The organism is Acidovorax sp. MR-S7 (assembly GCF_000400995.2).
GTDB lineage: Bacteria > Pseudomonadota > Gammaproteobacteria > Burkholderiales > Burkholderiaceae_C > MR-S7.
On sequence record NZ_DF238893.1, the window covers coordinates 1 to 54,111 of the forward strand.

General features: G+C 70.9%; 55 protein-coding genes (1 of these 55 only partly in view). 26 read left to right on the forward strand and 29 right to left on the reverse strand.

Annotated features, from left to right (window positions below):
• The coding region (locus tag AVS7_RS01135; RefSeq protein WP_020226667.1) for a YbfB/YjiJ family MFS transporter at positions 1–656 on the reverse strand (656 nt) is incomplete at its 3' end.
• Between the two features lie 54 nt (positions 657–710).
• On the opposite strand from AVS7_RS01135, the gene AVS7_RS01140 reads away from it, so the two are divergent.
• Together AVS7_RS01140 and AVS7_RS01145 are read left to right on the forward strand one after the other, a co-directional pair.
• Positions 711–1,583, forward strand: coding sequence for a LysR family transcriptional regulator (locus AVS7_RS01140; RefSeq protein ID WP_020226668.1), 873 nt, complete (start codon positions 711–713; stop codon positions 1,581–1,583).
• A complete protein-coding gene (locus tag AVS7_RS01145) occupies positions 1,580–2,638 on the forward strand; it encodes a nitronate monooxygenase family protein (protein WP_020226669.1) in 1,059 nt (352 codons plus the stop codon). Before AVS7_RS01140 ends, AVS7_RS01145 begins: the two co-directional genes overlap by 4 nt.
• Positions 2,639–2,689: 51 nt before the next feature.
• Here AVS7_RS01145 and AVS7_RS01150 read toward each other — a convergent pair whose 3' ends face one another.
• From AVS7_RS01150 to AVS7_RS01165, 4 genes are read right to left on the reverse strand one after another with little or no spacing between them, the layout of a single operon-like run.
• On the reverse strand, positions 2,690–3,640 hold the full coding sequence (locus AVS7_RS01150; protein ID WP_024000751.1) for a glycosyltransferase family 32 protein: 951 nt from the start codon (positions 3,638–3,640) through the stop codon (positions 2,690–2,692).
• Entirely contained in the window at positions 3,637–4,644 is a 1,008-nt protein-coding gene (locus AVS7_RS01155) for a glycosyltransferase family 2 protein (RefSeq protein ID WP_020226671.1), read from the reverse strand. Before AVS7_RS01155 ends, AVS7_RS01150 begins: the two co-directional genes overlap by 4 nt.
• Entirely contained in the window at positions 4,641–5,771 is a 1,131-nt protein-coding gene (locus AVS7_RS01160; RefSeq protein ID WP_034689663.1) for a glycosyltransferase, read from the reverse strand. The genes AVS7_RS01155 and AVS7_RS01160 overlap by 4 nt, the downstream gene beginning before the upstream one ends.
• Positions 5,743–7,053, reverse strand: coding sequence for an O-antigen ligase (locus AVS7_RS01165; RefSeq protein WP_024000752.1), 1,311 nt, complete (start codon positions 7,051–7,053; stop codon positions 5,743–5,745). The genes AVS7_RS01160 and AVS7_RS01165 overlap by 29 nt, the downstream gene beginning before the upstream one ends.
• 75 nt (positions 7,054–7,128) lie before the next feature.
• On the opposite strand from AVS7_RS01165, the gene AVS7_RS01170 reads away from it, so the two are divergent.
• Positions 7,129–8,091: a glycosyltransferase family 32 protein gene (locus tag AVS7_RS01170; RefSeq protein WP_020226674.1), complete on the forward strand. Its 963-nt coding sequence runs from the start codon at positions 7,129–7,131 to the stop codon at positions 8,089–8,091.
• A gap of 13 nt (positions 8,092–8,104) precedes the next feature.
• Here AVS7_RS01170 and AVS7_RS01175 read toward each other — a convergent pair whose 3' ends face one another.
• Genes AVS7_RS01175 through AVS7_RS01185 form a run of 3 tightly spaced genes read right to left on the reverse strand, consistent with a single transcriptional unit; the run spans position 8,105 to position 9,725 of the window.
• Positions 8,105–8,311 (reverse strand): zinc-finger domain-containing protein, encoded by a 207-nt coding sequence (locus tag AVS7_RS01175; protein WP_020226675.1) that lies wholly within the window; start codon positions 8,309–8,311, stop codon positions 8,105–8,107.
• Positions 8,312–8,316: 5 nt separating this feature from the next.
• A complete protein-coding gene (locus AVS7_RS01180; RefSeq protein ID WP_024000754.1) occupies positions 8,317–9,255 on the reverse strand; it encodes a branched-chain amino acid transaminase in 939 nt (312 codons plus the stop codon).
• 41 nt (positions 9,256–9,296) lie between these two features.
• Complete coding sequence (locus tag AVS7_RS01185) at positions 9,297–9,725, reverse strand: hypothetical protein (protein ID WP_020226677.1); 429 nt, start codon at positions 9,723–9,725, stop codon at positions 9,297–9,299.
• A 77-nt stretch (positions 9,726–9,802) separates the two neighbouring features.
• Between AVS7_RS01185 and AVS7_RS01190 the strand changes: the two genes are divergently transcribed.
• Positions 9,803–11,230 (forward strand): PLP-dependent aminotransferase family protein, encoded by a 1,428-nt coding sequence (locus tag AVS7_RS01190; RefSeq protein ID WP_020226678.1) that lies wholly within the window; start codon positions 9,803–9,805, stop codon positions 11,228–11,230.
• Positions 11,231–11,302: 72 nt separating this feature from the next.
• On the opposite strand, the gene AVS7_RS01195 is transcribed toward AVS7_RS01190, so the two are convergent.
• The 3 genes from AVS7_RS01195 to radA form a co-directional block, all read right to left on the reverse strand.
• The gene (locus tag AVS7_RS01195) at positions 11,303–12,346 is read right to left on the reverse strand and encodes an acyl-CoA dehydrogenase family protein (RefSeq protein ID WP_020226679.1); all 1,044 of its coding nucleotides are present in this window, start codon (positions 12,344–12,346) and stop codon (positions 11,303–11,305) included.
• Complete coding sequence (gene ccoG, locus AVS7_RS01200; RefSeq protein WP_020226680.1) at positions 12,343–13,770, reverse strand: cytochrome c oxidase accessory protein CcoG; 1,428 nt, start codon at positions 13,768–13,770, stop codon at positions 12,343–12,345. Before ccoG ends, AVS7_RS01195 begins: the two co-directional genes overlap by 4 nt.
• A gap of 93 nt (positions 13,771–13,863) precedes the next feature.
• Complete coding sequence (radA, locus tag AVS7_RS01205; RefSeq protein ID WP_020226681.1) at positions 13,864–15,240, reverse strand: DNA repair protein RadA; 1,377 nt, start codon at positions 15,238–15,240, stop codon at positions 13,864–13,866.
• 33 nt (positions 15,241–15,273) lie between these two features.
• On the opposite strand from radA, the gene AVS7_RS01210 reads away from it, so the two are divergent.
• The 3 genes from AVS7_RS01210 (at position 15,274) to AVS7_RS01220 (ending at position 17,815) form a co-directional block, all read left to right on the forward strand.
• Positions 15,274–16,251, forward strand: coding sequence for a 2-dehydropantoate 2-reductase (locus AVS7_RS01210; protein ID WP_020226682.1), 978 nt, complete (start codon positions 15,274–15,276; stop codon positions 16,249–16,251).
• 62 nt (positions 16,252–16,313) lie between these two features.
• The gene (locus AVS7_RS01215) at positions 16,314–16,928 is read left to right on the forward strand and encodes a glutathione S-transferase family protein (RefSeq protein ID WP_020226683.1); all 615 of its coding nucleotides are present in this window, start codon (positions 16,314–16,316) and stop codon (positions 16,926–16,928) included.
• The gene (locus tag AVS7_RS01220) at positions 16,925–17,815 is read left to right on the forward strand and encodes an NAD(P)-dependent oxidoreductase (protein WP_020226684.1); all 891 of its coding nucleotides are present in this window, start codon (positions 16,925–16,927) and stop codon (positions 17,813–17,815) included. Before AVS7_RS01215 ends, AVS7_RS01220 begins: the two co-directional genes overlap by 4 nt.
• 9 nt (positions 17,816–17,824) lie before the next feature.
• On the opposite strand, the gene AVS7_RS01225 is transcribed toward AVS7_RS01220, so the two are convergent.
• Positions 17,825–18,604, reverse strand: coding sequence for an IclR family transcriptional regulator (locus AVS7_RS01225; protein WP_020226685.1), 780 nt, complete (start codon positions 18,602–18,604; stop codon positions 17,825–17,827).
• Positions 18,605–18,719: 115 nt separating this feature from the next.
• Between AVS7_RS01225 and AVS7_RS01230 the strand changes: the two genes are divergently transcribed.
• Together AVS7_RS01230 and fahA are read left to right on the forward strand one after the other, a co-directional pair.
• Positions 18,720–19,715, forward strand: a complete 996-nt coding sequence (locus AVS7_RS01230; RefSeq protein ID WP_020226686.1) for a tripartite tricarboxylate transporter substrate binding protein — start codon at positions 18,720–18,722, stop codon at positions 19,713–19,715.
• A 10-nt stretch (positions 19,716–19,725) separates the two neighbouring features.
• On the forward strand, positions 19,726–20,991 hold the full coding sequence (gene fahA, locus AVS7_RS01235) for a fumarylacetoacetase (RefSeq protein WP_020226687.1): 1,266 nt from the start codon (positions 19,726–19,728) through the stop codon (positions 20,989–20,991).
• Positions 20,992–21,076: 85 nt separating this feature from the next.
• Here the strand turns inward: fahA and AVS7_RS01240 are convergent, their stop codons facing one another.
• From AVS7_RS01240 to alr, 3 genes are all read right to left on the reverse strand, one after another.
• Positions 21,077–22,096: a cytochrome-c peroxidase gene (locus AVS7_RS01240; RefSeq protein ID WP_020226688.1), complete on the reverse strand. Its 1,020-nt coding sequence runs from the start codon at positions 22,094–22,096 to the stop codon at positions 21,077–21,079.
• Positions 22,097–22,254: 158 nt separating this feature from the next.
• On the reverse strand, positions 22,255–23,052 hold the full coding sequence (locus AVS7_RS01245) for a hypothetical protein (RefSeq protein WP_020226689.1): 798 nt from the start codon (positions 23,050–23,052) through the stop codon (positions 22,255–22,257).
• Position 23,053: 1 nt separating this feature from the next.
• Positions 23,054–24,151 (reverse strand): alanine racemase, encoded by a 1,098-nt coding sequence (gene alr, locus AVS7_RS01250; protein ID WP_020226690.1) that lies wholly within the window; start codon positions 24,149–24,151, stop codon positions 23,054–23,056.
• Between the two features lie 139 nt (positions 24,152–24,290).
• Here alr and lplT point away from each other — a divergent pair, with 139 nt between their 5' ends.
• The 4 genes from lplT (at position 24,291) to AVS7_RS01270 (ending at position 27,423) form a co-directional block, all read left to right on the forward strand.
• A complete protein-coding gene (gene lplT / locus AVS7_RS01255) occupies positions 24,291–25,568 on the forward strand; it encodes a lysophospholipid transporter LplT (RefSeq protein WP_020226691.1) in 1,278 nt (425 codons plus the stop codon).
• Positions 25,569–25,626: 58 nt separating this feature from the next.
• Positions 25,627–26,499 (forward strand): DMT family transporter, encoded by an 873-nt coding sequence (locus AVS7_RS01260; RefSeq protein ID WP_020226692.1) that lies wholly within the window; start codon positions 25,627–25,629, stop codon positions 26,497–26,499.
• A 99-nt stretch (positions 26,500–26,598) separates the two neighbouring features.
• The gene (locus tag AVS7_RS24225; RefSeq protein ID WP_020226693.1) at positions 26,599–26,874 is read left to right on the forward strand and encodes a hypothetical protein; all 276 of its coding nucleotides are present in this window, start codon (positions 26,599–26,601) and stop codon (positions 26,872–26,874) included.
• 60 nt (positions 26,875–26,934) lie between these two features.
• A complete protein-coding gene (locus tag AVS7_RS01270) occupies positions 26,935–27,423 on the forward strand; it encodes a glutathione peroxidase (RefSeq protein ID WP_034689671.1) in 489 nt (162 codons plus the stop codon).
• Here AVS7_RS01270 and AVS7_RS01275 read toward each other — a convergent pair whose 3' ends face one another.
• The 5 genes from AVS7_RS01275 to AVS7_RS01295 form a co-directional block, all read right to left on the reverse strand.
• The gene (locus AVS7_RS01275; protein ID WP_082176311.1) at positions 27,424–28,179 is read right to left on the reverse strand and encodes a ProQ/FINO family protein; all 756 of its coding nucleotides are present in this window, start codon (positions 28,177–28,179) and stop codon (positions 27,424–27,426) included.
• Positions 28,180–28,227: 48 nt separating this feature from the next.
• The gene (glcF, locus tag AVS7_RS01280; protein ID WP_020226696.1) at positions 28,228–29,463 is read right to left on the reverse strand and encodes a glycolate oxidase subunit GlcF; all 1,236 of its coding nucleotides are present in this window, start codon (positions 29,461–29,463) and stop codon (positions 28,228–28,230) included.
• 12 nt (positions 29,464–29,475) lie between these two features.
• On the reverse strand, positions 29,476–30,252 hold the full coding sequence (locus tag AVS7_RS01285; protein ID WP_020226697.1) for a YoaK family protein: 777 nt from the start codon (positions 30,250–30,252) through the stop codon (positions 29,476–29,478).
• Positions 30,253–30,254: 2 nt separating this feature from the next.
• A complete protein-coding gene (glcE, locus tag AVS7_RS01290) occupies positions 30,255–31,358 on the reverse strand; it encodes a glycolate oxidase subunit GlcE (protein WP_020226698.1) in 1,104 nt (367 codons plus the stop codon).
• 80 nt (positions 31,359–31,438) lie between these two features.
• Positions 31,439–32,926, reverse strand: a complete 1,488-nt coding sequence (locus tag AVS7_RS01295) for an aldehyde dehydrogenase (protein ID WP_020226699.1) — start codon at positions 32,924–32,926, stop codon at positions 31,439–31,441.
• A 92-nt stretch (positions 32,927–33,018) separates the two neighbouring features.
• Between AVS7_RS01295 and AVS7_RS01300 the strand changes: the two genes are divergently transcribed.
• The 3 genes from AVS7_RS01300 to AVS7_RS01310 all read left to right on the forward strand — a co-directional run bounded on the left by AVS7_RS01300 (position 33,019) and on the right by AVS7_RS01310 (position 35,802).
• Positions 33,019–34,011, forward strand: coding sequence for a tripartite tricarboxylate transporter substrate binding protein (locus AVS7_RS01300; protein WP_020226700.1), 993 nt, complete (start codon positions 33,019–33,021; stop codon positions 34,009–34,011).
• A gap of 14 nt (positions 34,012–34,025) precedes the next feature.
• Positions 34,026–35,006, forward strand: coding sequence for an aldo/keto reductase (locus tag AVS7_RS01305; protein ID WP_024000755.1), 981 nt, complete (start codon positions 34,026–34,028; stop codon positions 35,004–35,006).
• Between the two features lie 73 nt (positions 35,007–35,079).
• Positions 35,080–35,802 carry an IclR family transcriptional regulator gene (locus AVS7_RS01310; RefSeq protein WP_034689675.1) on the forward strand — a complete coding sequence of 241 codons (723 nt, stop codon included), beginning with the start codon at positions 35,080–35,082 and terminating at the stop codon, positions 35,800–35,802.
• On the opposite strand, the gene AVS7_RS01315 is transcribed toward AVS7_RS01310, so the two are convergent.
• From AVS7_RS01315 to AVS7_RS01325, 3 genes are read right to left on the reverse strand one after another with little or no spacing between them, the layout of a single operon-like run.
• A complete protein-coding gene (locus AVS7_RS01315) occupies positions 35,799–37,871 on the reverse strand; it encodes an acetate--CoA ligase family protein (protein WP_020226703.1) in 2,073 nt (690 codons plus the stop codon). The genes AVS7_RS01310 and AVS7_RS01315 overlap by 4 nt on opposite strands.
• Positions 37,868–38,842 (reverse strand): tripartite tricarboxylate transporter substrate binding protein, encoded by a 975-nt coding sequence (locus AVS7_RS01320; protein ID WP_020226704.1) that lies wholly within the window; start codon positions 38,840–38,842, stop codon positions 37,868–37,870. The genes AVS7_RS01315 and AVS7_RS01320 overlap by 4 nt, the downstream gene beginning before the upstream one ends.
• Before the next feature lie 22 nt (positions 38,843–38,864).
• Positions 38,865–40,019, reverse strand: coding sequence for an acyl-CoA dehydrogenase family protein (locus AVS7_RS01325; RefSeq protein WP_020226705.1), 1,155 nt, complete (start codon positions 40,017–40,019; stop codon positions 38,865–38,867).
• A gap of 152 nt (positions 40,020–40,171) precedes the next feature.
• Between AVS7_RS01325 and AVS7_RS01330 the strand changes: the two genes are divergently transcribed.
• On the forward strand, positions 40,172–41,518 hold the full coding sequence (locus tag AVS7_RS01330; protein ID WP_020226706.1) for an MmgE/PrpD family protein: 1,347 nt from the start codon (positions 40,172–40,174) through the stop codon (positions 41,516–41,518).
• Here AVS7_RS01330 and AVS7_RS01335 read toward each other — a convergent pair.
• Positions 41,505–42,107 carry a DUF6036 family nucleotidyltransferase gene (locus AVS7_RS01335; RefSeq protein ID WP_020226707.1) on the reverse strand — a complete coding sequence of 201 codons (603 nt, stop codon included), beginning with the start codon at positions 42,105–42,107 and terminating at the stop codon, positions 41,505–41,507. The two genes, AVS7_RS01330 and AVS7_RS01335, sit on opposite strands and share 14 nt — an antisense overlap.
• 4 nt (positions 42,108–42,111) lie before the next feature.
• Entirely contained in the window at positions 42,112–42,402 is a 291-nt protein-coding gene (locus AVS7_RS01340) for a hypothetical protein (protein WP_034689699.1), read from the reverse strand.
• 271 nt (positions 42,403–42,673) lie between these two features.
• Between AVS7_RS01340 and AVS7_RS01345 the strand changes: the two genes are divergently transcribed.
• From AVS7_RS01345 to AVS7_RS01385, 9 genes are all read left to right on the forward strand, one after another.
• A complete protein-coding gene (locus tag AVS7_RS01345) occupies positions 42,674–43,024 on the forward strand; it encodes a hypothetical protein (RefSeq protein ID WP_020226709.1) in 351 nt (116 codons plus the stop codon).
• Complete coding sequence (locus AVS7_RS01350) at positions 43,014–43,868, forward strand: alpha/beta fold hydrolase (protein WP_020226710.1); 855 nt, start codon at positions 43,014–43,016, stop codon at positions 43,866–43,868. Before AVS7_RS01345 ends, AVS7_RS01350 begins: the two co-directional genes overlap by 11 nt.
• The gene (locus AVS7_RS01355; RefSeq protein WP_020226711.1) at positions 43,865–44,755 is read left to right on the forward strand and encodes an NAD(P)-dependent oxidoreductase; all 891 of its coding nucleotides are present in this window, start codon (positions 43,865–43,867) and stop codon (positions 44,753–44,755) included. The genes AVS7_RS01350 and AVS7_RS01355 overlap by 4 nt, the downstream gene beginning before the upstream one ends.
• A 24-nt stretch (positions 44,756–44,779) precedes the next feature.
• Positions 44,780–46,006: an ABC transporter substrate-binding protein gene (locus tag AVS7_RS01360; protein WP_020226712.1), complete on the forward strand. Its 1,227-nt coding sequence runs from the start codon at positions 44,780–44,782 to the stop codon at positions 46,004–46,006.
• Entirely contained in the window at positions 46,003–46,782 is a 780-nt protein-coding gene (locus tag AVS7_RS01365) for an N-acyl homoserine lactonase family protein (protein WP_020226713.1), read from the forward strand. Before AVS7_RS01360 ends, AVS7_RS01365 begins: the two co-directional genes overlap by 4 nt.
• Before the next feature lie 18 nt (positions 46,783–46,800).
• Positions 46,801–47,778 (forward strand): tripartite tricarboxylate transporter substrate binding protein, encoded by a 978-nt coding sequence (locus AVS7_RS01370; RefSeq protein ID WP_020226714.1) that lies wholly within the window; start codon positions 46,801–46,803, stop codon positions 47,776–47,778.
• On the forward strand, positions 47,778–49,208 hold the full coding sequence (locus tag AVS7_RS01375) for an NAD-dependent succinate-semialdehyde dehydrogenase (RefSeq protein WP_020226715.1): 1,431 nt from the start codon (positions 47,778–47,780) through the stop codon (positions 49,206–49,208). Before AVS7_RS01370 ends, AVS7_RS01375 begins: the two co-directional genes overlap by 1 nt.
• Positions 49,205–50,077 carry an NAD(P)-dependent oxidoreductase gene (locus AVS7_RS01380; protein WP_020226716.1) on the forward strand — a complete coding sequence of 291 codons (873 nt, stop codon included), beginning with the start codon at positions 49,205–49,207 and terminating at the stop codon, positions 50,075–50,077. The genes AVS7_RS01375 and AVS7_RS01380 overlap by 4 nt, the downstream gene beginning before the upstream one ends.
• 88 nt (positions 50,078–50,165) lie before the next feature.
• Positions 50,166–50,459: a HigA family addiction module antitoxin gene (locus tag AVS7_RS01385; protein ID WP_020226717.1), complete on the forward strand. Its 294-nt coding sequence runs from the start codon at positions 50,166–50,168 to the stop codon at positions 50,457–50,459.
• 72 nt (positions 50,460–50,531) lie between these two features.
• On the opposite strand, the gene AVS7_RS01390 is transcribed toward AVS7_RS01385, so the two are convergent.
• From AVS7_RS01390 to glnK, 4 genes are all read right to left on the reverse strand, one after another.
• The gene (locus AVS7_RS01390; protein WP_020226718.1) at positions 50,532–51,413 is read right to left on the reverse strand and encodes a LysR substrate-binding domain-containing protein; all 882 of its coding nucleotides are present in this window, start codon (positions 51,411–51,413) and stop codon (positions 50,532–50,534) included.
• On the reverse strand, positions 51,410–52,297 hold the full coding sequence (locus AVS7_RS01395; protein WP_020226719.1) for an SMP-30/gluconolactonase/LRE family protein: 888 nt from the start codon (positions 52,295–52,297) through the stop codon (positions 51,410–51,412). The genes AVS7_RS01390 and AVS7_RS01395 overlap by 4 nt, the downstream gene beginning before the upstream one ends.
• Positions 52,298–52,383: 86 nt before the next feature.
• A complete protein-coding gene (gene amt, locus AVS7_RS01400) occupies positions 52,384–53,802 on the reverse strand; it encodes an ammonium transporter (protein WP_020226720.1) in 1,419 nt (472 codons plus the stop codon).
• A 22-nt stretch (positions 53,803–53,824) separates the two neighbouring features.
• Positions 53,825–54,111, reverse strand: partial view of a P-II family nitrogen regulator gene (glnK, locus tag AVS7_RS01405; protein WP_020226721.1) — the 3' portion only. The gene runs 52 nt beyond the window's last position; only the last 287 of its 339 coding nucleotides appear in the window; its start codon lies off the right edge, out of view; its stop codon occupies positions 53,825–53,827.

Genomic DNA, 54,111 nt, shown 5'->3' on the forward strand with positions numbered 1-54,111 from the left:
GGCGTGCCGCCCTGCGCCGCGGCCGGGGCGGTGCGCGCCGCCCCGCCGCCCGGCGCCGCGCGGCCGCGCACCACGGGCCAGACCAGCGCGCACAGCAGCACCGACAGCAGCGCGAACGCCACCCAGCCCGCGGCCGCGCGCCATCCGCCGGCCACCATGGCGCCCGCCGCCAGGCCCGTGAGCACGATGCCCAGGCCCGGCCCGCAGAAGATCAGGCCGCCCAGCGCGGGCCGGCCCAGCGCCGCCAGGCGCACCATGCACCACGCGGCCACGTTGAGCAGCACCACGGCGCTGGCCGCCCCCGCCGCGAACCGCAGCAGCGGCCAGCCGCCCTGCAGCGGCAGTGCCATCGCCAGCGTGAGCAGCACCGTCGCCACCAGCCCCGCACGCGCCAGCACCGCCGGATGCCAGCGCTCGTAGAGCCGGGGCGCCACCCACGGCAGCGCCATGCAGGCCAGCGCGCCGGCCAGATAGCCCACGTAGTTAGTCATGGCGAGCCAGCTGCCCTCGGCCAGCGTGACCACGCCGTCCGCCAGCATCATGGGCAGCAGCGGCGTGAATGCGAAGCGCCCCACGCCCATGGCGACGGCCAGCGCCAGCATGCCCGCGAAGGCGATGGCACGCGGCTGCGCGGTCCAGGCGGGATCGGCTTGCATTTCAATCCTGTTTTGAGATAATTTCTTTATTAATCATCTCACAAACAGAATGAAATGGACCTGGTGACGCTGGAAATCTTCCACACCGTGGCAGCGGAAGGCAGCGTGACGCGCGCCGCCGAGCGGCTCGGGCGCGCCCAGTCCAACGTGACCACGCGCGTGCAACAGCTCGAGGAACAGCTGGGCGTGCCGCTCTTCCTGCGCGAGGGCAAGCGCATGCAGCCCACGCCCGCGGGCGAGATCCTGCGCGGCTATGCCGACCGGCTGCTGGCCCTGGCCGAGGAAGCGCGCCAGGCCGTGCGCCCCGGCCAGCCCACGGGCCTGCTGCGCCTGGGCGCCATGGAAAGCACCGCCGCCGCGCGCCTGCCCGGGCCGCTGGCGCGGCTGCATGCGCAGTGGCCGCAGCTGGTGCTGGAGCTGCGCACCGCGCCCTCGCGCCAACTGGTCGAGCAGGTGCTGGCCCACCAGCTCGACTGCGCCCTGGTCGCCTGGCCGCCCCCGGGGCTGGAGCCGGACGCGCCCGTGGAGCGCACTCCCGTGTTCACCGAAACCCTGCTGCTGGCCCTGCCGGCGAGCCACCCGCCCGTTGCCCGCCCTGCGGACCTGCGCCTGGACCAGCTCGCCGCCTTCGCCCACGGCTGCACCTACCGCCGCATGGGCGAAGACTGGATGCGCCAGGCCGGCGGCGAGCCGCCGCGGGTGCTGGAGCTGGCCTCCTACCCCGCCATCCTGGCCTGCGTGGCCGCCGGCCGCTGCGCCGGTGTGGTGCCGCAGTCGGTGCTGGAGCTGCTGCGCACGCCACCCGCGCTGCAATGGGTGCCGCTGGGCACCTGCGACACGGTGCTCGTGCACCGCGCGGGCTACGCCACGCCGGCGTTCGCGGCGCTGCAGGACACCCTTCTTTCCAACGGAGACGACACACCATGACCCCGCTGCTGCAACGCCTGGGAATCCCCCTGCCCATCGTCCAGGGCCCGATGACGGGCTCCGACACCCCGCCGCTGGCCGCCGCCGTGTCCCAGGCCGGGGGGCTGGGCATGCTGGGCTGCGGCATGCGCTCGCCCGAGGCCATGGCCCAGGCCGCCGCTGCCGTGCGCGCCGCGACGGACAGGCCCTTCGGCATGAACCTGTTCGTGCTGGACACGCCCGCGCCCGACGCCGCCACCGTGCAAGCGGCAATGGCGCGCCTCGCCCCGCTCTATGCCGAGTTCGGCCTGACGCCCGAGGCGCCCGCGCGCTGGTGCGAAGACTTCGCGGCGCAGCTCGAGGCGCTCATCGCCGCGCGCCCGGCCGTGGCGAGCTTCACCTTCGGCATCCTTGACGGCGCGCAGGTCGAGCGGCTGCACGGCGCGGGCTGCATGGTCATCGGCACCGCCACCACGCTGGCCGAGGCGCTGGCCTGGCAGGAGGTGGGCGCGGATGCGGTATGTGCATCGGGCATGGAGGCGGGCGGCCATCGCGGAACGTTCCTCGGGGATTTCGACGCGAGCCTGGTCGGCACCATGGCGCTGATCCCGCAGTGCGTGGACGCGCTGCGCATTCCCGTGATCGCCGCGGGCGGCATCATGGACGGGCGCGGCATCGCCGCCGCCCAGGCGCTGGGCGCGCAGGCGGTGCAGATGGGCACGGCCTTCCTGGCCTGCCCCGAGTCGGGCATCACCCCCGCGCAGCGCGCGGCCATGGCCCGCGCCCAGGGCACCGACACGCGCATCACGCGGGCCTATTCGGGCCGGCCGGCGCGCGGCATCGTCAACACGATGATGGAGCGGCTGGCCCCCGACGAGGCCGCCATCCCGCCCTACCCCATCCAGAACGCGCTCACCGGCGCGCTGCGCCGCGCGGCCGGCGCGCAGGGCCGGGCGGACTACCTGTCGCTCTGGGCCGGCCAGGGCGTGGGCGCGGCGCGCGTGATGCCTGCGGGCGAACTGGTGGCGCTGCTGGCACAGGAATGGCGCGCCGCCACGGCATGCGCTCAGGAATAAGGGTGTTTTTGGCCTCCAGCGCTTATCCATCAAGCGCAAGCAGCTACTGAATCAGGAGCGATCCAGCCACCGGCCGGCCACGCTGTCCGGCAGGTACAGGCCGCGCGCCAGGTAGTCGCTGAGGCGCCGCCGGTCGGGCGCGCGCAGCTTGACGAGCGGCGGCAGCGGCCCGCGGATGCGCGAGAACAGCAGGCGCAGCTTGAGCGGGGCGCGGCGCCAGCCGCCCAGCGCGTGGTAGAGGTAGGGGCCGTCCTCGGCCCGGGCCAGGCTGAGGCGCCAGGCGCCGCCGCGCAGCAGCACGACCTGCAGGGCCAAGTGCATGGTGAGGTAGGCGGGCGCGTCGATGCGCTGCAGCGCCTGCGCGTAGAGGCCCTGGGCCTGCAGGTGGGCGATGTATTCCTCGCCGCTGCGGGCGATGACCTCGCCGGTGAACTCGCGCTGCAGCGCCGCGATGAAGGGGCTGGCGGGCGGCGCGGCCATGAACCAGTTCTCGACCACCGGGCGCTCGGGGACGCTGGTGTACAGCGCCAGGTAGTAGCCCACGAAGTCGGCGCCGGTGCGCGCCTGCTCGGCCAGCACCCAGTCCAGCGGCTGGGTGAGGATGGTGCTGGCGTCGAGCCAGATGCCGCCGTGGCGCAGCAGCAGCTCCAGGCGGATCCAGTCGGCCCGCTTGGCAGGCGAGGCATCCTGCAGCGCGGCGGGCAGGGCCGGCAGGTGCTGGAGCACGCTGCGGTCGTCGAGCACGCGGATGTCGAAATGCGGATGCAGGCGCCGCCAGCCGTCGATGCAGCGCTGCACGGCCAGCGGCGGCGTGCCGCCCTGCCAGTAGGCCCAGACGATGGGCGGGATAGCCCGGGCCTGGGGCGCGCCGCTGCCGTACGGCGTGAAGGCGAGCGTGGGCGCGGCCTCGAGCCAGCGCGGGCGCAAGCCGTACCAGCGCCGCAGCCAGCGGGCCAGCCACAGCTCGCTGCGGCTCTTGAAGGACAGGCGCGCGGCGGTCATGCGGTCGCCCGCAGGAGCTTGGCCGCGCGCAGCCACCAGCCGCGCCGCGCATAGGCGCGCGCCAGTGCGCGTACGTCCAGCGGCGAGTGGGCGGCGAAGTCGGCGCGCACCTGTTCGGCGGCGGCGCGACGCTCGGCCTCGGGCAGCGCGGCGTTCTGCACGAAGCGCATGGCGCCCACGAGGCAGCGCGCACTCTGGTGCGCCAATGCGAAATGCAGACCAGGGCTGGCGGGCAGCCGCCCTGCCGCCTCGGCGGCCGCCAGCGCCTGGGCGAAGGCGGTCAGCGCGCGCGACTGGTCCAGCGCCTTGGGCAGCGTCATGGTGGACAGGATGCTGCTGCCGCGCTGGCGGTAGGCCACCCAGGGCACCGGTGCGTAGCAGTGGCTGCGCGCGCGCAGCAGCGCCAGCGGCATGGTGGCCATGTCTTCGAAGTAGCGGCCCGGCGGGAAGCGCAGGTCCGCGCCCCACAGCGCGCGCCGCGTGACCTTGGACCAGGCGTGCAGCTGCCCCGTCATGAGCAGCCCGGCGAGCAGCGCCGCGCGGTCGGTGGACGGGCCGCCCGCCGCGCCGGCGAAGGTGGCGCGGTGCGATTCGCCGCGCAGCCGGTGCTTCCAACGGGGCCGCTCGCGCCAGACCACGAAGTCGCACAGCACCGCGTCGGGCGCGTGCTCGCGCACGACGGCATGCAGGCCCGCCAGGGCGCCGGGCAGAAGCTTGTCGTCGGAATCGAGGAACCAGAGGTAGTCGCCCCGCGCGGCGTCGATCAGGGTGTTGCGCGCGGCGCTCAGGCCCTGGTTGGCCGCGTGGTGCATCAGGCGCAGGCGGCCGGGCCAGCGCGCGGCGAGTGCGTCCATGAGCGCACGCGAACCGTCGGTGGAAGCGTCGTCGAGCACGAGGATCTCGACGCCCTCGCCTGCTTGTTCGATGACCGAGGCCAGGCACTCCTCCAGATAGTCCTGCACGTTGTAGACGGGCACGAGGACGCTGAGCCAGGGCGCGGTCATTGCGGCGCCTCCAGGCCGCGCAGCAGCAGGTCTTCGTAGCGCGCGGTCATGGTGGCCATGCCGTAGAGCCGCAGCGCATCGGCGCGCGCGGCGCGGGCCATGCGCTCGGCATCCTCGTGCTGCGTGAGCAGGCGCTGCAGCGCGTCGGCCAGCGCGACCGGGTCGGCATGATCAGCCAGCAGGCCGTTGCGGCCGTCGGCGATGACCTCCTGCACGCCCACCACGCGGCTGCCCGCCACGGCGCAGCCCGCGGCCATGCCTTCGATGAGTGAGAGCGGCATGCCCTCGAAATGCGTGGCGAGCACGCAGATGCGGTGGCGCATGAGCAGGCCGGGCACGTCGCCGCAGTGGCCGAGGAATTCCACCTGCCCGTCCAGCCCCAACTCGGCGCAGAGCTTGCGCGCCGCGCGCTGCGCACTGGCCTTGCCGCCGCCTGCGAGCTTCACGGGCGGCGCCAGGCCGCGATCGCGCAGCAAGGCCACGGCGCGCAGCAGCGTGGCGTGGTCCTTCTGGCGCGCGAAGCGCGCGGCCATGACGATGCCTGGCACGCGGTCGGCCCAGGCCATCGCGTCGGCGCGCTCGTAGGGCGCGAGGTGGATGCCGTTGGGGATGGCGATGGTTTTCTCGGGCGGAAAGCCGCGCGCCAGCAGGCTCTGGCGCACGCCCTCGGAGACGCCGACGATGGCCTCGGTGCGTTCGGCCAGCCACAGCGCCTGGCGCAGCCGCCACGCGCTGTAGCGTTCGCGCGAGTTGTGCTCCACGTGCACCAGGCGCGGCACGCCGGCGATCAGGCCCGCGTAGCGGCCCCACAGGTGCTCGCTGAAGCCGTGGGCCACCAGCACGTCGGGCCGCCAGCGACGGCACAGCGCGGCCAGCTGCCAGACGGTGGCCGCGTGCGCCCAGCCGGGCACCAGCTCCACGGCCAAGCCCTCGTCGCGCAGGGCCTGCACGCGCTCCGGCGGCGTATGGCGCTTGCGGCGCAGCGCCAGCAGCGCGTCGCAGCGGCCCGATGCGGCGTGCGCGCGCACCAGGTCCACTGCGACCTGCGTGGCGCCGGAGAAGCCGCCGGTCACGAAGTGCAGTACGCGCGGGCGGCGGTCAGCGGGGAGAGCGGGAAGAAGGGCCATGGTCGGCGTGCTCGGCATCCATACCGCGCAGCGCGGCCCAGGTGAGCATGGTCATGAACAGGTAGAACATGATGCCGCTGTTGTGGGCGAAGAACACCTGCGTCATGCCGAAGCCCGCGTACAACACCGGAATGCATACGCCGCCCAGGCGCAGCGCCAGCATCTGCGCCTGCACGTCTTCGGGCTGCCGCGCATAGGCTGCCATGCGCGCGCGCGTGGGCCAGAACATGGCCAGCGGCACGGCATACAGCAGCAGCAGCCAGAGCACGCCCACGAGGCCCGCCTTGACGAACATGTCCAGCGGCTCGTTGTGCGTGTAGATGTATTCCAGGATGGAGGGCTCATACTGCCCCGCCGCCACGCGCCGGGCCTTTTCGTCGAGGTAGCCCCGCATGCCCCAGCCGAGCAGCGGACGCTCCAGCCCGGCCTCCCAGGCGAAGCGCCAGTGCTCCAGGCGCTGGCCCACGGAGTTGTCGGCCTCGCGGCTGCTGCTGTAGATCTGGACCTCCTTTTCCATGAGCGCCCAGCGCTGGTCGAGCAGTTCGTAGTTCGCAGCCGCCAGCACCGCCAGCACGGCCGCCAGGCCGCCCAGCACGCGCCACAGGTCGCGCCGGTGGAAGCGCCACAGCAGGTACAGCCCCACGGGCAGGGCCATGGCCAGCGCCAGCCACCCGCCGCGCGACTGCGAGAGCACCGAGGCGTTGAGCGCCATCAGCACGGCCAGGGCTGCGGCCAGCACGCGGCCCCGGCCCAGTTGCCGGCGCAGCGCGATCGTCTGCATGGCGAGCATGGTGCCCATGAGCAGCGCGATGTTGCCCCACTGGATGGCATTGGTGTGCCGCGACGGGAAGCCCGACGCGCGCGGCGCGCCTTCCACGTGCACCTGCCACAGCGCCACGGCGCCCGCGCCCAGGCAGCCCGCGAGCAAGCCCCAGAACTGCGCCCGGGGCCGGGGCGCAGCGCGGCTCACGAACAGCAGGCAGGCAGTGCCGAGGAAGAACTTGGCCGGCCGGTCCCACCGCCCCCAGGCCTCCTGCGGGTCGGCCAGCACGTACCAGAGCACGCCCATGCCCAGCAGGACCACGGCCAGCGCCCAGGTCCAGGGGCTGTGGGTGCCACGCGGCCAGCGGTGTATGGAACACAGGGCGCCGATAAGCAACAGCGCCGCGCCGAAGGAGTAGCCCGACTGCACCACCAGGGCCAGCGCGGGCACCAGGAACAGCGCCGCGGTCGCCACCCGGCGGGGCCAGGGCGCAGGGCCGACAAGAGAGTCAAACATCATGGAATCGTGTGCGCCAGTGACAGAATACCGGCCGTCGCGCGAACGCGCAGTACGCCCGCCGTTGTTGTTATTGCCATGTCCTCACGCATTCCCGCCCCCATCCTGCGCGCCGCCTACCGGCTGCTGACCGCCGTGCAGCCCCGCAGCGCGCGGGCCTATCCGGGACAGCCCCTGACGACGGCCTTCGTGGGGCCGCAGGCCGCGACGCAGCCGCCCGCCCGGCAGGACGCCATTCCCCGCCGCATCTGGAGCTACTGGAACACGCAGACCCCCGACGCGGTGGTGGCGCAGTGCATCGCCAACTGGCGCACGCAATGCCCGGACTACGAGATCCACGTGCTGAACGGCGCCGACCTCGGCCCGCACGTGCCGCCGGAGCACCTGCCCGCGGGCTTCGCGCAGCTGCACCCCACCAAGCAGTCCGACTGGCTGCGTCTGTACCTGGTGCGCCACCACGGCGGCTACTGGCTGGACGCGACCACGCTGCTCACCCAGCCGCTGGACTGGATGGACGCCGCGCGGCGCGCGCAGGGCGCGGAGTTCGTGGGCTTCTTCCTGGAAGGCTTCACGCACGACGCGCGCTACCCGGTGGTGGAGAGCTGGATCTTCGGCGCGCCCGCGCACACGCCCTTCGTCAGCGCCTGGCAGCAGGAGTTCCACCACGCACTGGTGGAGCAGGGCAGCGCGACCTACCTGCAGGCCCTGCAGGCGTCGCCCCAGGGGGCCCAGGTGCTGCAGGGCATCGCCGATCCGCAGTACCTGCTGATCCACGTGGCGGCGCAGCAGGCGCTGCGCCGGGACAACGGCTTCCGGCTGGCCCTCTTCAAGGCCGAGGACACGGCCTTCTTCCACCAGAAGGCCGTGGGCTGGAAGTGGTACTGGCTCTACCCACGCCTGTGCCTGGCGGCCGCGCAGGAGCCCACCGCGCCGCTCATCAAGCTGCGCGGCGGCGAGCGGCGGCACTTCGCGGAACTCTTCGAGCTGCATGGGGGCCCCGCGGCGGGCAGCCTCTGGCAACGCGCCTGCGCGGGAAGGTGACGGCAAGCCCGTATCAGTGGCCTGCGCGGACGACTTCGCCCGCCTTGAGCCGGTACACGGTGCCGCAATAGGGGCACTTGGCCTCGCCCGTGTGGGCCACGTCCAAGTACACCTTGGGGTGGCTGTTCCAGAGCTTCATGTCGGCCTTGGGGCTGGGGCAGTACACACCACCCTGCGCGTTGAGGTCCTTGGCCAGCAGTTCGACGACGGCTTGCGACATATGCATCAGACCTTGGTGAGCCAGTGGGCGTACTTGGGATTGCGGCCGTTCACGATGTCGAAGAACGCGTTCTGGATCTTCTCGGTGACGGGGCCGCGGCTGCCCGCGCCGATGGCGACGCGGTCGAGTTCGCGGATGGGCGTGATCTCGGCGGCCGTGCCGCTGAAGAAGGCCTCGTCGGCGATGTAGATCTCGTCGCGCGTGATGCGCTTTTGCACGAGTTCGATGCCGAGGTCCTTGCAGATGTGCAGCACGGTGTTGCGCGTGATGCCGTTGAGCGCGCCGGCCGACAGGTCGGGCGTGTAGACCACGCCGTCCTTCACCACGAACACGTTCTCGCCCGCGCCCTCGCTCACGAAGCCGGCGGCGTCGAGCAGCAGGGCCTCGTCGTAGCCGTCGTCGAGCGCTTCCATGTTGGCGAGGATGGAGTTGCTGTAGTTGCTCACCGCCTTGGCCTGCGTCATCGTGATGTTGACGTGGTGGCGCGTGTAGCTGCTGGTCTTCACGCGGATGCCGCGCTGCATGCCCTCCTCGCCCAGGTAGGCGCCCCAGGCCCAGGCGGCCACCATCAGGTGGATCTGGTTGCCCTTGGGAGACACGCCCAGCTTCTGCGAGCCGATCCAGGTCAGCGGGCGCAGGTAGCACGATTCCAGGTTGTTGGCGCGCACCACGGCCTTCTGGGCCTCGTTGACCTCGTCCTTCGTGAAGGGGATGGCCATGCGCAGGATCTTGGCGCTGTTGAACAGGCGGTCGGTGTGCTCCTGCAGGCGGAAGATGGCCGTGCCGTTCACCGTGTTGTAGGCGCGCACGCCTTCGAAGGCGCCGCAGCCGTAGTGCAGCGTGTGGGTCAGCACGTGGATCTTGGCGTCGCGCCAGTCCACCATCTGGCCGTCCATCCAGATCTTGCCGTCACGGTCGGCCATCGAGGGAACAACGGGGCTCATGGGGGTGTCCTTTGGAGGAAAACTCGGATAAACCGGCGATTTTACGATTCGGCGGCCGGCCTCCCCGCCTGCGGCGCCTGCGGCGCGGGGCGCACCAGCTCCCAGCGCGCCAGTCGCCCGCCCACGAACTCGCAGGTCACGTGCGACTGCGTGCCGTCCGTCCAGCGGTAGCGCTCGGGGTCCTGGCCCTCGGCGGACAGCAGCTCGCCCAGGGATCGCGTCATGGCGATCACGTGCATGAGGTTCACGCCGGGCTTGAGCTTGGCGTTGAGCATCACGGCGCTGCCCACGTAGCCGATCGGGCTGTTGCGCGCCTTCTGCATCACGTTCATGAGGCGTGTGAAATGCAGCAGCGCCCACATGACGAGGCCGCCGCTCACGGTGAGGATGCCTTGCGGGCCGTAGGCCCGCCAGGCCGCGAAGACGAGGAAAACGATGCCGATGGGGATGAGGATCTTGCGCCAGTTCATGGGCGCGGATTGTCCCCCGAAGCGCGCCGCCCCGCGATGTGGAAGTACCGTACCCCGCAGGGGACAATGCTTGCGCCATGACACGCTACGCCGCCCTCGCCTCGGACATCGAAGCCTCCATCCGCGCCGGCGTGCTGCGCCCGGGCGACCGCCTGCCCTCGGTGCGCCACACCTGCGAGAGCCGCGGCGTGAGCGCCTCCACCGTGTTCCAGGCGTACTACCTGCTGGAGGCGCGCGGCCTGGTGCGTGCGCGCGAGCGCTCGGGCTACTACGTGAGCGAGGGCGCGGCCCGGCGCCCGCCCGAGCCCACCGGCGCGTCGCAGCCGGGCGACGCCTCGATCGCCGTGGACGTGAGCGCGCTGGTATTCGAGGTGCTGCAGGCCGGCACCGCGCGCGGCGTGGTGCCCTTCGGCTCGGCCTTCCCCAGCCCGCTGCTGTTCCCGCTGGCGCGCCTGGGCCAGGCCATGGCCGCCAGCGCCCAGGCGCTGGACCCGTGGAGCACGGTGGACGACCTCTCGCCCGGCAACCCCGCGCTGCGCCGCCAGATCGCGCTGCGCTACCTGGCCGACGGCATGCAGGTGCACACCGACGAGATCGTGGTCACCAACGGCGCTCTGGAGGCGCTGAACCTGTGCCTGGCGGCCATCGCCCGGCCGGGCGATGCCGTGGTGATCGAGTCGCCCACGTTCTACGCCGCCCTGCAGACGCTGGAGCGCATGGGCCTGCAAGCCATCGAGGTGCCCACGCACCCGGGCGAGGGCATCGACCTGGCGGCGCTGGAGCACGCCATCGCGCGCCACGGCCCCAAGGCCTGCTGGCTCATGACCACTTTCCAGAACCCGCTGGGCAGCCTGATGCCCGCGGCGAAGAAACAGGCCCTGGTGGCGCTGCTCGCGCGCCACGGCGTGCCGCTGATCGAGGACGACGTGTACGCCGAGCTGTACTTCGGCGACCGGCGCCCCCTGCCCGCCAAGGCGTTCGACCGCGAGGGGCTGGTGCTGCACTGCGGCTCGTTCTCCAAGTGCCTCGCGCCCGGCTACCGGCTGGGCTGGGCGGCGCCGGGCCGCTTCGCGCAGGCCGTGGCGCGCCAGAAGCTCACCACCACGCTGGGCACCTGCGCGCCGGCGCAGATGGCGCTGGCCGACTACCTGCGGCGCGGCGGCTACGACAAGCACCTGCGCAAGCTGCGCCACACCCTGGCGTCGCGGCAGGCGGCCTTCGCCGAGGCCGTGGGCGCGCACTTCCCGCCCGGCACGCGCGCCACGCGGCCCGCGGGCGGCTATTTCCTGTGGGTGGAGCTGCCCGAGGGCGTGGACGCGCTGCGGCTGCACCGGCAGGCGCTGGCGCAGGGCATCAGCACCGCGCCGGGGCCGATCTTCTCGGCGTCGCGCAGCTTCGCCCACTGCCTGCGGCTGAACTACGGCCACGAATGGAACGCGCGCAGCGAAGCGGCACTGGCCACGCTGGGACGGCTGGCGCACGCAGCGTTGCTTCCAAAAGAATAGCTGGCAGCGCTTTATTGCCGGGCATTCCAATGCCATTTCATATTGAAAGCGGCAAACAACAAGCGCAAGCAGCTATTTTTTCAATAGCTGCATCTCCAGCTGCGCCACGCTCGGCGTGATGATGGGGATGAAGGCCGCCTCGCGCCAGCGCCGCGCGAACCCTGGCGCCTGTCCCTCCAGATAGGCCTGGCCGCCCCAGGCCTGCAGCTCCAGCGCCAGCGCTTCCTGCACGTGCAGGGCCAGCGCCAGCCGCAGGCGGAACAGCGCGGCCGGGTCGGCGCCGAAGCGCCCGTCGTCCAGGCCCTGCAGCAGTTCTGCCACGTCCACCTCCAGGCCCATGCCCGCCTCGGCCAGGCGCATGCGCAGCGCCTCGCGGCGGCCTACGCGCTTTTGCGCGGCGAACAGGCTGGCGCGCGCCAGGCCGATCGACATGCCGCACTGCGCGCCCAGGAACAGCGGCCGCACCTGCGGCAGCCAGGCATTCAGGTCGGCATGCAGCCGGTCTTCCGGGCCGACCAGCACGCCCTGCAGCCGCACAGCGGCCACGTCGCAGCCGCGCAGCCCGATCAGGGGTAGGTCGGGGCTGCGCCGCACGCCGGGCTGGTCCAAGCGCAGCGCAACCACCGGCAGCGGCCCGCCCGGCACGGGCTGCACGGCGGCGGCCACGCTGAAGCCCTGCCCGCGCAGGTTGGTCACCCAGGGCAGCACGCCGTCCACGCGCCAGCGGTCCCCATCGGGCCGCGCCGCCAGCTCCAGCGGCTCGATGCCGCCGAGGAACTTCATCGCGTTCGACAGGCCCACGCCGCCGGCCCAGCGGCCCTCCAGCAGCGCAGGCAGCTCCCGCGCGCGCAGCGCCGGGTTGTCGCTCTGCACGACGAGCTCGGCGTAGCTGCGCTGGCTCCAGAGCACGAAGGCCGCCGCCACGGAATGCCGCGCCACCGCCGCGACGGCGGCGGCCACGTCGGAGGGCGCGCCGCCGTCGCCGCCCAGCGCCGCGGGCACGCCCACGCGCGTGAGCCCTTCGGCGGCCAGCCGGCCCAGCAGGTCGAATGCGGGCGGCCCGCTGTCCAGCGCATCGGCCACCTCGCCCAGTTCCTCATCCAGCCATGTCGTCATCGCGGCACCAGAAAGACAGATTTTTCGACCACCCGCGCGCGCGCCGCGCCGAGCGACTCCACCTCGAACCGCACGGGGTGCGATCCCGCCCCTGCCGATCCATAAGGAATGCGCAGGCGCACGGCCACCCAGCGCGATGCGGCCGGGCCCACCTCGACGTCGGAGTCCGACGCCACCGCGATCCCCTCCAGCCCCTGGGCGCCGATGCGGTAGGTCTGCGCCGCCTCGGTGGCGTTCATGATCTGCAGGCGGTAGATGTTCTCCAGCTGGCCGCCGGCCACGATGCGCGAGAGCGCCGCGCGGTCGCGCACCACGTCCACCTTGAGCGGCGTGCGCAGCGACAGGCTGGCGACCATGGCGGCGCTCAGGCCCAGCAGCACCGCACCATAACCCAGCACGCGCGGGCGCAGCACGCGGCGCAGCATGCGCGCGGGACTCCAGCGGCCCTGCAGGCCGTGGGTCGTCGCCAGGCGGATCAGGCCGCGCGGCAGGCCCACCTTGTCCATCACGCTGTTGCATGCGTCGATGCACAGGCCGCAGCCGATGCACTCGTACTGCAGGCCGTCGCGGATGTCGATGCCCGCCGGGCAGACCTGCACGCACAGCGTGCAGTCGATGCAGTCGCCCAGCCCCTGCTCTGCCGCGTTCTTGCCGCGCGCACCGCGCGGCTCACCGCGCTGCGCGTCGTAGGTGACGATGAGCGTGTCCTTGTCGAACATCGCGCTCTGAAAGCGCGCATAGGGGCACATGTAGCGGCACACCTGCTCGCGCAGGAAACCGGCATTGCCGTAGGTCGCCAGACCGTAGAACAGCACCCAGAAGATCTGCCAGGAACCCTGCAGCGCGAGCAGCTCGCCGCCCAGCGCGCGGATGGGCACGAAGTAGCCCACGAAGGTAAAGCCCGTCCACAGCGACACGGCAATCCACGCGCCCTGCTTGGCCGTCTTCTTCCAGAGTTTCTCCCCTGTCCAGCCGCTCGCATCCAGGCGCAGGCGCGCGCTGCGGTCGCCTTCGATGCGGTGCTCGATCCACAGGAAGATCTCGGTGTAGACCGTCTGCGGGCAGGCGAAGCCGCACCACAGCCGCCCGGCCACGGCGGTGAACAGGAACAGCGACAGCGCCGAGAGGACGAGCAGGCCGGTGAGGTAGATGAAATCCTGCGGGTAGAGCACCAGCCCGAACAGGTAGAAGCGCCGCGCGCCCAGATCGAACAGCACCATCTGGCGCTGGCCCCATTCGAGCCAGGGCAGGCCGTAGAACAGGATCTGAGTGGCCCACACCATGAGCCAGCGCCAGCGCGCGAAAACGCCGCGGATGGAGCGGGGGTGGATCTTGCGCCGCGCCTCGTAGAGCGAAACCGTCTCGGGCGCGGGCGCGATGGGAATGACTTTGCGCGGCCTGGCTGCGCGCTCTGGATGGGACATGGTGGGGCCTTGCTTTTGCCCCGACTATCGCGTGCGCCCCGCCCGTCCGCCAGCAGCAGATGCGGGCGATTCGGGCGTATCAGATGCAGTGCGTCAGGCCAGCCCGCGCACCACGTCCATCGCTTCCTCCACGCGCTCCACGGCGTGGATCTCCAGGCCCTCGATGGGCTTCTTGGGCGCATTCGCCTTGGGCACCACCGCGACGGTGAAGCCCAGCTTCGCGGCCTCCCTGAGCCGCTCCTGCCCGCGCGGCGCGGGGCGCACCTCGCCGGCCAGGCCCACCTCGCCGAACGCGATGAAGCCCTTGGGCAGCGCCTTGCCGCGCAGGCTGCTGGTGATGGCGAGCATCACCGCCAGGTCGGCGGCGGGCTCGCTGATGCGCACGCCGCCCACGGCGTTGACGAACACGTCCTGGTCCGCGCAGGCCACGCCTGCGTGGCGGTGCAGCACCGCGAGCAGCATGGCCAGGCGGTCCCGCTCCAGGCCCACCGACAGGCGCCGCGGGCTGGGGCCGCCGCCGTCGACCAGCGCCTGGATCTCCACCAGCATGGGCCGCGTGCCCTCCAGCGTGACCAGCACGCAGCTGCCGGGCACGGGCTCGCTGTGCTGGCTTAAGAAAATGGCGCTGGGGTTGGACACGCCGCGCAGGCCGCGCTCGGTCATGGCGAACACGCCGATCTCGTTCACGGCGCCGAAGCGGTTCTTGATGGCGCGCACCAGGCGGAACTGGCTGTGCGTGTCGCCCTCGAAATAGAGCACCGTATCGACCATGTGCTCCAGCACGCGCGGGCCGGCCAGCGCGCCTTCCTTGGTCACGTGGCCCACGAGGATGACGGCGATGCCCGTGGCCTTGGCCATGCGCGTGAGGTGGGCCGCGCACTCGCGCACCTGGGCCACGGAGCCGGGCGCGCTGGTGAGCTGGTCGGAATAGATGGTCTGGATGGAGTCGATCACGCAGACGGCGGGCTGCGTGGCCTCGACGGTGGCGAGGATTTTTTCGAGCTGGATCTCGGCCAGCACGTTGACCTGGCTGCCCTCCAGCCCCAGGCGGCGCGAGCGCAGCGCCACCTGCGCGCCGCTTTCCTCGCCCGTCACGTAGAGCGTGGGCAGGCCCACGCGGTGCAGCGCGTCCATGGCCTGCAGCAGCAGCGTGGACTTGCCGATGCCCGGGTCTCCGCCGATGAGCACCACGCCGCCCTCGACCACGCCGCCACCCAGCACGCGGTCCAGCTCCTCGATGCCGCTGGCGGTGCGCGCCACCTCGGTGGCCTCAATGGCGGCCAGGGGCATCACCGCCTGGGCCTGCGCCAGGCCCGCGGGCTTCGGGGCGCTCAGGCGGTTCTTGCCGGCGCTCTCGGCCACGGTCTCGACCAGGGTGTTCCACGCACCGCACGACGGGCACTTGCCGAGCCAGCGCGGGCTGGTGCCGCCGCATTCGCTGCAGGTGTAGAGGGTTTTGTCCTTGGCCATGGGGCGACGACTATAGCGGGGCACAATGCCCCCATGAAAGCATGCATCTACGGCGCCGGCGCCATCGGCGGCTGGCTCGGCGCGGCCCTTGCCCAGGCGGGTTGCGAATTGAACGTGGTCGCGCGCGGCGCCACCCTGGCCGCGCTGCAGGCCGAGGGCCTGCGCCTCACCCGCCCCGACGGCACCACGGCCCAGGTGCCCGTGCGCGCCAGCGACGCCCCCGCCGCGCTGGGTGCGCAGGACCTCGTGGTCATCGCCGTGAAGGCCCCCGCCCTGCCCGACGTGGCCCGGCGCATCGCGCCGCTGATCGGCCCGCACACGGTGGTGCTCACCGCCATGAACGGCGTGCCCTGGTGGTTCACCGACGGCTGCGAAGGCCCCGCGCGCGGGCAGGCGCTGGCCAGCGTGGATGCGGACGGCGCCATCGCGCGCGCCATTCCCGCGGGCCAGGTGATCGGCGGCGTGGTGCACGCGAGCTGCTCGCTCATCGCGCCGGGCCACGTGCGCCAGCACCAGGGCAACCGGCTCATCGTGGGCGAGCCCGGCGGGCAAGGCAGCGAACGCCTGGAGCGGCTGGCCGCGCTGCTCGCGCGCGGCGGCATCGAGGCCGAGCGCTCCACCCGGATCCAGCGCGACATCTGGTTCAAGCTCTGGGGCAACCTGACCATGAACCCCATCAGCGCGCTCACCGGTGCCACCACCGACCGCATGCTGGACGACGACCTGGTGCGCGGCTTCGCCTGCGCCGTGATGCTGGAGGCCAAGGCCATCGGCGAGCGCCTGGGCCTGCCCATCGACCAGCAGCCGGAGGACCGGTTCGCGGTCACGCGCCAGATCGGCGCGTTCAAGACCTCGATGCTGCAGGACGTGGAGGCCCACAAGCCCCTGGAGGTCGACGCCCTGGTGGGCGCGGTGTGCGAGCTGGGCCAGCGCACCGGCGTGCCCACGCCGCACACCGACGCGCTGCTGGGCCTCACGCGGCTCATGGCGCGCACACGCGGTTTGTATTGAAATCGGCCTCCAGCGCTTATCCATCAAGCGCAAACAGCTTCTTTTTTGATAGCATCCATCCTATGACTACCCTCACGCTCTACTACGCCCCCGGCACCTGCGCCCAGGCCGTGCGCATCGCCCTGCACGAAGCCGGCGCCCCCCACGAGGCCGTGCGCATCGACTTCGCCGCGGCCGAGCAGCGCAGCCCCGCCTACCTGGCCGTCAACCCCAAGGGCCGCGTGCCCGCGCTGCTCACTGAACATGGCGTGCTCACCGAAACGCCGGCCCTGCTGGCCTACGTGGCGCAGCACTTCCCCGAGGCGCGGCTGGCGCCCGCGGATGCCTTCGGCTTCGCGCGCATGCAGGAGTTCCACAGCTACCTGGCCTCCACCGTGCACGTGGCCCATGCCCACCGCCCGCGCGCGGCCCGCTGGGCCGACGAGCCCGAGGCCCAGGCCGCCATGCAGCGCAAGGTGCCGGCCAACATGGCCGAGTGCTTCGAGGTGATCGAGCGGCACTACCTCGGCGACGGCCCCTGGGTGATGGGCGGCCAGTACACCGTGGCCGACGGCTACCTGTTCACCGTGGCGGGCTGGCTCAAGAGCGACGGCGTGGACATTGCCCGCTTCCCCCAGGTGCATGCCCACTTCCAGCGCGTGGCCGCACGGCCCGCCACACAGGAGGCCCTGGCATGACGGCAAAACCCTCCATCGGCATGGCCGGCATCGGCCTCATGGGCCACGGCATCGCGCGCAACCTGCTGCGCCACGGCTACCCCCTGGCGGTGCTGGAGCATGCGGGCAACCAGCCGCTCGATGAACTGCTGGCCGCGGGCGCCACCACGCGCGCCAGCGGCGCGCAGCTCGCCGCCGGGGCCGACGTGGTCATCCTGTGCGTGACGGGCTCGCCCCAGGTCGAGGCCGTGCTGCTGGGCGACGGCGGCGTGCTCCAGGGCCTGCGCCCCGGCGCCGTGGTGATCGACTGCTCCACGGCCATCCCCACCTCCACCGAGCGCGTGGCCCAGGCCGTGGCCGCCGCGGGCGGGCGCTTCCTGGACGCGCCCATGACGCGCACGCCCAAGGAGGCGGCCGAGGGCCGCCTGAACCTGCTCGTGGGCGGCGACGCCGCACTGTTCGCCGAATGCCGCCCCATCCTGGCCAGCTTCGCCGAGAACATCACCCACGCCGGCCCCGTGGGCGCGGGCCACCGCATGAAGCTGCTGCACAACTACGTGTCGCTGGGCTTCGTGGCCCTGCTGGCCGAGGCCGCCGCGTGCTCCGAGCGCGCCGGCATCGACCCGCAGGTCCTGGTGCAGGTGCTGGCCCAGGGCGGCGGCGGCGGCGCGGCGCTGGAGCGGCTCAAGCCCTACCTGCTGGCGCGCGACCCCTCGGGCCTGCGCTTCTTCATGTCCAACGCGCAGAAGGACCTGGGCTACTACGCCACCATGGCCGAGGACGGGGGCGCCGCGCATGCGATCGCCGATGGGGTGCTGGCGACGTACGAGCGGGCCGTGCAGCAAGGGGGCGCGCAGGCTCTGGTGCCCGAGCTGGTCAGCCTGCTCGCGCAAGGCGGCGCCCGCTGAGCGCGCGGTTCAGCGCAGCGCCTCGCCGTCGCTCCAGCGGAAGCGCACGCGCGGCTCGATCTCCAAGATCTCGGCACGCAGCAGCGCCGCCAGCCGTGCGGCCTCGCGCTGCGTGAGCCGCGCCTGCGTGGTGGACACGCTCACCGCCGCGAACGCGCGCCCGCCCGCGTCGCGCACCGCATGGCCCACGGCGGCGGTGTTGGTGTTCAGGCAGCCCCCGCTGCGCGCATAGCCCAGCGCGCGCGTCTGCGCGACCAGCGTGCGCAGCGCGGGCACGTCCAGGCCGCCGTAGCGGCCCAGCACCTCGGCGTGGGCCTGCAGCGCGGCCTCGACCAGCGCGTCGTCCTGCGCCGCCATCAGCGCCAGGCCCGCCGCGCCCACGCCCAGCGGGCGGCGCCCGCCCACGGTGACGGTGAGCGGCGGGTCCAGCCGCTGCATGTTGGTGTGGTCGTAGCACACGGCCTCGTGGCCGCTCAGCACGAACAGGTAGGCCGCGTAGCCCGTGGCGTCGGCCAGGCGGCGCAGGTGGGCGGCGAAGAGCGGCGCCACGTCGTGCCGCGCGCGTGCGGCCAGGCCGTGCTCGAAGGTGAGGCGGCCCAGCACGTAGCCCTTGCCATCGGGCAACTGCGTGACCATGCGCGCTGCCACCATGTCGCGCAGCAGGCGGTGCACCGTGGGGTGCGGAATGCCGGACTGCCGCGCGATGTCCGACAGCGCCAGGCCCCGCGCGTCGTAGCGCGAGAGCTGGTCGAGGATGCGCAGGGCGCGGTCGAGCACCAGGGTCGTCATGCGTTGCCGTTGTCCATCCAGTGGAAAAAGCGATTGTAGGAAGCGCGCGGATCGCAACAATCGCCCCGGCTGCCGCCCGTTTCGCACGCGGCTTTCCCACCGAACAGGAGACTCCATGCACCGCCCCCTCATCCCCGCCCTGCCCCGCCGCGCCCTGCTGTGCGCCGCCACCGCCGCGCTGCTGGGCGCCGCCGGCCCGCTGGCCGCGCAGGACGCCTTTCCCTCCAAGCCGATCCGCTTCATCGTGCCCTACGCGGCCGGCGGCACCACCGACCTGGTGGCGCGCACCGTAGGCGCGCGCATGGCGCAGACGCTGGGCCAGCCCGTGGTGATCGACAACCGCGGCGGCGCGGGCGGCAACATCGGCATGGACGTGGTGGCCAAGGCCGCGCCCGACGGCTACACCGTGGGCATGGGCGCCATCTCCACCAACGCGCTGAACCCGCACATCTACAAGAAGGTGCCGTTCGACCCGCGCAAGGACTTCACGGCCATCGGCATGCTGGGCATGTCCACCATCGTGCTGGAAGTGGGCCCCGCCCTGCCCGTGAAGAATGTGGCCGAGCTGATCGCCCATGCGCGCAAGCACCCCGGCCTGCCCTATTCCACGGCGGGCGCGGGCACGTCCATGCACCTGGCAGGCGTGCTGTTCGGGCAGATGAGCGGCACCGAGCTGACGCACGTGCCCTACAAGGGCAGCGCGCCGCTGATCACCGACCTGATCGCAGGCCAGGTGCCCGTGGCGTTCGACAACCTGCCCGCGTCGCTGCCGCACATCCAGGCGGGCAAGCTCAAGGCGCTGGCTGTGGCGGGCTCGCAGCGCTCGCCCGCGCTGCCGGACGTGCCCACGCTGGCCGAGGCCGGCCTGGCCGGCTATGCGGTGGAGCCGTGGTTCGGCGTGTACGGCCCCGCCGGCATGCCGCCGGCCGTGGCGCAGCGGCTGGAGAAGGCGCTGCAGGAGGCGCTGGCCGAGCCGGCCGTGAAAGACAAGCTGCTGGCCGCGGGCTTCACGCCGCGCAGCTCCACGGCGGCCGAGTTCGAGGCGCTGACCCAACGCGAGTACCAGCGCCTGGGCCAGGTGGCCCAGGGCGCCCGCATGACCGCCGACTGACGCCGCAGCCATGACCTTGCATACCGACGCCACCCACGATCCCGCCCTGCGCAGCTGGGTCGATTCCGCCAACGTGGCTGGCTGCGACTTCCCGATCCAGAACCTGCCGTTCGGGCGCTTTCGCGCCGCGGACGGCGGCGCGCGGATCGGCGTGGCGATCGGCGACCAGATCCTCGACCTGCGCGCCGCCGGACTCGCCGGCAGCGACGACATGAACGCGCTCATGGCCATGCCGCCCGCGCAGCGCCGGGCGCTGCGCGAACGCATCTCGCAGGGCCTGGCCGCCGGCAGCGCGCAGCAGGCCGCCTGGGCCCCGGCGCTGGTGGCCCGGGCGCAGGCCGAGATGCTGCTGCCCTGCCGCATCGGCGACTACACCGACTTCTACACCAGCGTGCACCACGCCACCAACGTGGGCCGGCAGTTCCGCCCGGACAACCCGCTGCTGCCCAACTACAAGTGGGTGCCCATCGGCTACCACGGCCGCGCCTCGTCCATCGGCGTGAGCGGCGCCCGGGTGAAGCGTCCCATGGGCCAGCGCAAGGCGCCCGATGCGGCCGCTCCCGTGCTCGCACCCTGCGAGCGGCTGGACTACGAGCTGGAGCTGGGCTGGTTCATCGGCCAGGGCAACGCGCAGGGCGCGCCCATCGCCATGGGCGAGGCCGAGCAGCATCTGTTCGGCGTGGCGCTGTTCAACGACTGGAGCGCACGCGACATCCAGGGCTGGGAATACCAGCCGCTGGGCCCGTTCCTGTCGAAGAACTTCGCCAGCACGCTTTCGCCCTGGGTGGTGACCATGGAAGCGCTCGCGCCGTTCCGCGCGCCATTCGCGCGGCCCGAGGGCGACCCGCAGCCGCTGCCCTACTTGGATTCGGCGGAGAACCGCGCGCACGGCGCGTTCTCGATCACGCTGGAGGTGCTGCTGCAGACCGCGCGCATGCGCGCCGAAGGCATCGCGCCCGTCGTCCTGTCGCGCACCGACACCACGCGCGCCGCGTATTGGACGCCCGCGCAGCTCGTAGCGCACCACACGGTGAACGGCTGCAACCTGCAGAGCGGCGACCTGTTCGGCTCGGGCACGCTCTCCGGGCCCGGCGAGACGGAAGCCGGCTCGCTGCTGGAACTGGCCGCGGCCGGCCAGCGGCCCGTGCCGCTGCCCACGGGCGAGCGGCGCAGCTTCCTCGAAGACGGCGACACGCTCACGCTGCGCGGCTGGTGCGAGCGCGCGGGCGCGGTGCGCATCGGGCTGGGCGAGGCGAGCGGCACGGTGGTCGGCTGACGCCAGACGAAAAAAGGCCGGAGCCCCCCCGCAAAAGCTCCGGCCTGAAGGGCCCGCGAACGGGCCGTCTTTCGTTGTTGTGGCGTCAGTCGAACGGCTGGGGCCGCTTGGTCTTGTCGCTGGAGGGCGGCAGGATCGGCATGGCGATCTGGGGCTGGTCGCCCGTCAGCGTCTTCAGGAACGCGACGATGTCGGCGTTCTCCTGGTCGGTGAACTTCTTGCCGAGCTGGATGCGGCCCATGGTGTCCACGGCCTGGGCCAGGGTGTCGGCGGCGCCGTCGTGGAAGTAGGGATAGGTCAGCTCCACGTTGCGCAGCGTCGGCACCTTGAAGTTGAAGCGCTCGGCGTCGTTGCCGGTGACGGCGGAGCGGCCCTCGGCCGGGTTGTCGGTCTTGTAGGCCTCGACCAGGCCCATCTTCTGGAACGAGGTGCCGCCCAGGTTGGGGCCGTTGTGGCAGGCGACGCAGCCGGAACCCTTGAACAGCTCGTAGCCGCGCAGTTCCTGCGCCGTGATGGCCTTCTTGTCGCCCTTGAGCCACTTGTCGAAGCGCGCGTTGGGCGTGACCAGCGTCTCCTCGAACGCGGCGATGGCGGAGGTCACCTCGTCGATGGTGAGCTTGTCGTGGCCGAAGACCTTCTTGAACTCATGCACGTACTGCGGGATGGAGCGCAGCATGTCCACCGCGAGGTCGTGCGAGAAAGCCATCTCGCCCGGATTGGCGATGGGACCGCCGGCCTGCTCCTTCAGGTCCTTGGCACGGCCGTCCCAGAACTGGGCCACGTTCAGGCTGGAGTTGAGCACCGTGGGCGAGTTGATCGGGCCTTTCTGCCACTTGTCGCCGATGGAGGTCTTGAGGTTGTCGGAGCCGCCCATGCTCAGGTTGTGGCAGGAGTTGCACGAGATGAAGCCCGAGCGCGACAGGCGCGGGTCGAACCACAGCTTCTTGCCCAGCTCGACCTTGGCGGGCTCGGTCACCTTGGGCACCGCGATGGGCTGCACGGGCTCCTGCGCACGCGCGGGGGCCGCTGCCAGCAGCGCGGCCATGGACACCGCGCCCAGCACGAACCGTGCGGCGTGGCGGAGGGAGGGGGACTTCTGTTTCATAGGGGACTCCACTTCTTTCTTTGTCGCAAACCGTGTCTATGCGCTGTGGATCCCATTCTTCGGGAAGGCGCCGCCCTGCTTCTTGATGCAGAGCAACCCAAAGACATTTTCGGCAAAATGGTTATTGATTCCGCCAGGCGAAAAGCCGGCCGGCGCGCTCAGCGGTCGCGCAGCAGGTGCACGGCGTGCGGCAGGGAGCGGGCCTCGGGTACGAAGTGGTCCAGCCCCGCGCCCAGAACCACGGCACAGAGCAGCGCACCCAGCAGGGGCTTCCAGGTCAGGCGCACGGCGGCGGCGAGCCAGCCCGCGCGCTCGGCGCCCATCACCGCGCGCGCCGCCGCGACGGAGAAGGCCAGCTCCACCGCCACGGCCATCAGCACCTCGGAGCCGAAATAGGCCCAGGCCAGCGCGCCGGCGCCGAACAGCACCGCCGCGCCCAGCAGGAAGATGGCCACCACGGGCACGACCACCACCGCGCCTTCGTCGGCGCTGCCCGCGGCCTCCAGCGCGCCCGAGGCGGCATCGCCCAGGCCGCCATCGGCCATGCCCCAATCGCCGCTGGCGCCGCCGCCCGCGTAGTCGCCGCCCCCGCCGCTGCGGGGCGCGGCCGGGCCGCCGCGGCCCGAGGGCCAGCCCACGTCGGGCAGCAGGTCGGCGCCGTCGAGCGTGCCGCTGTCCTTGCGGGCGGGCCGCAGCAGCCACGCGGCCCACAGGCGCAGCACCAGCAGGTAGGCGAGGTAGCCCACGCCCAGCGTGGCCAGGTAGCGCAGCGCCAGGGACTGCACGCCCAGGAGCATCTGCGCGTGCGACACGGCCCACATCACGGCCAGCGTCAGGCTGCCGATGCACCAGCCGTGCAGGCGCAGGCGGTGGCGCTGCTGCAGGCTGTCCTGCAGCGCGCGCCGGGGCGCACGCATGCGGCGCCAGGTGGAGTCTTGGCCGCGCGGGCGCGCCATGTCAGGCCAGGGCAGTGACGGGCACGCGCGGCGCGAGCGCGCACATCAGCTCGTAGCCGATGGTGCCGCCCGCCTGCGCCACTTCGTCGATGGGCAGCACGGCGCCGCTGCCCGCACGGCCCCAGAGCGTGACCTCTGCGCCGATGCCGGCCTGGGGCAGGGGCGTCAGGTCCACGGCGAGCATGTCCATGCTCACGCGGCCCACGGTGCGCGTGCGCACGCCCTCCACCAGCACGGGCGTGCCGGTGGGGCAATGGCGCGGGTACCCATCGGCGTAGCCGCAGGCGACGACGCCGAGGGTGAGCGGCCCTTCGGCCGTGAAGCGCGATCCGTAGCCCACCGTGTCGCCCGCCTGCAGCTGCTGCACGCCGATGAGGCGCGAGGCCAGCGTCATCGTGGGCTGCAGCTCCCAGTCGGCGGCGGTGCGCTCGGGGTGGTCGGGCGCGCCGCCGTAGAGCACGATGCCGGCGCGCACCCAGTCCAGGCGCACGTCGGCCTCGCCGCCATGGCGCAGGATGGCGGCACTGTTGGAGATGCTGCGCTCGCCCGGCAGGTCCTGCGTGGCGCGGTGGAAGGCGTGCACCTGGTGGGCGATGCCGCGCTGGCCGTCGGCGTCGCTGAAGTGGGTCATGAACGAGATCTCGTCCACCTGCGGCAGCGCGTTCAGGCGCGCCCATGCGGCGCGGTAGCGCTCGGGCGTGAAGCCCAGGCGGTTCATGCCGGAGTTCATCTTGAGGAACACGCGGTGCGGCACCTGCGTCTTGTGCGCGGCCAGCCAGTCGATCTGCGCGTCGCAGTGCACCGCATGCCACAGGCCCAGGCGCGAGCACAGCTCCAGGTCGCGCGGCTCGAACACGCCCTCCAGCAGCAGGATGGGACCGCGCCAGCCCAGGGCCCGTACGCGCTCGGCTTCGGCCAGGTCCAGCAGCGCGAAGCCGTCGGCCGCGCGCAGGCCCTCGAATGCGCGCTCGATGCCGTGGCCGTAGGCGTTGGCCTTGACCACGGCCCACACGCGCGCATCGGGCGCGGCGCGGCGCGCACGCTCCAGGTTGTGGCGCAGCGCAGCGGTGTGGATGGTGGCGTGGATGGGGCGCGGCATAGGGGTGTTTCTACGGGGGCGAGGGGGGCCATTCTGGCATCGGCGCTGCGGATGCGCGTGATATAACCGCCCGTCGCTCCTCGGAGTGTTTCGATTTTTCACAGTCCATCAGCCCCACTGATGGACCCACAGCCATCCGATGAAGCGCGGTTTCTACACCATCATGTCGGCGCAGTTCTTTAGCTCGCTGGCCGACAACGCCTTGTTCGTGACCGCGGTGGAGTTGCTGCGCACCAGCGGCGCAGCCGAATGGCAGCGCGCCGCCCTGGTGCCGATGTTCGCCCTGTTCTACGTGGTGCTGGCCCCCTGGGTGGGTGCGTTCGCCGACTCCGTGCCCAAGGGGCGGGTGATGTTCATCAGCAATGCCGTCAAGGTGGTGGGCTGCCTGATGATGCTGTTCGGCTCACACCCTCTGCTGGCCTACGCGGTGGTGGGCCTGGGCGCGGCGGCCTACTCGCCGGCCAAGTACGGCATCCTTACCGAGCTGCTGCCCGCGTCCCAGCTCGTCAAGGCCAACGGCTGGATCGAGGGGCTGACCATCACCTCCATCATCCTCGGCGTGCTGCTGGGCGGCCAGCTCGTGGCGCCGCACATCTCCAGCGTGCTGCTGGGCCTGGACGTGCCGGGCGTCGACCTGGGGATCGACCTGCCGGCCGAGGCGGCCATCATGGCCCTGGTGCCGATCTACGCGCTGGCCGCCTGGTTCAACCTGCGCATCCCGCTCACGGGCGTGGAAATGCGCCCCATGCCGAGCAACCCCGCCCTGCTGCTGCCCGACTTCTGGGCCTGCAACGGGCGCCTGTGGCGCGACAAGCTGGGGCAGATCTCGCTGTCCACCACCACGCTGTTCTGGGGCGCCTCGGGCAACCTGCGCTACATCGTGCTGGCCTGGAGCGCCGCGGCGCTGGGCTACAGCACCACGCAGGCCTCGGCCCTGGTGGGCGTGGTGGCCATCGGCACGGCGGTCGGCGCGGTGCTGGCCTCCATGCGCATGCGGCTGGACGTGGCCACGCGCGTCATCCCGCTGGGCATCGCCATGGGGCTGCTGGTGATGCTGATGAACTTCATCGGCAGCATCTGGCTGGCGATCCCCTTCCTGATCCTGCTGGGCGGACTGGGGGGGTTTCTCGTGGTGCCCATGAACGCGCTGCTGCAGCACCGGGGCCACAACCTGATGGGCGCGGGCCGCTCCATCGCCGTGCAGAACTTCAACGAGCAGGCCGCCATTTTGGGCATGGGCGCGTTCTACAGCCTGTCCACCAAGTTCGGGCTGTCGGCCTTCGGCGCCATCACCGCGTTCGGCCTGGTCGTGGCCGGCGTGATGTGGGTCATCCAGCGCTGGCACGCCCACAACCTGGTCCACCACAGCGAGGAGGTGGCGCACCAGATCGCCATCGCCCGCCACGACCACCACTGAAACTCCTGTTTTGATAGCTGCCAGCGCTTGACCAGCAAGCGCTGGAGGCATATTTTGCATGCAATCGCCGCTGCCCGTCCTCGCCCTGCTGTCCAATGCCTTCATCTGGGGGCTGGCCTGGTGGCCTTTCCGCGTCATGCACGGCGCAGGGCTGCACCCGCTGTGGGCCACGGCGGTGATGTACTGCGGCGTGCTCGCCCTGCTGCTGGCGCTGCGCCCGGGCATCTGGCGGCAGGTGTGCGCGCACCCGGCACTGTGGATGCTGGCGCTGAGCTCGGGGCTGAACAACGTGGCGTTCAACTGGGCCATCACCATCGGCGACGTGGTGCGCGTGATCCTGCTGTTCTACCTCATGCCCGCCTGGGCCGTACTGCTGGCCTGGCGCATCCTGGGCGAGCGGCCCACGCCGCAGGCGCTGGCGCGGCTGCTGCTGGCCTTCGCCGGGGTGTTGCTGGTGCTGTGGCCCGCCGAGGGCGGCGCGCAGCGCCTGGCCGCCGCCCTGAACCTGGCCGACGCACTGGCGCTGCTGGGCGGCTTCATGTTCGCCCTCACCAACGTCCTGCTGCGCCGCATGCACGCGGTGCCGGGCCAAGCGCGCATGTTCACCATGTTCGGCGGCTGCATGCTGATGGCGCTGGCGGCCGCCGCTGCGGGCCACGCGCTGGGACAGGTACCGGGGTTTCCGCCGTTCGACGCCACCTGGGCGGGCGTAGCAGCGCTGCTGGCGCTGCTGCTCATGGCGGGCAACTGGGCGCTGCAGTTCGGCGCCGCCCGCCTGGCGGCAGGCACGACGGCGGTGGTCATGCTGTCGGAAGTGGTGTTCGCCAGCGGCTCCTCCATGCTGGCGGGTGCCGCGCAGCCCACGCTGCGCACCCTGCTCGGCGGCGTGCTGGTGATGGGCGCCGCGCTGCTGGCGGCGTTGCGCCGATGAGCCTGGCGCTGTAAGCCAACGCCGCGAATGGCCGGCCCGGGGATGGACGGGCTGCACCCGGCCGCCTAAATTGGGGCATCCCCTTGCAGGAGCCTTCCCATGCCGTCTTTTTCCCGCTGCCTCCCCGCCACCCTGGCCTTAACCGCCGCAGCCTTGCTGAGCGCGTGCGACCGTACCAAGGACACCCCCACGCCCAGCCCGGCGCCCGTGCCCGCGCCGGAGATGACCAGCCCGTCCACGTCCGCTCCCACGTCTGACAGCCATCCCTCCGAGCCCAGTCAGCCGTCCGCCGCCCCCGCCTCCACCTCGGCACCGGCACCCGGCGAGGGCGAGGGAGCCCCCGCGAACATCGACCTGTCCAAGGACTCGAAGTAGCCGGTCCAGCGGCGGGCCGGTGCGGCGTACCATGGTGCCCGCCACTAACAGGAGACTTCCATCCCCACCACCGCCCACGATTTCGAAGCCCAGACCATCGATGGTCGCACGGTGCCTCTGCGCGACTATGCCGGCCAAGTGCTGCTCATCGTCAACACCGCGAGCGCCTGCGGCTTCACGCCGCAGTTCGCCGGCCTGCAGGCGCTGCATGAACGCTATGCCGCGCGCGGGCTCGTAGTGCTCGGGTTTCCGTGCAACCAGTTCGGCCGCCAGGATCCAGGCAGCAACGCGGAGATCGCGGGCTTCTGCCAGCGCAACTACGGCGTGGACTTTCCCATGATGGCCAAGATCGACGTGAACGGCCCCGATGCCGCGCCGCTGTACCGCTGGCTCACGGCCGAAGCGCCCGGGCTGCTGGGCACCAAGGCCATCAAGTGGAATTTCACCAAGTTCCTGGTCGGACGCGACGGCGAGGTGATCCGCCGCTACGCGCCGCAGGACAAGCCCGAGGCGCTCGCCCAGGACATCGAGGCGGCGCTGGCCGCCTGATCAGGAACCCGCCGCCGCGCGGCGCTGGCGCGCGCGCTCCAGCGTCTGGCCCGCCTGGCGCGCCGGCAGGCCGTACATGTCGGCGAAGGCTTCGGGGCTCTGGCCGCTGGCCTCGAACGCGCGCAGCAGCGCCTCGTCCTTCGCTGCGCGCGCTGCGGCCTCCTGGAGCGCTTCGTCGAGCAGGGCGTTGGCCTGCTCGTCACGGCCGCGCACGCGCTCGTCATAGTCCTCGCGCGTGAGGCCCGAGGCTTCGAAGGCCTGCACGATGCGGCCCCGCAGCTTGGCCGTCAGGTCCTCCCCGCCGCGCTGCTGGCGGCGGCGGAAGACTTCGAGCAGCGCGTGGTGCACGTGCTCGGGCGCCATGGCCTCCACCGGCTGGCCCTGCAGGTCGTGGCGCTGCTGCCCGGCCGCCACGGCCGTCAGGTAGCGCGTCGAGCGCGTGTGGATGGACAGCGCCAGCTTGAGCGCATCCTTGTCGATGGCCTCGCCGTGCGCGGCCAGTAGGTCCTGGAAGATGCCGCGCTTGAGCGGCAGCAGCGTGGCGCCGAACAGGTGCGGATGCCACTGGGCGAGCTGCTCCAGCAGCGGGTGCGTGCGCCGCGGCGCCGCGGGCTTGGCCTGCTCTGGCGCGGCGGCGGCGCCGGCGGCTTGGCGCCTGCCGCCGCGGCGGCGGCCACGGGCAGCGGGCTGCGCGCCCTGCGGCACGGGGGCGGGAGATGCTTCAGGTGCGGGAGGGACGGTCACGGAGTCGGTCATGAAAAAGCGCGCCATGGCTCACGCGGCGCTGGTCTCGAAAACCCGCCATCATGCCAGCGCTTCGTCCAGCACTTCCACCCAGTGCTTCACGGGCAGGCCCGTGCCGCTTTGCAGATGGGTGATGCAGCCCATGTTGGCCGATAGGATGGCCGCGGGGGGCGCGTCGGCGAACGCCTCGCCCAAAGCGCCCAGCTTGCGGTCGCGCAACTGGTGCGACAACACGGGGTTGAGCACCGAGTACGTGCCCGCCGAGCCGCAGCACAGGTGCGATTCAGTGCGCGCCGTGCGCAACGTGAAGCCCAGGGCCTGCATGTGCCGCTCCACGCCGCCGCGCAGCTTCTGGCCGTGCTGTAGCGTGCAGGGCGGGTGGTAGGCGAAAGGTGCGGCGGCGGGCCGCACGCGCGCGCGCAGCGGCTCCACGAGGTCGGGCAGCAGCTCCGACAGGTCGCGCGTGAGGGCGCTGATGCGTGCGGCCTTCTCCGCGTACTGCGGCTCGTGGCGCAGGAGGTGGCCGTATTCCTTCACGGTGACGCCGCAGCCCGAGGCATTCATGACGATAGCCTCCACCTCGCCGCTTTCCACGTGGGGCCACCACGCATCGATGTTGGCGCGCATCTCGGCCTTGCCGCCGTCCTGGTCGTTCAGGTGGAACTTCACCGCGCCGCAGCAGCCGGCCTTGGCCGCCACCACGGTCTGGATACCCGCCGCGTCGAGTACGCGCGCCGTGGCGGCGTTGATGTTGGGCGCCATCGCGGGCTGCACGCAGCCGGCGAGCATCAGCACCTTGCGCGCATGGGTGCGCGTGGGCCAGGCGCCCGCGTCCTGTTGGGGCGGCACTTTCTCGCGCAGGCGTTCGGGCAGCAGGCCGCGCACGGCCCGGCCCACGGCCATCGCGGGGCCGAACAACGGCGAGGGCAGGCCTTCCTTGAGCGCCCAGCGTGCGGCCTTCTCGCCCACGGGGCGGGGCACCTTGTCCTCGACAATCTTGCGGCCGATGTCCACCAGATGCCCGTACTGCACGCCGCTAGGGCAGGTGCTCTCGCAGTTGCGGCAGGTGAGGCACCGGTCGAGGTGTTCCTGCGTCTTGCGCGTGGGCTCCGCCCCTTCGAGCACCTGCTTGATGAGGTAGATGCGCCCGCGCGGGCCGTCCAGCTCGTCGCCCAGGATCTGGTAGGTGGGGCAGGTGGCGGTGCAAAAGCCGCAGTGCACGCATTTGCGCAGGATGGCCTCGGCCTCCTGCCCTTCGGGCGTGCCCTGGTACTGGGGTGCGAGTTGGGTTTGCATGTGGGGTTCTCTTTATCGTGGTTCGGGCGCGCGGCGTGCGCGCCACCAGTGGGCCAGCCGGCCGGAATCGGCTGCCAGCGGCGGCAGCGAGAGCGCGAGCAGGATGGACGCCAGCGGCACCACCCAGATGAAACCCACGTGCTTGAAGCCCGCCGCGCCCACCACGCCGCCCGCAGTGAACATGGCCAGCAGGCTCGCGTAGAGGCGCAGGCGCGCATGGTTGGCGCGCACCTGGGTTTCGGGCGGCGTGCCGCTGCGGTTCCAGTACAGGGCCTTGCCCATCTCGATGCCCAGATCGGTCACCACGCCGGTCATGTGCGTGGTGCGGATCTGCGCGGACGACATCTTGGTCACCACCGCGTTCTGCAGCCCCATGATGAAGGCCAGCAGCAGCACCGTGAGCGGCACCGCGAACGGCGTGGGCCAGCCCAGCGTGATCGCGCCCATCAGGCCGAACAGCAGCATCAGCACGGCTTCGAGCAGCAGCGGCAGCGCGAAGCCGCTGCGCAGGCGCTGGTGGCGCGCCCAGTTGACCATGATGGCCGTGGTGCCCGCGCCCGACATGAACGCCCACAGCGTGCCCACGGCGCCCAGCACCAGCGCCATGTTGCCCAGCACGAGGTTGTCGCCCACGGTGGAGAGAAAGCCCGTCATGTGCGAGGTATAGGAGTGCACGACCAGGAAGCCCCCTGCGTTCACCGCGCCCGCGTTGAAGGCCAGCAGCAGGCCCAGCGTGCGGTTGGTGACCGAGGTGCGGTGCCGCCCGGTCAGGTGGCGCAGCAGGCGCATGGCTACGCCATGACGCGGCCGGGGTTGAGAATGCCCGCCGGGTCGAACGCCTGCCGCAGGCGCTGGTGGATCGCGGCGAGCGCAGGATCCGCATCGAATCCGGCCTCAGCGTCCTCCCCAAAAGCGCCGGCAGCTATGAAAACAGAAGCACTTCCGCCCGCCTGCGCGGCCAGTGCATGCAGCGCGTCGCCATGCTCCGGCGCCGCCTGCACCCAGCGCAGCCCGCCATGCCACTCCACCAGCGGCGGCGCGACACCGGCGGGCAGGTGGAGCACCGGCGCCGTCTGTGGCACGGACAGGCGCCACAGCGCATGGCCCTGCGCGCGCTCGGCGAACCACGGCAGGCGCTGGTCGCGGCAGGCCTGCCAGTCATCCGCCACGCCGGGCGCATCCTGGCGCTCGCCGCCCATGGTGCGGCAGGCCGCCTCCACGGCGGCGTTCGCACCGCGCAGGCGCACGTAGAGCGTGCCCACGCCAGCGTCCTCCACCCAGCAGCTCGCGTTGAGCGGCAGCGGCTGGCCGCCCCAGGCGTTCAGCCGCGCGAGCGCATCGGCCTGGCTGCAGACGAAGCGCAGCGTGGTTTCCGCCGGGGCGAAAGGCAGCACCTTGAGGCTCACCTCGGTGATCACGCCGAGCTGCCCCCATGCCCCCGCCATGAGGCGCGAGACGTCGTAACCCGCCACGTTTTTCATCACCTGCCCGCCGAAGCGCAGCAGTTCGCCCTGGCCGTTGACGATCTCGATGCCCAGCACGTAGTCGCGCACCGCGCCCACGCTGGCACGCGCCGGGCCACTGAGACCCGTAGCCACCATGCCGCCCACGGTGCCGCCGGGGCCGAAGCGCGGCGGCTCGAACGGCAGGCACTGGCCCTGGGCGGCCAGCAGTTCCTCCAGCTCGGCCAGCGGCGTGCCCGCGCGCACCGTCACCACGAGCTCGCTCGGCTCGTAGCTCACGATGCCCGCGAGCGGCCGCATGTCCAGCGGCTCGCCCGCGCGCGGCGCGCTGCGGTGGAAATCCTTGGTGCCGCCGCCGCGAATGCGCAGCGGGGCGTGGCGCGCGGCGGCGTCGCGCACGCGGTCGATGGTCTGGCGAAGGGCTACGTCCATAGAGGGCGATGGTACTGCCGCACCCTGCGCCAGCCCCGCGCGGCGGTTTTGATTTTTTTGAACGGAAAGCGTGAACGCGATCAGCGGCGCACGAACGGGTTGGGCACTTCGAGGTCGGTGGAGATCCACACCGCCTTGGTTTCCAGGTATTCCTTGATCGCCTCCACGCCCGACTCGCGGCCGATGCCCGAGCGCTTGTAGCCGCCGAAGGGCGTGGTGAAACTGGTGGCGCGGTAGTTGTTGACCCACACGGTGCCCGCGCGCAGGCGCGACGACATCAGCATCGCGCGGTGCAGCGAGCGCGTCCACACGCCCGCCGCCAGGCCGTACTGCACGTCGTTGCCGATGCGGATGGCGTCCTCCTCGTCCTTGAACGGGATCACCGCCAGCACGGGGCCGAACACCTCTTCCTGCGCGATGCGCATGTCGTTGCGCACCCCCGTGAAGATGGTCGGCTCGATGAACCAGCCCGCGCCCAGGTCGCCGCGCGCCTTGCCGCCCAGCACGCAGCGCGCGCCCTCGGCGCGCGCGATGTCCAGGTAGCCCAGGATCTTCTCGAACTGCGGGCGCGTGGCGATGGGGCCGATGCGCGTCTGGGGGTCGGTGGGGTCGCCCAGCCGCGCGTCCTTCACGAAATCGACCAGGCGCTCCACCAGCGCGTCGTGGATCGATTCCTGCACCAGCAGGCGCGAGCCCGCGATGCAGGTCTGCCCGGCCGCCGCGAAGATGCCCGACACCACGCCCTTGGCGGCTTGATCCAGATCCGCGTCGTCGAACACGATGTTGGGCGACTTGCCGCCCAGCTCCAGCGTGACCGTCTTCAGGCCCCGCGCCGCCGCCTCGTAGATCTTCTGGCCCGCCATCTCGCCCCCCGTGAAACCCACGTGCGCCACCAGCGGGTGGGCGACCAGGGGCTCGCCCACCTCGGCGCCGAAGCCCGTCACCACGTTGACCACGCCGTCGGGAAAGCCCGCTTCCTTGAAGAGCTGCGCGAACAGCACGGCCGACGGCGAGGTGAATTCCGAGGGCTTGATCACCGCCGTGCAGCCCGCCGCCAGCGCGGGCGCGAGCTTCCAGCTCGTCAGCGTGAGCGGCGAATTCCACGGCGTGATGATGGCCACCACGCCCTTGGCCTCGTAGCGCGTGAAGCAGGTCACGCCCTTCTTGTCGGTGGGGATCACGTGGCTTTCCACCTTGTCGGCCAGGCCCGCGTAGTAGCGGAAGTAGTCGGCCACGTAGCGCACCTGCGACGTCACCTCGGCCGCGAGCTTGCCGTTGTCGCGCATCTCCACCTCGGCCAGCCTGGCCGCATCACGCCGTAAAAGTTCTGACAGACGTAACATGATTTCGCCACGCTGCGTGGCGCTCATCTGCGACCACGGGCCCGATTCGAACGCCTGGTGGGCGGCGCGCACCGCCCTGTCCACGTCGGCCGCGTTGCCGCGCGCCACAGTAGCCCAGGTCTGGCCCGAGAAGGGGTTCTGCGTCTCGAAATAAGCGCCGCTGGCCGGGGCGGCGTCCTGGCCGCCGATGTAGTGCTGGAACTGGGGAAGGGCTGGAGTGTTCATGGCTGGAAGGGGGAGAGTTACGTGGTTTTGTTGCATTGTGCAGAACTATGTTCTATTATTTAAGCACTTTTCACTGTCAGGAGACTGTTCCCATGCACCGCTTCCCTTCCCGCCGCGACGTCGCGGCCCTGGCCGCAGGCCTCGCCCTGTGCGGCTGCGCCTTCGCGCAGGCCGGCGACGGCGCCGCCTTTCCCACCCAGCCCATCCGCATGGTGGTGGGCTTCCCGGCCGGAGGGCCGACCGACGTGTCCGCGCGCCTGATCGCCGATTCGCTCTCGCGCTCGCTGGGCCAGCCCGTGGTGGTGGACAACAAGCCCGGCGCCAACGCCACGCTGGCGGCCGAGCTGGTGGCGCGCGCCAAGCCCGACGGCTACACCATCCTCATGGCCGCCACCAACCACCCCATCAACGCCTCGCTGTACAAGAACCTCAAGTTCGACAGCGACAAGAGCGTCTCGGCCATCACGGCGGTGGCCGTCGCGCCCACGGTGCTGGTGGTCAACCCCAAGTTCCCCGCCAGGACGTATGCCGAATTCATCGCGCTGATGAAAGCCAACCCCGGCAAGTACAGCTACGCCAGCGCGGGCAGCGGCGGCACGCCCCATCTGTCGGCCGAGATGTTCAAGAGCCTCACCGGCACGTCCATCGTCCACATCCCCTACCGCGGCGCGGCGCCGGCCGTGACCGACCTCATCGGCGGCCAGGTGGACATGTCCTTCGCCACGCTGGGCTCGGTGCTGCCGCAGCTGCGCGCCGGCCAGCTGCGCGCGATCGCCGTGGCCGCGCTCCAGCGCAGCCGCCTGCTGCCCGACGTGCCGACGTTCGAGGAATCGGGCCTGAAGAACTTCCGCCTCGACTCCTGGTACGGCCTGCTGGCCCCGGCCGGTACGCCCAAGCCTGTGATCGACCGCCTGTATGCCGAGACCCTCAAGGCCGTCTCCTCCAGCGACTACCAGAGCAGGCTCAACGCCGCCGGCCTGGAGCCCGTGACCGACAGCAACCCCGCGGCGTTCGGCGAACAGCTGCGCCAGGAGATCGCCACCTACGGCGCGCTGGTGCGCGCGAACCACGTCTCCATCGACTGATGACAGCGCCCGCCATGCCCTCCCATCCGCTCTCCGACGCGCCGCCGCCCTACGTGCTCGGCACCATGGCCCTCACGGGCTACTACGGCGCCGTGGCCGAAAGCCAGGCCGCCGCCACCATCGCGCGCTACCTCGACGTGGGCGGCCGCTGCATCGACACCGCCGACCTCTACGCCAACGGCGGCAACGAAGCCCTGGTCGGCCGCTGCCTGCAGGGCCGGCGGCAGGGCGTGCTGCTGGCCACCAAGTTCGGCTACACCTTCGGCGAGCGCGCCGACCAGCGCGGCCTGGACGCGCGGCCCGAGCGCGTGCAGCCCGCGTGCGAAGCCAGCCTGCGCCGCCTGGGCGTGGAGCACATCGACCTGTACTACCTGCACCGCGTCGATCCCAACGTGCCCATCGAGGACACCTGGGGCGCCATGGCCCGCCTGGTCGAGCAGGGCAAGGTGCGCGCCCTGGGCCTGTGCGAGGTGGGGCCGCACACCTACCGGCGCGCGGCCGCCATCCATCCGGTGGCCGTGGTGCAGTCCGAATACTCGCTCTGGAGCCGCGAGCCCGAGGAAGAGATGCTCGAATTCCTGCGCGATGCGGGCTCGTGGTTCTTCGGCTACGCCTCGCTGGGGCGGGGCTTCCTGAGCGGACAGGTGCGCCGCCCCGAGGATTTCGAGCCCGGCGACCAGCGCCGCGACATGCCGCGCTTCCAGGGCGAGAACTTCCGGCGCAACATCGAGCTGGTGGACGCGCTGCAGCAACTGGCGCGCGAGATGGGCGTCACGGCCGCGCAACTCGCGCTCGCCTGGTGCCGCCGCCAGGGCCTGGCCAGCCCCGTCGCCGGGGCCACGCTGCCGGAGCACATCGACGATGCGCAGCGCGCCATCGCGCTGCAGGTACCCGCCGAAGTCTGGGCCCGCATCGACGCCGTTTTTCCGCTGGGCGCGGCCACGGGCGAGCGCTACAACGCATCGGCCATGAAGCGCCTGGAGACGGGCCGCTGAACATACGGGGCGATGGCACAATGGCGCGGCCGCGATCGCGGCGCCCAACCGATGCGAGAGCCCCGTACAAGTCATGAGTGAAGAAACTGGCGTTGCGGCCGTGGACCGGGCGCTGAGCATCCTGGCGGCCTTCAGCCCCAACGACCGCAGCCTCACGCTGACCCAGATCGCCGAGCGCACCGGCCTGTACAAGAGCACCGTGCTGCGCCTGATCGAATCCCTCGCGCGCGCCCACTACCTCGTGCGCATCACCGACGGCAGCTACCAGATCGGCCCCAAGCCGCTGCAGCTCGGCGCCATCTTCCAGCGGCAGTTCCACACCTCGGAACACGTTCCCCCCGTGCTGCGCGAACTCGTCGCCCAGCTCGGCGAAAGCGCTTCGTACTACGTGCCGGCCCAGAACGGCCGCATCTGCCTGCACCGCGTGGACGCGCCGCGCATGATCCGCGACGCCGTGCGCGAAGGGGACTGGCGGCCGCTGGAGAACGGCGCGGCCGGCACCATCATCCTGGCCTTTCGCGGCACCCCGGGCGACCGCCTCGACCGCGTGCGCCGCGAGTTCTGGGCCGCATCGCTCGGCAACGAGGTCGATCCCGAACTCGCCGCCGTGTCCGTGCCCGTGTTCGCCGCCAGCGGCGAGATCGCCGGCGCCCTGAGCATCTCCGGCCCCCGCTACCGGCTGGAGGAGCTCGGCACCCGCAGCTTCGTCCCCGCGCTGCTCGCCGCCGCCCGGCGCCTGTCGGCGAGCTTCGGGGCCGATACCAGCGTCTATCCCGCGCAGGAAGACGCCCGTTAAGAGCGCTGGAACACCAGCGCGTCCACCGCCATCACGCCCTGCCCCTCGGGCAGGATCAGCAGCGGGTTGACCTCGGCCTCGACGATGCGCATTTCAGGCTTGAGCGCCAGTTGCGAGAGCGCGCTCACCGTGCGCGCCAGGGCTTCCAGGTCGCCGCGCGCCTTGCCGCGCAGGCCCGTCAGGGGCTTGAGGGCATTGACCTCGGCGACCATCTCGCGCGCCGTCTCCACCGTGACCGGGGCGAGGCGGATGCTGCGATCCTTGGCGACCTCGGCCCAGATGCCGCCGGCGGCGAGCATGACGATGGGGCCGGCGTCGGCATCGACGCGGTAGCCGACGAGCACTTCGGCCAGCCCTTTTTGCATGGGCTGCACCAGCACCGTGTCGCACGCGACCTGGGGCGCACGCTCGTCGAGGTTGCGGCGCAGCGTCGTCATGGCCTCGGCCAGTTCCTCGCTGCTCCCGATGTTCAGCAGCACGCCGCCAACCTCGGTCTTGTGCGGGATCTCGGCCGAGCAGACCTTGGCGACCACGGGGTAGGCGAAGGGCAGCGGCGGCGGCGCCTCGCCGAAGCGGCACAGGGCCACGGGCGCGTGCGACACGCCGAGCTGATCGAGCACGCCGTAGGCGTCGGCCTCGCTCAAGGTCTGCGCGGGGCCGGGCGCGGGCAGCACGGGCTCCTGCCCCGGCGGGCGGCGCGCCAGCACGGCGGCGATGGCGTCGCCGCAGGCCTCGGGCGTGCGGAAGCACGGCACGCCGGCGGTGGTGAGCGCGGCCAGGGCTTCGGGCGCGTCGGGCACGAGCATGGCGGCGAGGGGCTTGGGGCTGCCGTCCGCGCATTCGATGATGGGCTTGACGGCCAGTTGCGGCTGGAAGCGCGCGGACGAACCGACGACGGCCAGCACCAAGTCGAACTCCGGCGCGGTGAGCAGGATGTCCAGCGTGCCCTTCATGGTCTCGTATTTGGTGCCCGCGAGCGTCATGTCGAGCACGCGGCCCGGCGTGCAGGGCAGGCCGGCCTGCTCCAGCCGCCTCAATGTTTCGTTTGATGGCGGCTCCACGATCACGCCGCGGATGCCGAGCTGCTCCACCGCCATCGCCGCGCCGCCGCCCGTGGTGGTGACGACGCCGACGCGCCTGGGTTGGCTTGCCAAAGGAATGCGCCGCGCGAGCGGAAAGGTTTCGAGCAGTGCTTCGAGCACGCCCACGCGGGCCACGCCCATGTCTTTCAGGAATGCGTCGGCGACGTCGTCCTCGCCCGCGATGGCGCCGGTGTGCGTGGTGGCCATCTCGGCGGCGGCCGCCGAGCGGCCGAGCTTGTAGGCGATGACGGGCTTGCCCACGCGCTGCGCCGCACGCGCGAAGGCGCGCAGCGCGGGGCCGTGGCGCAGGCTCTCCAGGAACAGCAGATAGCCTTCGATGCCAGGGTCATCCAACGTGGCGGCGCAGATCTCACCCACGTTCAGATCCACCTCGCTGCCCACCGACACCAGCCCCGCGAAGCCCACGCCGCGCGCCTTGCCGCGCGAGACCAGCGCGCCGATCATGCTGCCGCTGTGCGAGGCGACGAACACCTTGCCGGGCGGGATGTCCGGCTCGGCGAAGGCCGCGTTGGCGGTGAGCACCAGGCCCGTGCGCGGGTTGACCACGCCCAGGCTGCTGGGGCCGAGGATGCGGATGCCCGTTTCGCGGGCGATGGCGCGCAGTTCCTCTTCGCGCGCCGCGCCTTCAGAGCCGGATTCGGAAAAGCCGCTCGCCAGGATGGTGACCACGCGCACGCCCAGCGCCGCGCATTCGCGCACGGCGGGGATCACCGTCTCGGTGGGCGTGAGCACGAATACCTGGTCGGGCACCTCGGGCAGGCTCTGCAGGCTGGGCCAGGCCTTCAGGCCCTGGATCTCGTCGCGCCGGGGGTTGATGGGGTAGATGCGGCCCGCGAAGCCCGAGCGCTGGAGGAACTGCACGGGGCGCCCGCCCATCTTGCCCACGTCGTCGGAGGCGCCGTAGAGCGCCACGCTGGCCGGGTGCAGCAGCGCCTGGGCCAGTTGGCTGTCGTTGTCTGAAGTCATTGCATTTCGATCTTGATGGCCTTGAACTGCTCGGCCCAGTGCGCCACTTCGCGCTGGATGTCGGCGCGGAATTCCGCGGGGCTGCTGCCGATCACGATGGCGCCCTGCGATTCGAGCTTGCTGCGGATCTCGGGTACTTGCAATGCCTCGACGGCGGCGGCGTGCAGCTTCTGCACGATGGCAGCGGGCGTGCCCGCCGGGGCCAGCAGGCCGTTCCACGAGTCGGAGATCATCGCGGGGTAGCCCGCCTCGGCGAACGTGGGCACATCGGGCAGGCCCGACAGGCGCTGCGGCCCGGCGACGGCCAGGGGCTTGACCTTGCCCGCCTGCAGGTGCGGCATGGCGCCGGTGGCGGTCATGAAGGCCATGTCCACGTGGCCCGCGATCAGGTCGGTCATCACGTTGCTCGCACCTTTGTACGGGATGTGCGTGAGCTTGACGCCCGCGAGCTTCTGGAACAGTTCCGTCGCCATGTGCTGCGAGCCGCCCAGGCCCGTGGTGCCGTAGGTGAACTTGCCCGGCTCTTTTTTGGCTGCCGCGACCAGTTCCTTGACGCTGCCCACGCCCCAGTCGGGCCGCACACCCAGCACGCCGGGTGCGGACGAGAGCTTGGAGATCGGCTCGAAGCTCTTGGCGGCGTCGAACTTCAGGTTCTTGTAGACATGGCTGTTCATGGTGAGCGGCGCGGCCGCCACCAGCAGCGTGTAGCCGTCGGGCGCGGCCGCCGCCACGGCCTCGGACGCGATGTTGGAGCCCGCGCCCGCGCGGTTGTCCACCACGAAGGGCTGGCCCAGCTTGGTCTGCATGTGCGCCGCGACCATGCGCGCGACCGCGTCCGTGGGGCCGCCGGCGGAATAGCCGACGATGATGCGCACGGGCTTCGAGGGATAGGCCGCATCGGCCAGTGCGGGGCCGGCGAGCCCCAGTGTCAGCGCCGCGCATGCGGCCTGTGCGAGTTGGCGACGGTTCATGTTCTGTCTCCTTGAGTTGTTGTCAGTTCTTGGGCGGGCGCTGGGGGAAGGTCTTGCCGAACACGCCTTCGGCAATGCGGTTCTTCAATATCTCGATCGAGCCGCCGGCGATCATCCAGCCGCGCGTGCGGCGCACGCAGTACTCCACCAGCGATTCCTGGCTGAAGCCCATGCCGCCCATGACCTGCAGCGCGTCGTTGGAAACCTCCCAGCCCGCGAGGTTGCAGGCCAGCTTGGCCATGGCCGTGCTCTGCGCGCTGGGCAGGCCGTGCTCGCCCTCCATCGCGGCGCGGTAGAGCATGAGCTGGGCCTGTTCCAGCTTCATCGCCATCTCGGCGAACCTCCACTGGATGCCCTGGAACTCGCACAGCTCGCGGCCGAACTGCCGGCGCGTCAGCGCATGCTCGCGCGCCGTGTTGAACGCATGGCGCCCCACGGCCAGCGCGCGCGCGGAGTTGCCCAGGCGCTCCACGTTGAAGCCCGAGATCTGCTTCTTGAACCCGCCCGCGCCCAGCAGCACGTTTTCCTTCGGGATGCGGCAGTTCTCGAAATACAGCTGCGACCACTGCTCGCCGTTCATGAACGACGAGGGCTGGCCCACCTCGAAGCCCGGCGTGCCCTTTTCGATCAGCACCGAGCCGATGCCGCCCACGCCGGGGCCGAAGCGCACGTAGACCAGGAACAGCTCCGCCTCCGGGCTGTGCGTGGAAAACACCTTGCTGCCGTTGATGAGGAAGTCGTCGCCATCGGGCGTGGCCGAGGTCTTGAGCTCGGTCACGGCCGAGCCCGCATCGGGCTCGGTCATGCCCAGCGAGACGAGCTTGCGGCCCGCCAGCAGGTCGGGCAGGAAGCGGCGCTTCTGCTCGGGCGTGGCGTATTCGACGAAGGTGCGGATGGGGCCGAAGTTGCCCGCCTGCACGATGTCGGCGCTCTTGGGGCAGACCAGCGCCACCTGCTCGATGGCCAGCACCGCGTGCATCAGCGTGCCGCCCTGGCCGCCATCCTCCTCGGGGAAGGCGATGCCTAGCAGGCCCTGCTGGGCCAGCAGCGCGGCCGTCTCCCAGGGGTAGTGGGGCGAATGGGCGCGCGCCAGCGCGCCGTCCTTGAGCTTGTCCTGGGCAAAGCGCGCCACCGAATCGGCGAATGCCTGGTGTTCTTCGCTGAGTGTGAAATCCATGCGTGTTCCTGGTGGGTGAGGTCAGCGTGCATCGTGCCCAGCACCCCGCCGCTTGAGAACTTCACGTTGCGTCGCCTGCCCTGACAAATACTCATGCCAGCACCACTTCTGCGAAGTTCACAGCGGCGCGCGGCGGCGCGACCATCGGTGCCATGCCTACACACGACACCACCGCCGTCCAGCGCTTCGCCGCGTTCGCCGCTTCGCTGAACGGCGCGCCGCTCGCCCCCGAAGTCATCCACCACGCCAAGCGCGCCATCGTCGACTGGTACGCCGCCCTGCTGCCCGGCGCGGTGGAGCCGCCGCCCACGCTGCTGGAGCAGGCCCTGGCCGAAGACCTGGATCGCGGCGGCGCGCGCCTGGCCCTGGGCCGCGCCGCCACGGTGCGCACCGCCGCGCTCATCAACGGCACGGCCGCGCACACGGTGGAAGTGGACGACATCTACCGCGAGGCCATCTACCACCCCGGCGCGCCCACCATCGCCGCCGCGCTAGCCTTGGCGCAGGCGCGCCAGGCCACGGGCATGGACATGATCCGCGCCGTGGTGGCGGGCTACGAAGTCTCCACGCGCATCGGCGCGGCGCTGGGGCGCGCGCACTACCGCCACTGGCACAACACGGGCACCGTGGGCACCTTCGGCGCCGTATCGGCCGCGGCCGCGCTGCTGGGGCTGGACGCCGATCGCCACGCGCACGCGCTTGCCACCGGCGCCACCTTCGCAGCGGGGCTGCAGCAGGCGTTCCGCATGGATTCCATGTCCAAGCCGCTGCACGCGGGCCACGCGGCCGAGGCCGGCGTGCTGGCCGCGCTGGCGGCCGAGCGCGGCGTGACCGGCTCGCTCGACGTGCTGGACGGCGACGCGGGCCTGGGCCGTGCGATGAGCGACGGGCCCGATTGGGACAGGGCCACGGCCACGCTGGGCCAGGACTTCCACATCACGCGCATGACGTTCAAGAACCACGCCTGCTGCGGCCACACCTTCGCGCCCATCGACGGCGCGCTGGTGCTGCAGCAGCGCATGGGCCTGCGCTGGCAGGACGTGGACACGGTGGAGATCGCCACCTACGCCCCCGCGCTCGCCGTGGCGGGCAACGCCGACCCGCGCACCGCCGCCGAGGCGCGCTTTTCCATCCCCTTCGTGGTGGCCACGGCGCTGATCCACGGCAGCGTGCGCCTGTCGGCCTTCACGCCCGGGCGGCTCGCGGATGCGGACATCCGCGCGCTCATGGCGCGCATCCGCCTTGCCGTCGATCCCGAACTGGACGCGCGCTTTCCCGGCCAGCGCGCCGCGCGCGTGCGTTTCACCGCCACGGACGGCCGCCAGGGCGAATTCCTGCAGCCCACGCGCAAGGGCGACCCGGAGCAGCCGCTCACCGATGCCGAGCTGTCGGACAAGTTCATGGAACTGGCCGCGCCCGTGCTGGGCGAGGCGCGGGCGGGTGCGATGCTGGCGCGCCTGTGGACGCTGGACGGGCGCGCGCAGGTCAGCGATCTTTGAGGATCGCCTGAACGCCTCGCTCACCTTCCACCGCACGTGCCAGCGCGACCGCATCCCGCAGGTTCAGCTTCAGCATGGCCTGACCGCCGATGTAGCCCGCCAAGGCGCTCGTCGCGCGTTGTTCGATCTCGTCGGCGCTCGTCAGGCCGAGCCGGACCAGGGCGGCAATGTCCTCCTTGTCGTTGTCGGCGAACCGGGCGATCTTGCTCACGGCAAGATCCACGGGCGAAAGAACGCGAACCCGGATCTGGTCCACGCCAAGGTCCACCGGGATGGAGTCGGCCAGATAGTCCTCGTGCATCAGCGCAAAGGTCGAGTTGTAGTTGGTGTCCAGATAGACGACTTGCTGCGTGCCATCCTCCAGCGTCACCTCAACCATCAGATCGTTCGGGAGATGCACGCGTCCGCCGAATTCCGCGTCCACATCGGTCGTGACGCGGCTGGCGGTGTAGAGATGGACGGCCATCCCGCCGGCCAGATAGACATTCACCGGGCTGCGCAGCGAAAGCCGTTCCTCAAGCTGCCTGAACAATTCCCGCAGTCCACCCGCCAGCGCGGTGCGCGTATGGAATACCGGGTTCGTCGCCATGGGTTCAATGCCCGCCGAGCCGGCGGCTCAGCATGTCCCGCAGGCGAGGCAGGCTCGGCACCCACCCCTTCCTGACCACATCCGCCGGCGCCAGCCTTTCGTCCGGGTGCGCGGCGAAGTACCGCTCGCTGGCTTGCATCAAGCACCTCGACTCACCGGGGAAGCGTGACCGCACGACCATCGCAGCCAGGCGGAACACGTTGGCTTCGCATGGGTCTTGCGCCGACTGCGCCGCCTCCCGGGCGACGGCGGAGCACCGGGCAAGCAGCGCTGATTCGGCATCTCTGGCGGTCATTGCGTCAACCTTCATCATGACAAGAAGCTGCGATTCTGGCACCCATGCGCTTTTGCGAATACTCCCAAAAACGTAGCTTCCTGCGCTTTCCCCCATTGATTTTCATAATGGAAAGTACTTGAAAAGCTCTCACACCAAGCGCAAGCAGCTCATTTTTTAGTAGCTACTCCAACCCCGCGGTAGCCATGACCAAAGCTCATTCCTGCGCAACAAATTGTCGGTTGTCCCCGCAAGGATGCTATGGGAAATTGCGCTCAGGAGACACGCATCCATGCACACCATCGACAACGACTGGCTGGCCCGCCGGGGCCGCTGGGTCAACGTGACCTTCCTGCTACGGAAGGGCGCCGACGACTACCTCATCACCCTGCGCGAGGGCCGCGTGGAGCGCATCGCGCCCGGCCCGCACGTAATGCCGTGCTGGAGCTTCGCGCTCGTGGCCGAGGGCGATGCATGGGAGCGCTTCTGGGCGGACGAGCCGCAGCCGCGCTTCCACGACCTGATGGCCATGGTGCGTTTCAAGACGCTGCGCATGAAGGGCGACATGACCGTCTTCATGCGCAACCTGCTGTATTTCAAGGCGCTCGTGAAGCAGCTCGGAGGGCACATCCATGCGCGTTGAAGAAGAAGCCATCACCGGCGGCTACGTGAACTTCGAGATCGCGGGCCGCATGTGCCGCGTGTACTACGAGACGGCCGGCAGCGGCCAGCCCCTGCTGTGCCTGCACACGGCGGGCAGCGACACGCGCCAGTACCGGGGCCTGCTCAACGCGCCCGAGCTCACCGCGAACCATCAGGTGATCTGCTTCGACATGCCCTGGCACGGCAAGTCGTCCCCGCCCGAGGGCTGGCACACCGAGGAATACCGCCTGACCAGCACGCTCTACGTGCAGACCATCCTGGCCTTCATGGACGCGATGCAAATCGAGCGCCCCATCGCCATGGGCTGCTCCATCGGCGGGCGCGTGGTGCTGCACCTGGCGCTGCAACAACCTGAGCGCTTCAAGGCGCTGATCGGCCTGCAGTCCGGCGCGCACGTCAACCCCTACTACGACCTGGACTGGCTGCACCGCCCCGACGTGCACGGCGGCGAGGTCTGCGCGGGCATCGTCTCCGGCCTCGTCGGCCCAGGCAGCCCCGAGCGCGACCGCTGGGAAACGCTGTGGCACTACATGCAAGGGGGGCCCGGCGTGTTCAAGGGCGACCTGCACTTCTACACGGGCGAGGGCGATTTGCGCGGGCGCGTGCAGCGCATCGACACCGCGCGCTGCCCGCTCTATCTGCTCACGGGCGAATACGACTATTCGTGCACGCCCGAGGACAGCGAAGACCTCGCGCGCCTGATCCCCGGCGCACAACTGCAAATCATGCCGGGCCTGGGCCACTTCCCGATGAGCGAGGCGCCCCAAACCTTCCTGCAACACCTGCTGCCCGTGCTGCAGCGCATTCGACAAGGACACACATGAAAGCCGGATTCATCGGCCTGGGCCGCATGGGCCTGGCCCTGGCCTCGCACCTGCTGCGCAACGGCGTGGATTTGACGGTGCACGACATCCAGAGCGCGCCCGTGGACAAGCTCGCGGCCCAGGGCGCGAAGCGCGCCGCCAGCGTGCAGGCGCTGGCGGCCGGCGTGGACGTGGTGTTCACCATGCTGCCCGGCCCGAAGCAGGCACGCGAGGTGATCCTGGGCGAAGGCGGTGTGCTCGCGGGGCTGCGCGAGGGCGCCTTCCTCGTGGAGCTGAGCACCATCGACACCGACACCGTGGACGCGCTCGCCGCCGCCGCTGCAAAGCAGGGCGTGCGCTTCGCCGACGCGCCCGTGGGGCGCCTGGCCGCGCACGCCGACCGGGGTGAGTCGCTGTTCATGCTCGGTGCATCCGAGCAAGACCGCGCCGCGCTGGAACCCCTGCTGCTGAAGATGGGCACCACCGTGCTGCACTGCGGCGCGCCGGGCAGCGGCACGCGCATGAAGCTCATCAACAACCTCATGGTGCTGTGCTACTGCCAGCTCAACTCCGAGGCGCTGGTGCTCGCCGGCGCGCTGGGGCTGGATGCGCGCAAGACCTTCGACGTGCTCACGGGCACCACGGCATCGAACGGGCAGCTCAAGGACAAGTGGCCCGTGAAGGTGCTCGCGGGCGACCTCGCGCCGGGCTTCGACATCGCGCTGGGCTTCAAGGATCTGACGCTGGCCTGCCAGGCCGCGCAGTCCGCGGGCATCTCGCTGCCCATGGGCAATCTGGCCCGCAGCCTGTTCCAGCTCGCGCGCCATGCCGGCAAGGACGGGCAGGACACCTCGTGCATGACCGACTTCTGGGCCGAGTCCAACGGCCAGCCCCCCATTCGCCTCTAGACATTCCACACAAGGAGACAAGCCATGAAACTCACCTTCACCCAGGCGGCGCTCGGCGCAGCGCTGCTCGCCGCATCCATGCTCGCGCCCGCGCAGGACAAGAGCGCGCGCATCTCGGACGGCATCGTCAAGATCGGCGTGCTGACCGACATCAACGGCCCATTCATGGACAACGTGGGCAAGGGCTCCATCGTGGCGACCGAGATCGCCATCGAGGAATTCAAGGGCAAGGTGCTGGGCTACCCCATCCAGATGGTCACGGCCGACCACCAGAACAAGGCCGACGTGGGCGCCACCCGCACGCGCGAATGGTTCGACCGCGACCAGGTAGATGCGGTGACGGAGCTGGGCAACAGCGCCGTGGCCCTGGCCGCGATGAAACTCGCACAGGACAAGGGGCGCATATCCATCGTGACCGGCGCGGGCGCAGTGCGCATCTCCAGCGAGGACTGCACGCCCAACAACCTGCACTGGGTCTACGACACCTATTCGCTCGCCAAGGTGGGCACGCAGTCGGTGGTGAAGAACGGCGCCAAGACCTGGTACTACCTCACGGCCGACTACGCCTTCGGCCACTCGCTGGAGAACGACGGCAAGCGCTTCATCGAGGCCGCGGGCGGCCAGGTGCTGGGCTCCTCGCGCTACCCGTTCCCGGGCAACGACTTCGCGTCCTACATCATCAAGGCCCAGGGCAGCAAGGCCAACGCGGTGGCCATCGCCACGGCGGGGCTGGACCTGCAGAACGCCATCAAGCAGGGCAAGGAGTTCGGCCTGGCCAGCGGCGGGCAAAAGACCGTGGCCATGCTCATGAGCATCATGGACGTGCACGGCGTGGGCCTGAAGGATGCCGGTGGCATGCTGTTCGCTGAGTCGTTCTACTGGGATCTGGACGATGCCTCGCGCACCTTCTCGCGCAAGTTCTTCGAGCGCACCAAGCGCATGCCCACCGCGCTGCAGGCGGGCCAGTATTCGGCCACGCTGAACTACCTCAAGGCCATCGAGAAAGCCAAGTCCGACGACGTGGCCGACGTGATGAAGGCCATCAAGAGCATGCCCATCCAGGACGCCTTCGCCAAGAACGGCAAGGTGCGCGCCGACGGCAAGATGATCCACGACATGTACCTGGTGCGCGTGAAGACGCCCAAGGAATCGCAGGCCGCGTGGGACTACTACACGGTGCTGGAGACGGTGCCGGGCGAGCAGGCGTTCCATTCCCCCGCTGAGAGCAAGTGCCCATTGCTCAAGCCGTGAACACCTACCGCATCCTCGCCGTGAAGTACGCCACGGTGGAGCGCGCGCGGGGCAGCAACTTCCTGCACCCCGCGCCGGGCGACCCCGAGGCGCCGATGGCGCTGGACTTCTTCGTCTGGCTGATCGACGGCCCCGGCGGCGCGGTGCTGGTGGACACGGGCTTCAGCCCCGCATCGGCCACCGCGCGGCAGCGGCGCTACCTGGTCTCGCCGCTCGAATCGCTGCACCGTCTGGGCCATGCGCCCGAGGGCATCCGCGACGTGGTGGTCACGCACCTGCACTACGACCACGCGGGCAACGTGGGCGAGTTCCCCGCCGCCACCGTCTGGGTGCAGGAGCGCGAGGTGCGCTACGCCACGGGCGACTGCATGTGCGACCCGAAGCAGAACCATTTCTTCTCGACCGACGACGTGGCCGTGCTCATCAAGCGCCTGTACCGGGGCGACGTGCGGCTCATCGACGGCTTCCACACGCTGCGCGACGGCATCGAGCTGCACCGCGTGGGCGGCCACACCGACGGCCTGCAGGTGGTGCGCGTGCGCACCGCGCGCGGCTGGGTGGTGCTGGCTTCCGACGCGGCGCACTACTACGAGAACCTCGCGCTGCAGAACCCCTTTCCCGCCATCTACAGCCTGCCCGACATGCTGGCCGGCTACGCGCGCATCCGCGCGCTGGCCGATGGCGAAGACCGCATCGTGCCGGGCCACGACCCTGCCGTCTGCACGCGCTTCGAGAGCGCGGGCGTTGACGGCGTGCATGCCTACTGCATTGCCTGATTTTTGGAGACACCTCTGATGACCGCATTCAACAAACGCGCCTTCCTGTTGGGCAGCATCGCCCTCGCCGCCGGCACCGCTTTCGCACAGCCCGCAAGCGACTGGCCCGCAGCCAAGCCCGTGACCATCGTGGTGGGCTTTTCCGCGGGCGGGCCGACCGACGTGGTGGCGCGCATCGTGGCCGAGCAGCTTTCCACGAAGTTCAAGCAGAGCTTCGTGGTGGACAACAAGGCGGGCGCATCGGGTGGTGTGGCGGCCAACCTCGTCAAGCAGGCCGCGCCCGACGGCTACACGCTGATGTTCGGCAGCAGCAGCACGCTGTCCATCATCCCCACGCTGCAAAAGACCGCCTACGACCCGCTGCGCGACTTCACGGCCATCGCGCTCGTGGCCAGCTACCCGTACTTCCTCGTCGCGCCCGCGTCGTCCAGCATCACCTCGCTCGACGAACTGCTCAAGCAGGGCCGCGCCAGCGGCTCGCAATTGAGCTACGGCTCGGCCGGCAACGGCGCGGTGAACCACCTCGCGGGCGAATGGTTCAAGCACGAGGCCAAGATCAACGCGGTGCACGTGCCCTACAAGGGCGACTCGGCAGCGGTGACCGACCTCGTCGCCGGACGGCTGGACTTCGCCTTCCTCGCGGGCTCGGTGGCGCTGCCGCAGGTCAAGGCGGGCAAGATGCGCGTGCTGGCCTCGGCCAGCGCCGTGGCGGGGCGCGGCGGCGAGGGCGTGCCCACGCTGGGCGACCGCTACCCCGGCTTCGCGGCCGAGCCGTGGAACGGCCTGATGGGCCCCAAGGGCGTGCCCGAGCCCATCGTCGCCAAGCTCAACGCCGCCGTGAACGAGATCATGGCCCGCCCGGACGTGTTGGCACGCCTCGGGCCCATGGAGCAGTACGCCTTCACCGGCACGCCGCAGCAGTTCACCGACCACATCAAGACGCAGACCGAGCGCTGGGCCTCGGTCATCAAGACCTCGAACATCAAGGCCGACTGATGCAGTACTCCCAATTCATCGCGGGCGAATTCCGCCAGGGCACGTCCGCCGAACGCTTCACCGTCATCGACCCGAGCACGGGCCAGCCGCTGGGCGACTACGCCCATGCCGCCCCGGCCGACGTGCAGGCCGCCATCGACGCGGCCGAGGGCGCCCTGCGCGCGTGGCGCAGCACCTCGGCGCTGGAGCGCTCGGTGCTGCTGCGCCGCGTGGCCGCGCTGATGCGCGAACGCGGCGACGCCATCGCCACGCAGATCGCGCGCGAGCTGGGCAAGCCCTTCGGCGAGGCGCAGAAGGAAGTGGTGACCGCCGCCGAGATGTTCGAGTGGGCGGCCGAGGAGGCGCGCCGCATCTACGGCCGCACGATTCCCGCGCGCGCTGGCGGCATCACGCAGACCGTGGCGCTGGAGCCCATCGGCGTGGTGGCCGCGTTCGCGGGCTGGAACGCGCCGGCCATCACGCCCTCGCGCAAGATCAGCGGCGCGCTGGCCGCCGGCTGCACCATCGTCATCAAGCCCTCGGAAGAAACGGCCGGCGTGGCGCTGCACATCGCAAAAGCCGTGCAGGACGCGGGCGTGCCCGACGGCGTGGTCAACCTGGTGTTCGGCGAGCCCGGCGCCATCGCCGACCAGCTCTGCGCATCGCCGCAGGTGCACATGGTCACCTTCACCGGCGCCACCGCGGTCGGCAAGCAGATAGGGGCCAAGGCCGCGCTGACCATGAAGCGCGCCACGCTGGAGCTGGGCGGGCATGCGCCGGTGGTCGTTTGCGACGACGTGGACGTGGAGCGCGTGGCGCGCGCCGCCGTGGCCACCAAGTACCGCAACGCGGGGCAGGTCTGCACCTCGCCCACGCGCTTCCTGGTGCAGGCGGGCGTGTTCGATGCGTTCCGCGAACGCTTCGTGCAGGCCGCGCAGACGCTGAAGGTGGGCGACCCGTTCGACGCGGCCACGCAGATGGGGCCGCTGAAGAATCCGCGCCGCCTGCAATCCATCGACCGCCTGGTGCAGGACGCGCGCGACCGCGGCCTGACCGTCGCCACGGGCGGCGAGCGCATCGGCACCGAGGGCTTTTTCTACCGGCCCACGGTGCTCGTGCGGCCCACGCGCGATTGCGACGCGGCGAACATCGAGCCCTTCGGCCCCGTGGCGCTCATCAGCCCGTTCGGCGAGCTGGATGAGGCCATCGCCGAAGCCAACCGCCTGCCCTTCGGCCTGGCGGCCTATGCGTTCACCAACAACCTGCAGCGCGCCCACCGCCTCGCGGGCGAGATCGACAGCGGCGTGGTCTGCATCAACGAGTGGCAGGCATCGCTGCCCGAAACGCCCTTCGGCGGCCACAAGGACAGCGGCCTGGGCTCGGAAGGCGGCATCGAGGGCCTGATGGAATTCCTGCGCGTCAAATGCGTGCGCCAGGGAGCGTCGGCATGAGCACGGTGCTGGGCTTCGTCGGCGTGGGCGTGATGGGCGAAGGCATGTGCCGCAACCTGCTCGCCAAGAGCGGCCTGCCGGTGCACGTGGCCGACGTGCAGGCCGACAACGTGGCGCGCCTCGCGGCGCTGGGCGCCGTGGCCTCCAGCGTGCGCGCGCTGCGCGAGACGGTGCACACGGTGTTCCTCTCGCTGCCTTCCATCGACCAGGTGGAAGAAGTCTGCCTGGGCACCAACCCGCTCGTCGCCCCCGGCGGCAGCGTGAAGACCGTGGTGGACATGAGCACCAGCGACGTGCCGCGCACCCGCGCGCTGGCCGAGCGGCTGGCCGCGCTGGGCGTGCGCTTCCTCGACGCGCCGGTGGCCCGCAGCCGCGAGGCCGCGAACAACGGCACGCTGCTCATCACCGTGGGCGGCCCGGCCGACCTGTTCGAGTCCGTGGCGCCGTGGCTGCGCTGCATGGGCTCCGACGTGGTGCACTGCGGCGCCGTGGGCGCGGGGCAGGTGGTCAAGATCATGAACAACATGGTGCTGCTCTCCACCGTCAACGCGCTGGCCGAGGCCATGGCCATCGCCGAGGCAGCGGGCGTGGACAAGGGCCTGCTCGCGAGCGTGCTGCGGCTGGGATCGGCCGACTCGTTCGCGCTCAAGCTCACGGGCGAGCGGCTGGCGACGGACGTGTTCCCCGAGAAGCTGTTCCCCACCGCCTACGCGCTCAAGGATCTGAAGCTGGCGCTGGGCCTCGCGCAGGCTTCGGGCATCCAGCCCGCCGTGGCGCAGGCCACGGCCGCGCTGCTGGAGGCGGCCTGCGCGCGCGGGTATGCGATGAACTACTACCCGGTGATCTACCGGCTGGTACGGAAAACATAGTGCTTCCGGGTATGGCCGCTTTAATCCGCTTTCTTGACGAAGACATCTCGTTGGTGTTTCCATTGACGCATAGCAAAGGAGCGCGAACATGACCCGGCCCCTCCCCACCCCCGGCGAAATCCTTGCCACCGAATTTCTGGAACCCATGGGCCTGACCCAATACCGGCTGGCCCAAGCCATTCACGTGCCTCAAACCCGCATCGCGGCCATCGTCAAGCATGGCCGCTCGATCACGGCCGACACGGCGCTCAGGCTTGCCCGGTTCTTCGGAACGTCCGTGGAGTTCTGGATGAACCTCCAGGGGCAGTACGACGCGGATACTGCGAGGATGGAACTCGCGGAAGAACTGGAGTCCATCGAGCCCTTCGCAGCGGCCGCGTAGCCCCGGCATCAGATGCCGGGCGGGTTATGAACCCAATCGAGCTCTAGCGCTTATGCAGCAAGCGCGAGCAGCTCACTTTTCCATAGCTTCTGCCAGCAGCCAGTCCTTGAACGCAGCGATCTTGCCCGAGTAGCGCTGCAGCGCGGGCGTGACGAGGTAGTGGCCCTTGCCCGTGCGCAGCGGGCTGCCGAACGGGCGCACGAGGCGGCGGGCCTGGAAGTCCGCCTCCAGCATGTACGGCTGGCCGATGGCGATGCCCAGCCCGTCCACCGCCGCCTGCCAGGTGAGGATGGAGCTGCTGAAGATCATCTTCTCGGCCGTGTCGAACAGCTCCGGCAGGCCCGCGTGCGCGAGCCAGCGCGGCCAGTCGTCCTTGCGGTACTTGGAGACCAGCAGGCGCTTGCCGCGCAGCGCCTCGGCGGGCGCGGCGCCGGCCGCCATGAAGCCGGGCGCGCAGACCGGCTCCACGATGTCTTCGAGCAGCAGCACCGCCTCGGCGCCGGGCCAGTGGCCGTCGCCCAGCACGATGGCCAGGTCGCACTGCTCGGCGCCGAAGTCCAGCGGCGCGCTGCTGTTGGTGATGGCCACCTCCACCTCGGGGTGCAGCGCCTTGAAGCGCGGCAGGCGCGGGATGAGCCAGCGCGCGGTGAGCGTGGTGTAGGTGCGCAGGCGGATCACGTTGTTCGAATACTTGCGCGTGATGGCCTCGGTGGCGGCGGCGATCTCCTCGAACGCCGGGCCGATGCGGCGCGCGTAGCCCTCGCCCACCTCGGTCAGGCGCACGCCCACGCGCTCGCGCGTGAAGAGCTGCACGCCCAGGTATTCCTCCAGCACGGCGATCTGGCGGCTCACGGCCGACTGGCTCACGTTCAGCTCGCTGGCCGCCAGCGTGAGGTTGCTGGTGCGCGCGACGACCTCGAAGACCTTCAGGGGGTTGAGCGGCGGGACTTTCATCGCGCGCCTCCGATCTCGCACCACGCGACGGGCAGGCCGGGCACGTCGACACGCGTGCGCAACACCGGCCCTTTTGCGCAGGTGACGAACAGCGTGCGCCCGTCGGCCCCGCCCAGGCAGGGCATGGTGGGGCGCTCCACCGGCACGGGCAGCTCGGCCAGCACCTCGCCGCGCGGCGACAGGCGCAGCACGCGCGCGCCTTCGTAGAGCGCGCACCAGTAGGCGCCCTCGGCATCCACGCAAGCGCCATCGGGGCGGCCGCCGTAGGGCGCGCCGTCCTGCCGGGGTGCGAAAGCGCGCAGCACGCGCGGCGCACCCACCGGCTCGCCGTGCCCGTCGCAGTCCCACGCGCGGATCTCGTGCGCAGGGGTGTCGGTCCAGTACATCGTACGGCCGTCGGGCGACCACGCGAGGCCGTTGGCCGTGCGCGCGCCGTCCAGCATGCGGCGCACAGAGCCCTTGCGCGCGTCGATGCAGTACAGCGCGGCAACAGGCTGGCGCGGCCCGCTCGCGGGCTCGTGCACGGTGCCCACCCAGAAGCGCCCGTGCGCATCACACTTGCCGTCGTTCGCGCGCTCGGTGGCCGGGTCGATCGGCAGGCGGGCGATCTCGGCCAGCGGCCCGCCCCACGCGGGCGCGTGGCAGATGCGGTCGCGCAGCGCGACCACGAGGCCCGCATCGGCACCGCTCTGGCGCGCGGGCGCGATGCAGCCGGGCTCGGCCGGCATGGGCCAGCACTGCGCGCCGCCGCCTCCGGCATCGCTGCGCCAGAGAGCACGGCCCGCGATGTCCACCCAGTACAGGCGCTCCTCGGCGGGGTGCCAGAACGGCGATTCGCCCAGCTGCGCGGGCCCTGCGGCAAGCGACTTCCAAGGTGTGTGCATGCGCGTGATTGTCCCGCACGGCCCGCCCCATAAAAAAGGCCCGCGCGAGGCGGGCCGAAGTTCCTTGGAAGTAACAGGTTGCCGGTTCAGCGATGGTAGGCCGTTTCGCCGTGGGAGCTGATGTCCAGGCCCTCGCGCTCGGCGTCTTCGGAGACGCGCAGACCCACGAGCAGGTCGGCGATCTTGTAGGCGATGAAGGACACGACGCCCGACCACACGATGGTGAACAGCACGCTCTTGACCTGGATCCACACCTGGTGGCCCATGGCGAAGTCCGCGCCCTGCACGCCGCCCAGGCTGGGCGCAGCGAACACGCCGGTCAGGATGGCGCCCACGATGCCGCCCACGCCGTGCACGCCGAACACGTCGAACGCGTCGTCGGCGCCCAGCATGCGCTTGAGGCCGCCCACACCCCACAGGCACACCAGGCCGGCGATGAGGCCGATCACGATGGAGCCCATGGGGCCGACGAAGCCCGCGGCGGGCGTGACGGCCACCAGGCCCGCCACGGCGCCGGAGGCAGCGCCCAGCATCGAGGCCTTGCCCTTGTGCAGCGCCTCGCCGGCGATCCACGACAGCGTGGCGGCTGCGGTGGCGAGCACCGTGTTCACGAAGGCCAGGCCGGCAGCAGCGTTGGCGGCACCGGCGGAGCCGGCGTTGAAGCCGAACCAGCCCACCCACAGCAGCGATGCGCCCACCATGGTCAGCGTCAGCGAGTGGGGTGTGAACGCCTCGCGGCCGAAGCCGATGCGCTTGCCCACCAGGTACGCACCCACCAGGCCCGCGATACCGGCGTTGATGTGCACCACGGTGCCGCCCGCGAAGTCCAGCGCGCCGTCGGCGCCCAGCAGGCCGCCGCCCCAGACGATGTGGGCCATGGGCACGTAGCTGAAGGTGAACCACAGCAGCGCGAAGATCAGCACGGCGGAGAACTTGATGCGCTCGGCGAACGAGCCCACGATCAGCGCCACGGTGATGGCCGCGAAGGTGCCCTGGAACGAGACGAACACGTACTCGGGAATGGTCGCCAGCGCGCCGAAGGTCTCCATGTTCACGCCCTTGAGGAAGACCTTGGCGAAGTCGCCGTAGAACTTGCCTTCGCCCGAGAACGCCAGGCTGTAGCCGTAGAGCGACCACAGGACGGAGATCAGCGAGAAGATCACGAACACCTGCATGAGCACCGACAGCATGTTCTTGCTGCGGCCCAGGCCGCCGTAGAACAGTGCCAGGCCCGGGATGGTCATGAGGATCACGAGCAGTGTGGAGGTGAGCATCCAGGCGGTGTCGCCCGAGTCGATCTTGGGCGGAGGCGCCTCAGCCGGGGGCGCCTCAGCCGCGGGCGCTTCGGCGGCGGGTGCCGCAGCCGGTGCGGCCGTTTCGGCGGCGGGCGCGGCAGCGGGTGCAGCGGCGGCGGCTTCGGGCGCCGCGGGCGCCTGCGCCAGCGCGGCGGTGCCGCCGGCCAGCAGGCTCATGCCGAGCAACAGGGAAGCAAGCAGTTTTTTCATGGCATTTCTCCGTTGCGGTAGGTCAGAGGGCTTCCTTGCCCGTTTCGCCGGTGCGGATGCGCACGACCTGTTCGAGGTCGGCCACGAAGATCTTCCCGTCGCCGATCTTGCCGGTGCGGGCCGAGCCCTCGATGGCTTCGATGGCACGCTCGACGAGGTCATCGGACACAGCGGCCTCGATCTTCACCTTGGGCAAGAAGTCCACGACGTATTCGGCGCCGCGGTACAGCTCGGTGTGGCCCTTCTGGCGCCCGAAGCCCTTCACCTCGGTCACGGTGATGCCCTGCACGCCGATGTCGGAGAGCGCCT

Coding starts and splice junctions, on each gene's coding strand:
- AVS7_RS01375 (WP_020226715.1), top strand. CDS start 47,778: ATGCAGTACTCCCAATTCATCGCGGGCGAATTCCGCCAGGGCACGTCC.
- AVS7_RS01210 (WP_020226682.1), top strand. CDS start 15,274: ATGAAAGCATGCATCTACGGCGCCGGCGCCATCGGCGGCTGGCTCGGC.
- amt (WP_020226720.1), bottom strand. CDS start 53,802: ATGAAAAAACTGCTTGCTTCCCTGTTGCTCGGCATGAGCCTGCTGGCC.
- glcE (WP_020226698.1), bottom strand. CDS start 31,358: ATGGACGTAGCCCTTCGCCAGACCATCGACCGCGTGCGCGACGCCGCC.
- AVS7_RS01345 (WP_020226709.1), top strand. CDS start 42,674: ATGCACACCATCGACAACGACTGGCTGGCCCGCCGGGGCCGCTGGGTC.
- AVS7_RS01315 (WP_020226703.1), bottom strand. CDS start 37,871: ATGACTTCAGACAACGACAGCCAACTGGCCCAGGCGCTGCTGCACCCG.
- AVS7_RS01320 (WP_020226704.1), bottom strand. CDS start 38,842: ATGAACCGTCGCCAACTCGCACAGGCCGCATGCGCGGCGCTGACACTG.
- AVS7_RS01150 (WP_024000751.1), bottom strand. CDS start 3,640: ATGACCGCCGCGCGCCTGTCCTTCAAGAGCCGCAGCGAGCTGTGGCTG.
- lplT (WP_020226691.1), top strand. CDS start 24,291: ATGAAGCGCGGTTTCTACACCATCATGTCGGCGCAGTTCTTTAGCTCG.
- AVS7_RS01310 (WP_034689675.1), top strand. CDS start 35,080: ATGAGTGAAGAAACTGGCGTTGCGGCCGTGGACCGGGCGCTGAGCATC.
- AVS7_RS01190 (WP_020226678.1), top strand. CDS start 9,803: ATGACACGCTACGCCGCCCTCGCCTCGGACATCGAAGCCTCCATCCGC.
- AVS7_RS01330 (WP_020226706.1), top strand. CDS start 40,172: ATGCCTACACACGACACCACCGCCGTCCAGCGCTTCGCCGCGTTCGCC.
- glcF (WP_020226696.1), bottom strand. CDS start 29,463: ATGCAAACCCAACTCGCACCCCAGTACCAGGGCACGCCCGAAGGGCAG.
- AVS7_RS24225 (WP_020226693.1), top strand. CDS start 26,599: ATGCCGTCTTTTTCCCGCTGCCTCCCCGCCACCCTGGCCTTAACCGCC.
- AVS7_RS01245 (WP_020226689.1), bottom strand. CDS start 23,052: ATGGCGCGCCCGCGCGGCCAAGACTCCACCTGGCGCCGCATGCGTGCG.
- AVS7_RS01230 (WP_020226686.1), top strand. CDS start 18,720: ATGCACCGCCCCCTCATCCCCGCCCTGCCCCGCCGCGCCCTGCTGTGC.
- radA (WP_020226681.1), bottom strand. CDS start 15,240: ATGGCCAAGGACAAAACCCTCTACACCTGCAGCGAATGCGGCGGCACC.
- AVS7_RS01335 (WP_020226707.1), bottom strand. CDS start 42,107: ATGGCGACGAACCCGGTATTCCATACGCGCACCGCGCTGGCGGGTGGA.
- AVS7_RS01155 (WP_020226671.1), bottom strand. CDS start 4,644: ATGACCGCGCCCTGGCTCAGCGTCCTCGTGCCCGTCTACAACGTGCAG.
- alr (WP_020226690.1), bottom strand. CDS start 24,151: ATGCCGCGCCCCATCCACGCCACCATCCACACCGCTGCGCTGCGCCAC.
- ccoG (WP_020226680.1), bottom strand. CDS start 13,770: ATGTCCCATCCAGAGCGCGCAGCCAGGCCGCGCAAAGTCATTCCCATC.
- AVS7_RS01140 (WP_020226668.1), top strand. CDS start 711: ATGGACCTGGTGACGCTGGAAATCTTCCACACCGTGGCAGCGGAAGGC.
- AVS7_RS01275 (WP_082176311.1), bottom strand. CDS start 28,179: ATGACCGACTCCGTGACCGTCCCTCCCGCACCTGAAGCATCTCCCGCC.
- AVS7_RS01350 (WP_020226710.1), top strand. CDS start 43,014: ATGCGCGTTGAAGAAGAAGCCATCACCGGCGGCTACGTGAACTTCGAG.
- AVS7_RS01195 (WP_020226679.1), bottom strand. CDS start 12,346: ATGACGACATGGCTGGATGAGGAACTGGGCGAGGTGGCCGATGCGCTG.
- AVS7_RS01165 (WP_024000752.1), bottom strand. CDS start 7,053: ATGATGTTTGACTCTCTTGTCGGCCCTGCGCCCTGGCCCCGCCGGGTG.
- AVS7_RS01295 (WP_020226699.1), bottom strand. CDS start 32,926: ATGAACACTCCAGCCCTTCCCCAGTTCCAGCACTACATCGGCGGCCAG.
- AVS7_RS01325 (WP_020226705.1), bottom strand. CDS start 40,019: ATGGATTTCACACTCAGCGAAGAACACCAGGCATTCGCCGATTCGGTG.
- AVS7_RS01225 (WP_020226685.1), bottom strand. CDS start 18,604: ATGACGACCCTGGTGCTCGACCGCGCCCTGCGCATCCTCGACCAGCTC.
- AVS7_RS01175 (WP_020226675.1), bottom strand. CDS start 8,311: ATGTCGCAAGCCGTCGTCGAACTGCTGGCCAAGGACCTCAACGCGCAG.
- AVS7_RS01160 (WP_034689663.1), bottom strand. CDS start 5,771: ATGGCCCTTCTTCCCGCTCTCCCCGCTGACCGCCGCCCGCGCGTACTG.
- AVS7_RS01240 (WP_020226688.1), bottom strand. CDS start 22,096: ATGAAACAGAAGTCCCCCTCCCTCCGCCACGCCGCACGGTTCGTGCTG.
- AVS7_RS01170 (WP_020226674.1), top strand. CDS start 7,129: ATGTCCTCACGCATTCCCGCCCCCATCCTGCGCGCCGCCTACCGGCTG.
- AVS7_RS01180 (WP_024000754.1), bottom strand. CDS start 9,255: ATGAGCCCCGTTGTTCCCTCGATGGCCGACCGTGACGGCAAGATCTGG.
- AVS7_RS01220 (WP_020226684.1), top strand. CDS start 16,925: ATGACGGCAAAACCCTCCATCGGCATGGCCGGCATCGGCCTCATGGGC.
- AVS7_RS01360 (WP_020226712.1), top strand. CDS start 44,780: ATGAAACTCACCTTCACCCAGGCGGCGCTCGGCGCAGCGCTGCTCGCC.
- AVS7_RS01380 (WP_020226716.1), top strand. CDS start 49,205: ATGAGCACGGTGCTGGGCTTCGTCGGCGTGGGCGTGATGGGCGAAGGC.
- AVS7_RS01385 (WP_020226717.1), top strand. CDS start 50,166: ATGACCCGGCCCCTCCCCACCCCCGGCGAAATCCTTGCCACCGAATTT.
- AVS7_RS01260 (WP_020226692.1), top strand. CDS start 25,627: ATGCAATCGCCGCTGCCCGTCCTCGCCCTGCTGTCCAATGCCTTCATC.
- AVS7_RS01370 (WP_020226714.1), top strand. CDS start 46,801: ATGACCGCATTCAACAAACGCGCCTTCCTGTTGGGCAGCATCGCCCTC.
- AVS7_RS01185 (WP_020226677.1), bottom strand. CDS start 9,725: ATGAACTGGCGCAAGATCCTCATCCCCATCGGCATCGTTTTCCTCGTC.
- AVS7_RS01305 (WP_024000755.1), top strand. CDS start 34,026: ATGCCCTCCCATCCGCTCTCCGACGCGCCGCCGCCCTACGTGCTCGGC.
- AVS7_RS01355 (WP_020226711.1), top strand. CDS start 43,865: ATGAAAGCCGGATTCATCGGCCTGGGCCGCATGGGCCTGGCCCTGGCC.
- AVS7_RS01390 (WP_020226718.1), bottom strand. CDS start 51,413: ATGAAAGTCCCGCCGCTCAACCCCCTGAAGGTCTTCGAGGTCGTCGCG.
- AVS7_RS01300 (WP_020226700.1), top strand. CDS start 33,019: ATGCACCGCTTCCCTTCCCGCCGCGACGTCGCGGCCCTGGCCGCAGGC.
- AVS7_RS01340 (WP_034689699.1), bottom strand. CDS start 42,402: ATGACCGCCAGAGATGCCGAATCAGCGCTGCTTGCCCGGTGCTCCGCC.
- AVS7_RS01285 (WP_020226697.1), bottom strand. CDS start 30,252: ATGCGCCTGCTGCGCCACCTGACCGGGCGGCACCGCACCTCGGTCACC.
- AVS7_RS01215 (WP_020226683.1), top strand. CDS start 16,314: ATGACTACCCTCACGCTCTACTACGCCCCCGGCACCTGCGCCCAGGCC.
- AVS7_RS01145 (WP_020226669.1), top strand. CDS start 1,580: ATGACCCCGCTGCTGCAACGCCTGGGAATCCCCCTGCCCATCGTCCAG.
- fahA (WP_020226687.1), top strand. CDS start 19,726: ATGACCTTGCATACCGACGCCACCCACGATCCCGCCCTGCGCAGCTGG.
- AVS7_RS01395 (WP_020226719.1), bottom strand. CDS start 52,297: ATGCACACACCTTGGAAGTCGCTTGCCGCAGGGCCCGCGCAGCTGGGC.